This is a genomic window from Streptomyces sp. NPDC127108, assembly GCF_042677545.1.
Taxonomy (GTDB): Bacteria; Actinomycetota; Actinomycetes; order Streptomycetales; family Streptomycetaceae; genus Streptomyces.
Window position 1 is genome coordinate 57,194 of sequence record NZ_JBHXTE010000009.1, and the last position, 57,291, is coordinate 114,484.

43 protein-coding genes and 1 riboswitch (1 of these 44 running past the window's edge) are annotated in these 57,291 nt (G+C 72.5%); of the genes, 14 read left to right on the plus strand and 29 right to left on the minus strand.

Annotated features, from left to right (window positions below):
• The first annotated feature begins 251 nt into the window (after window positions 1-251).
• Window positions 252-409: riboswitch (cyclic di-AMP (ydaO/yuaA leader) on the plus strand.
• A gap of 7 nt (window positions 410-416) precedes the next feature.
• Window positions 417-1,655 carry an NlpC/P60 family protein gene (locus ACFVHO_RS09635; RefSeq protein WP_385711924.1) on the plus strand — a complete coding sequence of 413 codons (1,239 nt, stop codon included), beginning with the start codon at window positions 417-419 and terminating at the stop codon, window positions 1,653-1,655.
• Window positions 1,656-1,787: 132 nt separating this feature from the next.
• Here the strand turns inward: ACFVHO_RS09635 and ACFVHO_RS09640 are convergent, their stop codons facing one another.
• On the minus strand, window positions 1,788-2,141 hold the full coding sequence (locus tag ACFVHO_RS09640; protein ID WP_385711926.1) for a hypothetical protein: 354 nt from the start codon (window positions 2,139-2,141) through the stop codon (window positions 1,788-1,790).
• A 396-nt stretch (window positions 2,142-2,537) separates the two neighbouring features.
• On the opposite strand from ACFVHO_RS09640, the gene ACFVHO_RS09645 reads away from it, so the two are divergent.
• Window positions 2,538-3,596, plus strand: a complete 1,059-nt coding sequence (locus ACFVHO_RS09645; RefSeq protein ID WP_385711928.1) for an NlpC/P60 family protein — start codon at window positions 2,538-2,540, stop codon at window positions 3,594-3,596.
• Window positions 3,597-3,609: 13 nt separating this feature from the next.
• On the opposite strand, the gene ACFVHO_RS09650 is transcribed toward ACFVHO_RS09645, so the two are convergent.
• Complete coding sequence (locus tag ACFVHO_RS09650) at window positions 3,610-4,350, minus strand: LuxR C-terminal-related transcriptional regulator (protein ID WP_385711930.1); 741 nt, start codon at window positions 4,348-4,350, stop codon at window positions 3,610-3,612.
• A complete protein-coding gene (locus tag ACFVHO_RS09655) occupies window positions 4,347-5,636 on the minus strand; it encodes a PspC domain-containing protein (RefSeq protein ID WP_385711932.1) in 1,290 nt (429 codons plus the stop codon). The genes ACFVHO_RS09650 and ACFVHO_RS09655 overlap by 4 nt, the downstream gene beginning before the upstream one ends.
• Window positions 5,637-5,903: 267 nt before the next feature.
• Between ACFVHO_RS09655 and ACFVHO_RS09660 the strand changes: the two genes are divergently transcribed.
• Window positions 5,904-7,241 carry a PspC domain-containing protein gene (locus tag ACFVHO_RS09660; RefSeq protein ID WP_385711934.1) on the plus strand — a complete coding sequence of 446 codons (1,338 nt, stop codon included), beginning with the start codon at window positions 5,904-5,906 and terminating at the stop codon, window positions 7,239-7,241.
• A complete protein-coding gene (locus ACFVHO_RS09665; RefSeq protein ID WP_385711936.1) occupies window positions 7,228-7,515 on the plus strand; it encodes a hypothetical protein in 288 nt (95 codons plus the stop codon). The genes ACFVHO_RS09660 and ACFVHO_RS09665 overlap by 14 nt, the downstream gene beginning before the upstream one ends.
• On the opposite strand, the gene ACFVHO_RS09670 is transcribed toward ACFVHO_RS09665, so the two are convergent.
• The 3 genes from ACFVHO_RS09670 to ACFVHO_RS09680 all read right to left on the minus strand — a co-directional run bounded on the left by ACFVHO_RS09670 (window position 7,512) and on the right by ACFVHO_RS09680 (window position 10,556).
• Entirely contained in the window at window positions 7,512-8,039 is a 528-nt protein-coding gene (locus ACFVHO_RS09670; protein ID WP_385711938.1) for a DoxX family protein, read from the minus strand. The genes ACFVHO_RS09665 and ACFVHO_RS09670 overlap by 4 nt on opposite strands.
• A 245-nt stretch (window positions 8,040-8,284) precedes the next feature.
• Window positions 8,285-9,550: a hypothetical protein gene (locus ACFVHO_RS09675; RefSeq protein ID WP_385711940.1), complete on the minus strand. Its 1,266-nt coding sequence runs from the start codon at window positions 9,548-9,550 to the stop codon at window positions 8,285-8,287.
• A 220-nt stretch (window positions 9,551-9,770) separates the two neighbouring features.
• The gene (locus ACFVHO_RS09680) at window positions 9,771-10,556 is read right to left on the minus strand and encodes a class II aldolase/adducin family protein (RefSeq protein ID WP_385711941.1); all 786 of its coding nucleotides are present in this window, start codon (window positions 10,554-10,556) and stop codon (window positions 9,771-9,773) included.
• 184 nt (window positions 10,557-10,740) lie between these two features.
• On the opposite strand from ACFVHO_RS09680, the gene ACFVHO_RS09685 reads away from it, so the two are divergent.
• Window positions 10,741-11,220, plus strand: a complete 480-nt coding sequence (locus ACFVHO_RS09685; RefSeq protein WP_385711943.1) for a pyridoxamine 5'-phosphate oxidase family protein — start codon at window positions 10,741-10,743, stop codon at window positions 11,218-11,220.
• A 77-nt stretch (window positions 11,221-11,297) separates the two neighbouring features.
• Here ACFVHO_RS09685 and guaA read toward each other — a convergent pair whose 3' ends face one another.
• Window positions 11,298-12,902 carry a glutamine-hydrolyzing GMP synthase gene (gene guaA, locus ACFVHO_RS09690; protein WP_385711945.1) on the minus strand — a complete coding sequence of 535 codons (1,605 nt, stop codon included), beginning with the start codon at window positions 12,900-12,902 and terminating at the stop codon, window positions 11,298-11,300.
• 505 nt (window positions 12,903-13,407) lie between these two features.
• On the opposite strand from guaA, the gene ACFVHO_RS09695 reads away from it, so the two are divergent.
• Window positions 13,408-13,722, plus strand: coding sequence for a chorismate mutase (locus tag ACFVHO_RS09695; protein WP_385711947.1), 315 nt, complete (start codon window positions 13,408-13,410; stop codon window positions 13,720-13,722).
• Window positions 13,723-14,611: 889 nt separating this feature from the next.
• Here the strand turns inward: ACFVHO_RS09695 and ACFVHO_RS09700 are convergent.
• Window positions 14,612-15,475 (minus strand): hypothetical protein, encoded by an 864-nt coding sequence (locus ACFVHO_RS09700; protein ID WP_385711949.1) that lies wholly within the window; start codon window positions 15,473-15,475, stop codon window positions 14,612-14,614.
• Window positions 15,476-15,702: 227 nt separating this feature from the next.
• Complete coding sequence (locus ACFVHO_RS09705; protein WP_385711951.1) at window positions 15,703-16,116, minus strand: hypothetical protein; 414 nt, start codon at window positions 16,114-16,116, stop codon at window positions 15,703-15,705.
• A gap of 274 nt (window positions 16,117-16,390) precedes the next feature.
• Between ACFVHO_RS09705 and ACFVHO_RS09710 the strand changes: the two genes are divergently transcribed.
• On the plus strand, window positions 16,391-17,539 hold the full coding sequence (locus tag ACFVHO_RS09710) for an LPXTG cell wall anchor domain-containing protein (protein ID WP_385711953.1): 1,149 nt from the start codon (window positions 16,391-16,393) through the stop codon (window positions 17,537-17,539).
• 114 nt (window positions 17,540-17,653) lie between these two features.
• Here the strand turns inward: ACFVHO_RS09710 and ACFVHO_RS09715 are convergent, their stop codons facing one another.
• The 9 genes from ACFVHO_RS09715 to ACFVHO_RS09755 form a co-directional block, all read right to left on the minus strand.
• Window positions 17,654-19,480 carry a GMC family oxidoreductase N-terminal domain-containing protein gene (locus ACFVHO_RS09715; RefSeq protein ID WP_385711955.1) on the minus strand — a complete coding sequence of 609 codons (1,827 nt, stop codon included), beginning with the start codon at window positions 19,478-19,480 and terminating at the stop codon, window positions 17,654-17,656.
• 50 nt (window positions 19,481-19,530) lie between these two features.
• Complete coding sequence (locus ACFVHO_RS09720) at window positions 19,531-21,147, minus strand: succinic semialdehyde dehydrogenase (RefSeq protein WP_385711956.1); 1,617 nt, start codon at window positions 21,145-21,147, stop codon at window positions 19,531-19,533.
• A 170-nt stretch (window positions 21,148-21,317) separates the two neighbouring features.
• A complete protein-coding gene (locus ACFVHO_RS09725; RefSeq protein ID WP_385711958.1) occupies window positions 21,318-23,027 on the minus strand; it encodes a serine/threonine-protein kinase in 1,710 nt (569 codons plus the stop codon).
• Window positions 23,028-23,078: 51 nt separating this feature from the next.
• On the minus strand, window positions 23,079-24,893 hold the full coding sequence (locus ACFVHO_RS09730; protein WP_385711960.1) for a serine/threonine-protein kinase: 1,815 nt from the start codon (window positions 24,891-24,893) through the stop codon (window positions 23,079-23,081).
• Window positions 24,894-25,119: 226 nt separating this feature from the next.
• The gene (locus ACFVHO_RS09735) at window positions 25,120-27,033 is read right to left on the minus strand and encodes a serine/threonine-protein kinase (RefSeq protein ID WP_385711962.1); all 1,914 of its coding nucleotides are present in this window, start codon (window positions 27,031-27,033) and stop codon (window positions 25,120-25,122) included.
• 90 nt (window positions 27,034-27,123) lie between these two features.
• Window positions 27,124-28,896 (minus strand): protein kinase, encoded by a 1,773-nt coding sequence (locus ACFVHO_RS09740; protein ID WP_385712120.1) that lies wholly within the window; start codon window positions 28,894-28,896, stop codon window positions 27,124-27,126.
• Between the two features lie 189 nt (window positions 28,897-29,085).
• Entirely contained in the window at window positions 29,086-32,343 is a 3,258-nt protein-coding gene (locus ACFVHO_RS09745) for a protein kinase (RefSeq protein WP_385711964.1), read from the minus strand.
• Window positions 32,344-32,510: 167 nt separating this feature from the next.
• Window positions 32,511-34,814 carry a serine/threonine-protein kinase gene (locus ACFVHO_RS09750; RefSeq protein WP_385711966.1) on the minus strand — a complete coding sequence of 768 codons (2,304 nt, stop codon included), beginning with the start codon at window positions 34,812-34,814 and terminating at the stop codon, window positions 32,511-32,513.
• A gap of 284 nt (window positions 34,815-35,098) precedes the next feature.
• Entirely contained in the window at window positions 35,099-36,805 is a 1,707-nt protein-coding gene (locus ACFVHO_RS09755) for a glycerol-3-phosphate dehydrogenase/oxidase (RefSeq protein ID WP_385711968.1), read from the minus strand.
• Between the two features lie 327 nt (window positions 36,806-37,132).
• Here ACFVHO_RS09755 and ACFVHO_RS09760 point away from each other — a divergent pair, with 327 nt between their 5' ends.
• Both ACFVHO_RS09760 and ACFVHO_RS09765 read left to right on the plus strand, forming a co-directional pair.
• On the plus strand, window positions 37,133-38,386 hold the full coding sequence (locus ACFVHO_RS09760) for a nucleotide sugar dehydrogenase (RefSeq protein ID WP_385711970.1): 1,254 nt from the start codon (window positions 37,133-37,135) through the stop codon (window positions 38,384-38,386).
• Window positions 38,387-38,487: 101 nt separating this feature from the next.
• Window positions 38,488-39,084, plus strand: coding sequence for a hypothetical protein (locus ACFVHO_RS09765; protein WP_385711972.1), 597 nt, complete (start codon window positions 38,488-38,490; stop codon window positions 39,082-39,084).
• Window positions 39,085-39,175: 91 nt separating this feature from the next.
• Here ACFVHO_RS09765 and ACFVHO_RS09770 read toward each other — a convergent pair whose 3' ends face one another.
• The 4 genes from ACFVHO_RS09770 to ACFVHO_RS09785 all read right to left on the minus strand — a co-directional run bounded on the left by ACFVHO_RS09770 (window position 39,176) and on the right by ACFVHO_RS09785 (window position 43,672).
• Entirely contained in the window at window positions 39,176-40,300 is a 1,125-nt protein-coding gene (locus ACFVHO_RS09770) for a GuaB3 family IMP dehydrogenase-related protein (protein ID WP_385711974.1), read from the minus strand.
• 148 nt (window positions 40,301-40,448) lie between these two features.
• Complete coding sequence (gene guaB, locus ACFVHO_RS09775) at window positions 40,449-41,957, minus strand: IMP dehydrogenase (RefSeq protein ID WP_385711976.1); 1,509 nt, start codon at window positions 41,955-41,957, stop codon at window positions 40,449-40,451.
• Between the two features lie 261 nt (window positions 41,958-42,218).
• Window positions 42,219-42,794: a sigma-70 family RNA polymerase sigma factor gene (locus ACFVHO_RS09780; RefSeq protein ID WP_030361423.1), complete on the minus strand. Its 576-nt coding sequence runs from the start codon at window positions 42,792-42,794 to the stop codon at window positions 42,219-42,221.
• A 266-nt stretch (window positions 42,795-43,060) separates the two neighbouring features.
• Window positions 43,061-43,672 (minus strand): response regulator transcription factor, encoded by a 612-nt coding sequence (locus ACFVHO_RS09785; RefSeq protein ID WP_003948568.1) that lies wholly within the window; start codon window positions 43,670-43,672, stop codon window positions 43,061-43,063.
• 399 nt (window positions 43,673-44,071) lie between these two features.
• Between ACFVHO_RS09785 and ACFVHO_RS09790 the strand changes: the two genes are divergently transcribed.
• Window positions 44,072-44,389, plus strand: coding sequence for a WhiB family transcriptional regulator (locus tag ACFVHO_RS09790; protein WP_030361422.1), 318 nt, complete (start codon window positions 44,072-44,074; stop codon window positions 44,387-44,389).
• Window positions 44,390-44,420: 31 nt separating this feature from the next.
• Here the strand turns inward: ACFVHO_RS09790 and ACFVHO_RS09795 are convergent, their stop codons facing one another.
• Window positions 44,421-45,317 carry a LysR family transcriptional regulator gene (locus ACFVHO_RS09795; protein WP_385711979.1) on the minus strand — a complete coding sequence of 299 codons (897 nt, stop codon included), beginning with the start codon at window positions 45,315-45,317 and terminating at the stop codon, window positions 44,421-44,423.
• Window positions 45,318-45,397: 80 nt separating this feature from the next.
• Here ACFVHO_RS09795 and ACFVHO_RS09800 point away from each other — a divergent pair, with 80 nt between their 5' ends.
• From ACFVHO_RS09800 to ACFVHO_RS09810, 3 genes are all read left to right on the plus strand, one after another.
• Window positions 45,398-46,075 carry an MOSC domain-containing protein gene (locus ACFVHO_RS09800; RefSeq protein ID WP_385711981.1) on the plus strand — a complete coding sequence of 226 codons (678 nt, stop codon included), beginning with the start codon at window positions 45,398-45,400 and terminating at the stop codon, window positions 46,073-46,075.
• Between the two features lie 159 nt (window positions 46,076-46,234).
• Window positions 46,235-47,761: a multicopper oxidase family protein gene (locus ACFVHO_RS09805; protein WP_385711983.1), complete on the plus strand. Its 1,527-nt coding sequence runs from the start codon at window positions 46,235-46,237 to the stop codon at window positions 47,759-47,761.
• A gap of 19 nt (window positions 47,762-47,780) precedes the next feature.
• Window positions 47,781-48,554, plus strand: coding sequence for an SDR family NAD(P)-dependent oxidoreductase (locus tag ACFVHO_RS09810; protein WP_385711984.1), 774 nt, complete (start codon window positions 47,781-47,783; stop codon window positions 48,552-48,554).
• A 219-nt stretch (window positions 48,555-48,773) separates the two neighbouring features.
• Here the strand turns inward: ACFVHO_RS09810 and groL are convergent, their stop codons facing one another.
• From groL to ACFVHO_RS09825, 3 genes are all read right to left on the minus strand, one after another.
• Complete coding sequence (gene groL / locus ACFVHO_RS09815) at window positions 48,774-50,396, minus strand: chaperonin GroEL (RefSeq protein ID WP_385711986.1); 1,623 nt, start codon at window positions 50,394-50,396, stop codon at window positions 48,774-48,776.
• Between the two features lie 138 nt (window positions 50,397-50,534).
• Complete coding sequence (groES, locus tag ACFVHO_RS09820; protein WP_004955293.1) at window positions 50,535-50,843, minus strand: co-chaperone GroES; 309 nt, start codon at window positions 50,841-50,843, stop codon at window positions 50,535-50,537.
• Between the two features lie 480 nt (window positions 50,844-51,323).
• On the minus strand, window positions 51,324-52,310 hold the full coding sequence (locus ACFVHO_RS09825) for a polysaccharide deacetylase family protein (protein ID WP_385711988.1): 987 nt from the start codon (window positions 52,308-52,310) through the stop codon (window positions 51,324-51,326).
• Between the two features lie 82 nt (window positions 52,311-52,392).
• Here ACFVHO_RS09825 and ACFVHO_RS09830 point away from each other — a divergent pair, with 82 nt between their 5' ends.
• Entirely contained in the window at window positions 52,393-53,589 is a 1,197-nt protein-coding gene (locus ACFVHO_RS09830; protein WP_385712122.1) for a methyltransferase domain-containing protein, read from the plus strand.
• A gap of 233 nt (window positions 53,590-53,822) precedes the next feature.
• On the opposite strand, the gene ACFVHO_RS09835 is transcribed toward ACFVHO_RS09830, so the two are convergent.
• The 3 genes from ACFVHO_RS09835 to ACFVHO_RS09845 all read right to left on the minus strand — a co-directional run.
• Window positions 53,823-55,052, minus strand: coding sequence for an RNA polymerase sigma factor (locus ACFVHO_RS09835; RefSeq protein ID WP_385712124.1), 1,230 nt, complete (start codon window positions 55,050-55,052; stop codon window positions 53,823-53,825).
• Between the two features lie 271 nt (window positions 55,053-55,323).
• Complete coding sequence (locus ACFVHO_RS09840; RefSeq protein WP_385711990.1) at window positions 55,324-55,707, minus strand: YciI family protein; 384 nt, start codon at window positions 55,705-55,707, stop codon at window positions 55,324-55,326.
• Between the two features lie 45 nt (window positions 55,708-55,752).
• Window positions 55,753-57,291: the 3' portion of an MFS transporter gene (locus tag ACFVHO_RS09845; RefSeq protein ID WP_385711991.1), read on the minus strand. It continues 138 nt past the right edge of the window; 1,539 of the gene's 1,677 nt are visible here — the last part of the coding sequence; its start codon lies off the right edge, out of view — the gene reads right to left on this strand; the stop codon is at window positions 55,753-55,755.

A 57,291-nucleotide genomic window follows, 5' to 3' on the forward strand; every position in this document is an offset into this window, starting at 1 on the left:
ACTGACAACCCGCCCCGGGTTCCGCGAGGCCGCCCGGAGCCCGCCCGGTTCCGGCCACGCCCGCGCTGCGCGCCCGGGGCGTCACGCTGCGCCACGGCCCCGGCCGTCCGCGTCAAGGCGGCGCCAAGGGCCTCGTGAAGTCACGAAAATGTATCGGGCATATCGAACATCATCCTTCCCTCGCGCCACGGGAGTTGGCTAGCGTGCTGCGCGGGCCGCACGTCCCCCCACCGGCGATCCCCGCCGGTCACGCGCGGCCTCCGCCGAGTCCGACGTGTTCGGAGCCGGGGACCCACCACGTTCTTTGGGGTGAATCCGTTCCGTACGACGTGCGGAACAGTAGGGCAGCCTTCCGAAGCACCCGCCCGAACCCGACAGCTAACCCGGTAGGCGGTCCACGGAAGGAGTCGCCAGCTTTGGCGTCGCACCGCAAGCCGCGCAGCCGCTCAGCCCTCATACGCACGACCCCCGCCCTCGGCATCACGACGGCCGCCCTGACGTCGGTGGCCCTGCTGTCGCAGAGCGCGAACGCCGCCCCGTCCGCCCCCACCGAGCCGGGCAAGCCGAGCCTCGAAGAGGTCCAGAAGAAGGTCGACGACCTCTACCAGCAGGCCGGAGTGGCCACGCAGAAGTACAACTCGGCCAAGGAGCGCACCGACAAACAGCGCAAGAAGGCCGACCGGCTCCTGGACGACGTCGCCAAGCGCACGGACCGGCTGAACGAGGCCCGGCAGGAGCTGGGCTCCTTCGCCGCCGCGCAGTACCGCACCGGTGCCGTCTCCGAGACCGCCGCGATGATGCTCGCCGACGACCCCAAGGGCTTCTTCGACCAGAACCATCTCGCGGACCGGCTCACCAGCCGCCAGAAGAAGGCCGTCGACGACTACCAGACCCAGCAGGTCGCGGCGACCAAGCAGCGCGCCAAGGCCACGAAGAGCCTGAAGTCGCTGCAGGACTCGCGTGACGACCTCCGGACGAGCAAGCAGACCGTCCAGACCAAGCTGACCGAGGCCCGCTCGCTCCTGTCGAAGCTGACCGCCGAGGAGAAGGCACGGCTCGCGGCGATCGAGAAGCGCAAGGAGGAGGCCGCCAAGCGCAAGGCGGCCGAGCTGGCCCGCAAACAGGCCGCGGAGGAGCGCGAGCGGAAGGCCAAGGAGGCCGCCGAGCGGCGCGAGCGGGAGCGTGAGCAGGGGCAGGAGCAGGGCTCAGGGTCCGGTTCGGATTCCGGTTCGGACAGCGGTTCCGGGTCGGGCTCGGGCTCGGACACGGGGTCCGGCTCGGGTTCGGGTGCGGGCAGCGGCTACGCGGCCAAGGCCGAGAAGGTGATCGCCTTCGCCGAGAAGCAGATGGGCAAGCCCTACGTGTGGGGCGCCACGGGGCCCGGCTCCTACGACTGCTCCGGGCTCACGCAGGCGGCCTGGAAGACCGCCGGGATCTCGCTGCCGCGCACCACCTGGGATCAGGTGAAGGTCGGCACGACCGTGCCGACCTCCCAGGCCAAGCCGGGTGACCTGGTCTTCTTCTACGACGACATCAGCCACGTCGGGATCTACATCGGCGACGGCAAGATGATCCACGCCCCGAAGCCGGGCGCGAATGTCCGCGTCGAGTCGATCTACTACATGCCAATCCACAGCGTCGTCCGGCCCGCGTGAACCGTTGACCCTCTGCGCACGCGATCGCTGTCCGCGCGTACGCGATCGCTGTCTACGTAGAGCCACGAAAACGTAGAGCCGAAAATGCCCCGCACGCGCGCGTGCGGGGCATGTCGCGTCAGGGGGCCGCGGTCACGTCCAGAGCACCGCGATGAAGATGTTCGCCGTCGTGAGACCGCCGACCGCGCCGAACATCCCCTTGTCGACCTTCTCCTCGTCCCGCTTCACGTACACGAGCCCGAGAATCACGATCAGCAGCGCGAGCTTGATGCCGATCTTGAGGTTGTTGACCGTGTTGTCGTCAGCCTGGTTCAACCCGACGAGGGCGACTCCGGTGATCAACATGGTCAACGCGCCGTGCAGCATCGCGGGGCTGAACCGGGCCGTGCCCTCGCCCATCGCCTTCATCTGGGTCAGGAAGCCGCCCAGGAGCGAGGCGATGCCGATGATGTGCAGGCCGACGAAGAGATGGATGAGTACGTCCATGGGGCGGAGCCTAATTCCCGGCCCTCGACGCGGTCCGGGCGGGTCCGTACCACCCATCGCCGGAAAGCGGGCCGCAAGCGCCGCATCGGTCACGCGGGCCGCGAAACCCGCCACCGCACCCCGGCAGGTCCGCTCGCATCCGCTCACTCCTCGCCACTCATCCGTCGTTAGCGCACATCGGGTCACGAACCGGTGACGGTCAGGTTTAGCGTCCTCTGCCAGGTGACCGGCTCCCCACCGCCACCCCTTCCAGGGGCGGCAGTCGGCCACCTCCGCCGAGAAAGTCCGACGGCGTCCCGCTCCCCTGTGCGAGCGCCGTCGGACCGGCACCACAGCGGCGTCAGGCCCGGCGGCACCGGTGAGGGCCCCGGCCACAAGGAAGGACGTGGAGCCTCCGTGGCAGCGCACCGCAAGCCCAAGCAGCGCTCGCTCAGCGGCCATACGGCCCGTACGGCCGCCACCCTCGCTCTCGCGTCGGCCGCCACCGCGACCGCCTTCGAGGGCACCGGGCACGCGGAGCCCAAGCTCACTCCCAGCGAGGTGAAGGACAAGGTCGACGAGCTCTACCGCGAGGCCGAGGTCGCCACCGAGAAGTACAACGGCGCCAAGGAGAAGGCCGACAAGGCCGAGCGGTCCCTGACCGACCTGCGCGACGAGGCGGCCCGCAGGACCGAGAAGCTCAACACGGCACGCCAGGGCCTCGGTTCACTGGCCACCGCGCAGTACCGCACCGGAGCCATCGACCCGTCGGTGCAGCTTGCGCTCTCCTCCGACCCCGACGAGTTCCTCGACCGGGCCTCGCGCGCCGACCGCGCGGGCCACCGCCAGGCCGCCACCGTCACCGACGTACGCCACCAGATCCGTGAGCTCGACCAGCTGCACACCGAGGCGGACGGCACGCTCGACGACCTCAAGTCCCGCCAGGCGGACCTGCGGAAGCACAAGAAGACCGTGACCGGCAAGCTCGCCGAGGCCAAGCGGCTGCTCGCGCGGCTGACCGCCGAGGAGCGCGCCCGCCTCGCCGCGGACGGGTCGGGCGGGGACACCGACCGGGCCTCTCGCAAGGCCCCCCGGGGCCCCGCGCCCGGCGCCTCGAAGGCCGTCGGCTCCCGCGCCGCGGCGGCCGTCTCGTACGCCTACAAGGCCCTCGGCAGCCCCTACGTCTGGGGCGCCACCGGCCCGAGCGCCTTCGACTGCTCCGGCCTCACCCAGGCCGCGTACCGCGCCGCGGGCGTCTCGCTGCCGCGCACGACGTACGCCCAGATCGACGCGGGCCGACGCGTCTCACGCGCCGAACTCCAGCCGGGCGACCTGGTGTTCTTCTACTCCGGCATCAGCCACGTCGGCCTCTACGTCGGCGACGGCAAGATGATCCACGCCCCGAACCCGAGTGCGCCGGTCCGCGTCGCGCCCATCGACGAGATGCCGTTCGCCGGGGCCGCCCGAGTGGCGTGAGCCCGCCCCGCCGTCAGACCAGTCGCCGCGCCGTCGCCCACCGCGTCAGCTCGTGCCGGTTGGAGAGCTGGAGCTTGCGCAGCACCGCGGAGACATGGGACTCGACCGTCTTCACGGAGATGTAGAGCTGCTTGGCGATCTCCTTGTACGCGTACCCGCGCGCGATGAGCCGCAGCACCTCGCGCTCGCGCTGCGTGAGGCGGTCCAGGTCCTCGTCGACGGGCGCCGCGTCCGTCGACGCGAACGCGTCCAGGACGAAACCGGCGAGCCGCGGCGAGAACACCGCGTCGCCCTCCTGGACCCGGAAGATCGAGTCGACCAGGTCAGTGCCGGTGATCGTCTTGGTGACGTAGCCACGGGCGCCGCCCCGGATGACCCCGATGACGTCCTCCGCGGCGTCCGACACCGAGAGCGCGAGGAACCGCACCGGGTTCTCCGCGTCCGCCATCAACGGCGCGCACCGGCGCAGGACTTCGACCCCGCCGCCGCCCGGCAGGTGCACGTCGAGGAGCACCACCTCGGGGCGCGTCGCCGTGATGACCGTGACCGCCTGGTCGACGTCGGCGGCCTCGCCGACCACCTCGACGCCCGTGCGCTCCGTCCGGCCGATCTCCGCCTGCACGCCGGTGCGGAACATCCGGTGGTCGTCGACCAGGACGACCCGCACGTGCCGCCCGACCCCGGCTCCCCCCGCCTCGCCGCCCTGCTGGACGTCGGCCTCCGTCGGTCCGCCCTCTTCGGTCGCGTCGCTCATGTCGCCGCCGTCCTCTCCATCTCCAGCTCGACTTCCGTGCCGCCGCCCGGCACCGCGCGCAACCGCGCCGTACCGCCGTTCCGCTGCATACGGCCGATGATCGATTCTCGTACGCCCATGCGGTCGTCCGGCACGGAATCCAGATCGAAGCCCGGACCGCGGTCCCGCACCGACACGAAGACCGTCTCCCCCTCGACTTCGGCGAAGACCTGCACCGCGCCGCCCTCGCCACCGTACTTGGCGGCGTTCACCATCGCTTCCCGCGCGGCCTGCATCTGTGCCGTCAGCCTGTCGTCGAGCGGGCAGTCCCCGACGACGACCACCTCGATCGGGACGCCGTGCTTGTCCTCGACCTCCGCGGCGCTGCGGCGCACGGCCTCGGCGAGGGTGTCGGGCTCCTCCGCCTCGTCCTTGCCGGTGCCCTCCGGCTTGTACAGCCAGGCGCGCAGGTCACGCTCCTGGGCCCGGGCGAGACGGCGGACCTCACCCGCGCTGTCCGCGTTGCGCTGGATCAGCGTCAGGGTGTGCAGCACCGAGTCGTGCACGTGCGCGGCGACCTCCGCGCGCTCCTGGGCGCGGATGCGCATCAGCCGCTCCTCGGAGAGGTCCTGCGACATCCGCACGAGATAGGGGCCCGCGAGCAGGGCGATCCCGACGAGCACGGCGAGCGCCGCCTGAAGCGCGGCCCCGAGGTCGGACGCGGAGCCCCGCAGGACGAAGATGCCGGACACGCCCACCCCGACGAGGACCACTCCGGCGGCGGTCCGGGCGATCGTCAGCGTGCGCCGTCTGCGGCCGACCTCCATCCAGCGGGCCCTGCGGGCGTTGTCCGCCTGGCGCCAGACCAGCGCGACACCGGCGGCGACGAGCAGGGTCGGCCACAGATAGGCCTGCGTCGGGCCTTCCAGGTCGACGCTGCCGACGAAGACCGTGACGATGACGACCATCGCGAGCAGCGCGAAGATCTGCCCCTTGTCGGGCTTGCGGGCGACCAGCTTGCGGCGGCCGTCCGCAGACGTCTCGGTGGACACCACGGCCGGTCGCTCGGCGCCGCCGACACCGCCCACGCCCAGGGGCACGAAGAACCAGAACGCCGCGTACAGCAGCGCGCCCAGGCCGTTGTCGAGGAACAGGCCGATGAAGATGATCCGCACCCAGATCACCGGCAGCCCGAGATGGCCCGCGAGGCCGCGCGCGACCCCGCCGAGCAGGCGGCCCTCACCGCTGCGATAGAGCTTCCGCAGCGGCCGCTCGTCTTCGATGGGTACAGCTGCGGCTTCCGGCATGTGTCCGATGTTCACACGCGGGCGCGGGTGGGGGCATCAGGGTCGAGCCCCGAGACTCCCCTGATCTCCCGGCCGACCCTCCGCTGGTCCCTCGACCGGTCCGCCGCTGGCCCGCGGCCGGTCGGCCGGGCCTCGCGCCCGGGTTTTCCGGGGCCGTCCCGAGATGAGGTCAGGGCTGTGGGGTCCGGGGCGGTCAGGGACGATTTCAGGGTTGGGCCAGGGTTGTCCCGGCTGCCGCGGCGGGCTGCCGGGCGTCACCATGGACTCATGACAGATCAGCAGCCCGCGTCGGGCCCGTCGGCCCCGCCGCACGAGTCCGCCACCGCCACGGCCGCGGAGCCGGGCGGTCCGGAGGCCGTGCGCGAGCCCAAGCTCCGCCGCGACCGCCGGCACCGCAAGCTGGGCGGCGTGTGCGCGGGCCTTGGGCGGCACTGCCAGATGGACCCGGTGATCTTCCGCATCGGCCTCGCGGTGCTCGCGATCACCAGCGGTCTCGGCCTGGTCTTCTACGGCTTCGCGTGGCTGTTCGTCCCGTACGACGACGAGGAGGAGAACGACGCCCGCCGCCTCCTGACCGGCCGCGTGGACGGCCACGCGCTGACGGCCGTGCTGTTCGCCCTGGTGGGCTGCGGCGTGTTCCTGACCCTGCTGAACAACAGCGACGCGCTGACCTTCGCCGCCGTCCTCGCCCTGCTGCTCGCGGGCGCGGGGTATTGGTCGCAGCACCGCGGCGCACCCGACCCCGACCCGGTGGCGGTGCAGGCCGCGGCGGACGCGCCGCCCGAGACCCTGGCCCCGCCGGTGGCGGGCGGCCCGTCCTGGTGGCGCGACCCGCTCACGAAGGGCACGGGACCGGAAGGAATGCCGAAGTACTTCTGGGGCCCGGACCCGGTCGCGGTGGAGTATCAGCCGGACGCCCCGCACTCCCCCGCGGGCTGGCGCACCCCCGCCCCCGAGCCGACGGGTCCGCGCGGGCCGCGCTGGCTCGGCGGCTGGGTGTTCCTCGCCGCCGTGCTCGCGGCCTGTCTCGGCTCGTCCCTGACCTGGGAGGACCAGCCCCTCGGCACGAGCCTGCAGACCGGCCTCGCCTGCGCCCTGGCCGTGCTCGGACTCGGCATCGCGGTCAGCTCCTTCCTCGGACGCACGGGCGCGGGCTCGATCGTCCTCGCGGTGATCACCGCGGGCCTGGTCGCGGGCGCCGCCGCCCTGCCGAAGAACATCACCACGGACTGGATACGCACGGACTGGCGTCCGGCCGCCACGGCGGACGTCAGTCCGCACTACGAGCTGGGCACGGGCGTGGGCACGCTGGACCTGAGCCGGATCGACCTCGGCAAGGGCCAGACGGTGAGCACGAGCGCGGAGGTCGGCGCGGGCCGTCTGAAGGTGATCGTGCCGAGCGACGCCGAGGTCCGGTTGCAGGCAGAGGTGGGCGTCGGCGACATCCAGTTGCCGGGCGACGAGAGCAAGGACGTGGACGTGGCACCGGGCAAGGAGAAGAAGGCGACCCTGGCCCCGCCGGGGGGCGCGAAGAACGGCGGCACGGTCGAGCTGCGGCTCGAAGTCGGCGTCGGACAGGTGGAGGTGGCACGTGCTGCGTCATGAGTTCCAGCCCGGCAGGCTGGTGGCGGGCTTCTTCCTGGCGGTGGCCGGCCTGGTGTACGCGGGCGACGCGGGCGGGCTGTGGGACACCCCGTGGTTCGCGATGATCCCGATCGTGGTGGGAGGTCTGTTCCTCGCGGCGGCGACGGCGGCCGTGGCCCATGGCATACGCAAGGCCCGGCGGCCCCGCGCGCAGGACCCGGGCAGTCCGACGGCCGGGCCGTCTCCGGAAAGGCCGAAGAACAGGACCTCGGACGGGGCCTCGGACAGGCCCTAGCCCAGCCCCAGTCCTCTGGAGCTGCGGCGTTCGGCGAGCCAGGCGTCGACGGAGAGGTAGGACGCTCCGGCGAGGATCAGGGGCAGCCAGGCCATCAGGTACGGAAGGTCGTTGCCGTAGTAGTAGGGCTCTTCGTGCCAGCTCATGGTCAGCCAGAGGCTGAGGGAGATCAGGGCGCCGCCGAGCGCGGCGATCCGGGCGAAGAGGCCGATCAGGATGCCGATGCCGACGGCGAGTTCACCGAAGGCGATGGCGTAGCCGAAGCCGACGGGGCTCTTCAGGGCCAGGTCGACGAGTTCGGGGAAGGCGGCGAGGTCGCGGACGCCGCGCATGGTCTCGCCGATGGACCCGACGCCCTTCGCCTTCATGAAGGCACTGTCGGTGATCTTGTCCAGGCCCGCGTAGACGAAGGTGACGCCGAGGAAGACCCGCAGGGGGAGCAGGGCGTATCGGGTGGCGTTGTCGCGCCAGTCGTTCCGCCTGGCGTAGTTGGTGTGGCTGTCCGTGCGCATGCCGTGAGCCATCGTTGTCCGCCGCCTCTCCCGCGCCTCGGCCATTGCCCCGTCAACTGACCATACGTACGAGAGGGAGCCGCTGCTCAGTGGCGTGCGGCGGATTCCTCGACGGCTTCCGGGCGCCCGCGGAGGGGGCGGGGTTCCGGGGCACTCGGGAGGGGGATGTGCATGCGTCCATTCGGAGCGGTCCGGGCGGCCGGGCGAGGGGTGCGGGGAGCGGTTCGGTGTGCGGCGGGGGTGGTGGTGCGAGCCGGTCAGTCGGTGACGTCGATGGTGCAGCGGTTGGTCTCGACGCCCGCGGCGGTGATCACTTGGACGTCGACACGGCCGGGTTCGACGTCGACGGGCACGGGGACGGTCAGGACGGCGTCGGTGGGGTTGGTGAAGCCGCCGGGGACGGGGACGAGGGGCACATGGACGTGGACGGTGCCGATGCGGACGGCCATCCGGGCAAGCCGGTCGGCGCTGCCCGCGCCGGGCGGGACGAAGCCTGCGCCGCGGATCTCGATGTCGTCGCCAGTGCGGATCGGGGCGTCCAGGTCGCCCGCCTCGCGGGAGCGGACGACGGAGAGGATGACGGGCCGGCCGCCTTCGGCGTACTTGCCGGCCAGGTACGTCGCGGCGGACACGAGGACCAGCAGGGCCAGGCCCCACGGCAGGTCGGGCAGTTGCTCGGGGCGGCGCGCGAGCCGGACGGCGACGAAGACCACGGCGACGGCGCTGACGAGGACGTACTGGACGTCGGCGAAGTGGCCGCGGCCCGCGTCGTCGGTGAGCAGGTCGGCGGCGCGCGGCCGGTCGGCGCGCACCTTCTGGAGCCGCTGGCCGAGGACGCGCAGACCGACGACACGGCGTACGAGCACGGCGACGCCGCAGACGACGGCGAGGACGGTCACCAGGCCCGCGGCGCGGGCGAGCTTGAGGCCGTCGACGAGGTCCTCGCGCGTGTCGTGGCCGGAGGCGGCGGCGAGTTCGCCCGCGAGGACGAGCACGGCGAAGACGACGAACAGCACCCAGCAGGCGGCCACCGCGCGGGAGGTGGAGAGCCGGTTGTCCTCACCGATGACGGGCGCGATGACGCCACCGCGGGCCCGGTGCAGATACGCGGCGCCGCTCAGGGCCACGGCGACGACGAACGCGGCGAGCAGCCCGGCCGTGCGGGCCGTGGTCCAGCCCGTGCCGACGGCGGTGAGGGCCTGGACGAGCAGCAGGATCAGGACGCCGACCCAGACCACGGCGAGCGTGCGTGGCCACAGCCGGGAGAGCCAGGCCTGGCCCTCGGCGCGGCCGCGTTCGGCGACGGTTCGCGCGGACTGGGTCAGTTCGTCCGACACCCATTGGCGGGAGGCGCCCGCGGAGTGGACGACGGCCGCGGGCACGCCGTGCCCGGCCGCCAGCTCGTCACGCTTGGCGAGGAACGCGGCCACGGCGCGCCGGTGCCCCTCGCGCGCCCCGTGCGGGGAGTCGCCGCACGCGCAGCCACCCCCGTGCGCCCCCTGCCTGGCTTCCTGCACCGCCACCGCGTACGCCGCCTTCCCCACCCTTGACCGAAGCCACCGCGGGCCACGCGTCCGGATCTTCGTTCGGTCGCGTGTCCGTGAACTTCCTTGCGGTGTCTGGGAATTGTGCCGCACGGACGCCTGTGCGTGCTCCGCGGGTCAGGTCAGCACGGGTGGTCCGGCGGCGCGCTGGTTGACGCCGCGCGCGGGCGGGCACGCGTGTGCGGGCGGCGGGGCGGGGTCAGGCGAGCAGGTCGGGCTCGGCGCGGGTGACGTCCTGCCACAGGGGCTGGTAGTTGATCCAGGCCACGAGGTCGCCGCCGAGCTGTTCGCGGGTCTCGACGGCCTGCTTGTGCCCGATGAGGACCGGGCGTCCGGCGGCGCGGGCGGCGAGCTGGATCTGGCAGGAGCGCTCCATGGAGATGAACCACCAGGCGGCGGCGTCGACGGAACTTCCGACGGTGAGCAGCCCGTGGTTGCGCAGGACGAGGGCCTTGTGGTCGCCGAGCGCGGCGGCGACGAGGCGCCCCTCGGCGGCGTCGACGGTGACGCCGGTGTAGCCGTCGTAGAGGGCGTGGCTCTCGTAGAAGGCACAGGACTCCTGGGTGAGGGGGTCGAGGAGTTCGCCGAGGGCGGCCAGGGCGCGGCCGTGCGTGGAGTGGCAGTGCGCGACGGCGACGGCGTCGGGGCGGGCGCGGTGGACCTGCGCGTGCACGGTGAAGGCGGCCTGGTTGACGTGGTGGCGGCCCTCGACGACCTGGCCCTCGGCGTTGGCGAGGACGAGGTCGCCGACGGTGATGTGCTTGAAGGGCATGCCGAAGGGATTCACCCAGAAGCAGTCGTCGTACTCGGGGTCGCGTGCGGTGATGTGCCCCGACACCCCGTCCTCGTAGCCGAGGCGGCCGAAGATCCTGAGGGCGGCGGCGAGCCGTTCCTTGCGGTGGCGCCGCTCGTCCTCGGGCGTCTCGTGCGCCGGCGGCATCGCGAACTGCAACCGCTCGACGGGTATGGGTGTGGGCGCCTGCATGTGTCCTCCGTCCCTGGCCGTACGGAGCGGAAGTTACCGCCGGTCAGTGCAGGAAAACAGGGGTCTCCTGTGAAGGGAGTCAGCAGCCGGGCCCGGGGCGCGCCGAGCGGGGCGGGCCGGAGGGTTCGGAAGCTGTGCGCGAAAGGCGACAGGAGGTGTCCCCTTTGGGGGACAGAATCGACGCATGACGATCAACTGGGCGGCTTTCACGGCCGCGGAACCGGAGCTGGCGCGGACCGTCGAGGACCGCTTCGGCCTGTTCACGCACCACGTCCTCGCGACGCTGCGCAAGGACGGGTCGCCGCGCACGACGGGCATCGAAGTGCGTTTCCTGAACGGCGAGTTGTGGCTCGGGATGATGCCGAACTCGCTGAAGGCGCTGGATCTGCGCCGCGACCCGCGGTTCGCGCTGCAGGCGAATCCGGGTGCGGGCACGGGGATGGCGGGCGGCGACGTACGGATCGCGGGGCGGGCGGTCGAGGTGCGGGACCAGGAGACGATCGCGCTGTACGTGGACGAGGTGGAGCCGCCGGACCCGTCGGCGTTCCACCTGTTCCGTACGGAGCTGACGGAGGTCGTACGGACGTCCATCGAGGAGGAGAAGTACATGGCGGTGCAGCTCTGGAAGCCGGGGCAGCCGCTGAAGAAGACCAGGCGGACGTGAGAACGCCGGTGCCGCCGCCCGGATCATGGGCGGCGGCACCGGCGTTCAGGCCGAGGAGGCCGGCAGGGCCGTGGGGACTACTCCCACTCGATGGTGCCCGGCGGCTTGCTCGTCACGTCGAGGACGACGCGGTTGACGTCGGCGACCTCGTTGGTGATGCGGGTCGAGATCTTCGCGAGCACGTCGTACGGCAGCCGGGACCAGTCGGCCGTCATGGCGTCCTCGGAGGAGACCGGGCGCAGCACGATCGGGTGGCCGTAGGTGCGGCCGTCGCCCTGGACGCCGACGGAGCGGACGTCGGCGAGCAGCACGACCGGGCACTGCCAGATCTCCCGGTCGAGGCCGGCCGCGGTCAGCTCCTCGCGGGCGATGGCGTCGGCCTCGCGCAGCAGGTCCAGGCGCTCGCGGGTGACCTCACCGACGATGCGGATGCCGAGGCCGGGGCCCGGGAAGGGCTGGCGCTGGACGATCTCGTCCGGCAGGCCGAGCTCCTGGCCGACCATGCGCACCTCGTCCTTGAAGAGCTTGCGCAGCGGCTCGATGAGCTGGAACTCGAGGTCCTCGGGGAGGCCGCCCACGTTGTGGTGGGACTTGATGTTGGCGGTGCCGGTGCCGCCACCGGACTCGACCACGTCGGGGTAGAGCGTGCCCTGGACGAGGAACTCGACGGGCTGGTCCCCGGGGGCCTCCGCGACGATCTCGGCCTGGGCCTGCTCGAAGACGCGGATGAACTCGCGGCCGATGATCTTCCGCTTCTCCTCGGGGTCGGACACCCCGGCGAGCGCGGAGAGGAACCGCTCCTGCGCGTCGACGACCTTCAGCTGGACGCCGGTCGCCGCCACGAAGTCCTTCTCGACCTGCTCGGTCTCGCCCTGGCGCATCAGGCCGTGGTCGACGTAGACACAGGTCAGCTGGGAGCCGATGGCCTTCTGGACGAGGGCCGCGGCGACCGCGGAGTCGACGCCGCCGGACAGGCCGCAGATGGCGCGCTTGGAGCCGACCTGGGCGCGGATCGCGGCGACCTGCTCGTCGATGACGTTGCCGGTGGTCCAGGACGGGGTCAGGCCCGCGCCCCGGTACAGGAAGTGCTCCAGGACCTGCTGGCCGTGCGTGGAGTGCATGACCTCGGGGTGGTACTGGACGCCGTACAGCTTCTTCTCGTCGTTCTCGAAGGCCGCGACCGGGACGACGTCCGTGGACGCCGTGACGGCGAAGCCCTCGGGGGCGGCGCTGCACGCGTCGCCGTGCGACATCCACACGGACTGCTCGTCCGGGGTGCCCTCGAAGAGGGTCGAGCCGGACTTGGAGACGTGCAGGGGCGTGCGGCCGTACTCCCGGGCGCCGGTGTTGTCGACCGTGCCGCCGAGGGTCGTCGCCATCAGCTGGAAGCCGTAGCACATGCCGAAGACGGGGACGCCGGCCTCGAAGAGGGCGCGGTCCACCGACGGGGCCTGGTCGGCGTACACCGAGGACGGGCCGCCGGAGAGGATGATCGCCGCGGGGTTCTTGGCGAGCATCTCGGCAACCGGCATGGTGCTCGGCACGATCTCGCTGTAGACCCGGGCCTCGCGGACGCGGCGGGCGATGAGCTGGGCGTACTGCGCTCCGAAGTCGACGACCAGGACGGTGTCGGGGGCGGCGGGGGGCGCTACTGGCACGGTTTGCCTTCCGGCGGTGAGCATGAGGGTGTGTTCGTCGATTCTAACGGGGGTCGGGGGGTGGGCGTCTGGTGTGGTTGTTCGCCCCCTCCGCCCCTTCCCGCCCCGTCCCCGGGGCTGCGCCCCGGACCCCCTGTCGCGCTTCGCGCTCGTCCTCAAGCGCCGGACGGGCTGAGTGGGGGTGGGGCCAGGTCCGGGCGGGCTGAGTAGGCGTAGCGCCGGGGCCGGGCGGGCCGAGTGGGGGTGGAGACAGGCCCGGACGGGCCGAGGGGGCGTGGGGACCGGGCCGGGCGGCTGAGTGGGGGTGGTGCCGGTGGCGGGTGGCGTGCGTAGACTGGGGCGCATGTTCTCGCACTCGACCTTCGTCTTTACCTATGGCATCCGGCTCGCCGGCTGCCATGGTCGAGCTGCTTGACGTAACGCCAAGCGACTTCCCAGGCGCCCCGGGCCGACAAGGCCCGGGGCGTTCTGTTGCTCCCGGGCACCGCCGCCCCGGGGCTCCGCCAGCCGATCGAGGAGCCCCAGCAGCATGAACGCCACCCCTTCCACCACCGGCCCCGCCACGACCCCCGCCGAGCAGACCGGCGCCCGTACCCCCGAGGCCGCCGAGCTCATCGGCGGTGCCCGCGAGCGCATCGACGCCCTAGACGACCGGATCATCGGGCTCGTCCAGGAACGGATGGCCGTCTCCGCCGTCATCCAGGAGGCCCGCATCAGCTCCGGCGGCCGACGCGTGAACCTCTCCCGCGAGATGGAGATCCTCAGCCACTACAGGGACGCCCTCGGCAAGCCCGGCACCCAGCTCGCCATGACGCTCCTCGAGCTGTGCCGGGGCCGCGTCTGAGCCCCGGCACGGACCCGTCCCCGCCCCGGCGAAAACCGGAACCACTGCGCCACGCACCTGAGTTCGGATCCCTTCTCACCCGTACGGCGCGTGACCGGTTCCCAACGGGCTTCGTTGGTCCCGATGTCCGTGCCAGCCAGGGGCGGGCCGCAAGAACCACGCGTGGCTCCGCTGGAGCGATGAGGCGTACGCGACTCGTGTACGCCGTGGGACCTCGCTCCAGAGAAGTGACCGGACGGCAGGGGACAGCAGCCCGGTCACCCAGGGAACGGTCGGCTCCGGGGACGCCCGGAGCCGGTCGGCCTCGGCCCCCTTCCGGCACCGCTCCCCCACCGCTCCCGCCTCGTTTCCCACTCCGATCCCGCCTCGGCCCGTCTTGTCCTCACCTGGGCCCCCACCTCGGCTCCGCCTCGTTCCCGACCCGTCCCCGGTCTGCTCGTGTTCCGTTCCCGTTCCGCTTCCCGCTCCGTCTTTCCGAGCCGTTTCGGCGGCCCCGCCCCCTCCGCTTCCCCGCGGCCCGCCCCGCACGCTTTTCGGCCAGCCTCACCGCCCCGGGCCTTTCCGGCCTTGTGCCGCAAGATGTCGTCGAAACAGTTGCGCGGAGAACCGGCCATCCTCCACGATGCGTAGAGGGAGAGGGGCTCAGGACCCCGCTTTCCACAACTCCATTGCCATTGGTCTACACCAGCTGCGCGCCCCTTGTGCGCCGGGTCGGCCACCGGCTCTCTCGACCAGCGGCGCACTCCCCCGGCGCCGCACCGAGGCACCGACGCTGCCCTGACGTCGGTGCTGACAGCCAAGGGCCCCGCGGATCCGTCCCGCGGGGCCCTTCGCTCTGCCACCGAACCGGCAGCGCCTGCCGTCACCGGACAGGCAGCACCGGCGCCTGCTACCCCACCTTGTCCAGCTGCGCGTCCACGACCACCGAAGGCACCTCGGGCTCGTCGTCCGCCTTGTCCGAGGGGGGCAGGCCCGAGCCGCCGCCACCCTGCCGGGACTCCTCCTCGCCCGCCACGGCCTCCGGGTCGTAGTAGTTCCGCGCGACGAAGGAGACCAGCGTCGAACCGTCCCGCACCACGACGACCGCGTGCCGCTTCACGAACTGCTCCTCGCGGCTGCCGATCTTGTACGCGACCGACTCGTCACCCTTGTCCGGCGCGGCCTCGGGCGCGACGCCGCTGTACCGCACGCCGCCCGCGCGGAACGCGCCGCACTCCTTCGACTTCGCCGCCGTCCGCACCTCCCGCAGCGCCTTCCGCGCGCCGTCCGGGCTGTCGTACGCGAACAGCTCGACGTCCGTCGTCGCCAGGTCGTCGCGCACGCGCTTCGGCGCCACCGTGCGGCCCGCGTGGGCCTTGGCCTTCGGCGGGGTGGCGGCGGCCACCATGTCCGAGAGCGGGCGGCAGGCGGCCGGGGTCGCCGCGGCGCCGTCCGATGCGGCCTCCAGCTTCGACCGCTCCCGGGGCGTCACCTCGTACCGCTTGAGCGCCGGACGCTTCAGGTCGCCCGCGGCGATGACCTTCGCCTTCAGCTTCTTCGCCTCGGGGGACCGGTCCGCGGAGTCGTCGGCGCCGGAGCCGCCGTCGGCACCCGACCCGCCACCCGGACCCTTCGGCTTCGCCTGCGACGTCGACGACTTGCCGCCGTCGCGGTCACCGCCCCCGTCCCCGTCGCCGCCACCGCACGCGGCGGTCAGACCCAGAGCGGCCGCGACCGAGACGGCCACCACGACACGCGACACAGCTGACTTCACGTTCCGTTCCCCCAAGATTCCTGGCGCACCCCGGGCGCAGCACGCCGCGCGCACGCCTCGCACGTCCATGCGGAGTCACCCGCACCTCTTCTACGACTGAAGATCGACGTGCGCGGTTCCCTCGAACACCCGGTCAGCCGCGTGACGCGTACACGACTTATGTCACACCGGGTCGGCCCGCCCGCCCCGAAGGGGCGCCCCTCGGCCCGCCGACGCCGGAACCGGCCTCACTGCCAGGGCCAGAACCGGTACGGGCTCAGGACCAGGATCGCCAGGACCATGCAGCCTCCGACGATCACCACGCTCCGCACCTGCCGCCACCGCTCGGACCGCTCCGAGCGGCCCCCGGCCCGCCCGGTGGGCGCGGCACGCCACTCGTCCGGGCGCCACGGCTGCGCGGCCTCCTCCCTGCGCTTGCGCCGCTTGCGGCCGACGACACCCTCGGCCTCCTTCCGCGCCGCCTCCTCGTCCAGGCGACGCAGCCGCTCGGCGACCATGCGCGCCCGCGCGGACGGCTCCTTCGGTGCGGACGCCCGGATCTCCCGCTCGCTGTCCTGCTCGAACCGGCGCCACACCTCGTCGGGTATGGCCGACTCGTCGTCAGGCTCGCGCGGCGACTGCACGGACACTGTGCCCCCCAAGAATCCATTCCGGAGCGTGCTTCGTCAGCGTGCTCCATCTCGCTTGCAAACGGGGGAAGTTCTACGACACCGCACTGCGGCCGCACAAGCCAGTGCCCTTGACGACCTTCGCACTTGTGACTCACGCCACATAAGAATTCTGTGAGTTCCAGGACAACCATTCCCGGCCTGCGCAGGTCATCCATGCGTGACAACGGCCACTTCCGCGCCCCGCCGCGGAGGCCTCCACCTCCGTACCGCGCGGGCGCGGTGCGCCGGACTCTCTGAGGTCTTCATGAAGCTTCGCCGTGCTCTGGCCGCAGCGGCAGCGACGGCCGTGATCGCCCCGGTCGCACTGCTCTCGGCACCCGCCGCGTTCGCAACTGGGGACGCGAACGCCACGCCGTCCGCGAACGCGAGCGAGACGCCGCCGGCCGAGTCCCCCGGCCCGGAGGACCCGGCCGAGCCCGGCGACGACACCAAGCCCGGCGACGGCGACACCAAGCCCGAGGACCCGACGAAGCCCGAGGACCCGGCCAAGCCCGGAGACGACACCAAGCCCGGTGACGACACCAAGCCGGGCGACGGCGACGCGAAGCCCGGTGACGACACGAAGCCCGGCGACGGCGACACCGAGCCCGGTGACGGCACCGACCCCGGCGAGGACACCACCGAGCCCGGCGACGAGGCCACGCCCACCGACGAGCCCACCGAATGCGCGGTCGACGAGGAGACCGGCGAGGACGCCGAGAACAAGCTCGAACTCGACCTCAAGGGCCTCCCCGGCAAGATCGTCGCGGGCAGCGGCTGGCACGAGTTCAAGCTGATCGCGGCCAACCCGAGCGACGAGGACCTGGGCAAGGTCAGGTGGCTGGCCGCCGCGGACAACTTCTCGGAGAGCGAGGACGAGAAGGACTGGCTGAGCAGCTACACGCGGATCCAGTTCTACGACCCCGAGGCCAAGGGCTGGAAGTCGATCGTCGACGAGGTCGAGAGCGGTGTCACCTTCGGCACGACGACGCTCGCCGCCAAGGAGCAGGTCGAGATCAAGCTGCGCCTGAACATCAACAAGAAGGCCCCGGCGGGCGACGGCTACGCGTTCGGCCTCGGCGGCTACGTGGACTCCGAGCTGAACTGCGAGCACAACGCGTTCGCGTTCTTCGACTTCACCGTCCTGAAGCCCGGCAGCGACAACGAGCACCCCGGTGAGGCCATCCCGAGGCCGGACGTCACCGAGCCGCCGGCCGCCAAGAAGCCGCAGGGCGGCCGCGCCGACGAGGTGAAGCAGACGGTCGCGGAGATCCCGCCCACCGGCAGCCTCGCCCAGACCGGCTCCAGCTCCGCCCTTCCGACCATCGGCCTCGTCGGCGGCATCGCCGTCGTCGCGGGCGCCGGCGCGGTGTACGTCGTACGCCGCCGCTCGAACTCGGACGCCGCCGCCTAGGCGACGTACCGCGAGACGCGAAGGACCTGCACTCGGAGGGGGGTGCAGGTCCTTTCGCGCGTCCGGCCGAGTTCTTCGCGTACGGACGCCGAGTTCCTCGCGTACGGACGACGCCTACCTCTTCTTCGGTACCTCGGGAACGCCCAGGAACGGCAGCCGCAGCGCGCCGAAGGCGTGGGCCGGGACCGTCGGGGACTTCGGCTCGACCGGCGCGAGGCGCGCGTAGGCGACGCCCTGGGCCGGACGCGGGTCCGTGTCGCCCTTGTTGGGCCAGAACGACATGGCGCGCTCGGCCTGCGCGGTGATCGTGAGCGAGGGGTTCACGCCGAGGTTCGCGGAGACGGCGGCGCCGTCGACCACGGAGATGCCGGGGTGGCCGTACAGCCGGTGGTAGGGGTCGATGACGCCGGTGTCGGCGCCGTCGCCGATCGGGCAGCCGCCGAGGAAGTGCGCGGTCAGCGGGGTGCCCATCAGCTCGCCGACGTTGGAGCCGGGGAAGCCGTTGATCTCATCGGCGATGAGGGACGCGGCGCGGGTGGCCTCGGGGATCTGCCCCGGATTGGGCGCGCCGTGGCCCTGGCGCGCGGTCAGCAGGCCCTTGCCGATGCCCTTCTCCTTGCGGTACGTGGTCAGCGAGTTGTCGAGGGTCTGCATGACCAGGCCGATGATGGTGCGCTCCGACCAGCGGTAGTTGGACAGGGAGCGCACGGTCAGGAGCGGGTGGCGCGCGGTGTTGGCGAGCCATCCGGCGACGCGCGCCTTGCCGCCCTTCACGGTGTACGGGACCTGGAGCAGCGTCATGCCGCCCATCGCGTTGGACTTCCTGCCGTAGCGGACGGGCTCGATGTGGGTCGTGTCGTTCGGGTGGATGGACGAGGTGATGGCCACGCCCTTGGTGAAGTCGACCTTGCCGCCCGCGCCCGCGAGGCCGCCGTGGCGCTTGCGGTAGCGGCGGTCCGTCGTCTGGGCACCCACCAGGGCCTCGGAGTTGGTGCGGGTCAGATCGCCGAGGCGCCCGGAGACGCGGGGCAGCAGATGGCTGTCCTTCATGCGGTGCAGGAGCGTCTGGGTGCCGTAGGTGCCGGCGGCGAGGACGACGCGGCGGGCGCGGAACGTGCGGCCCCTGCTCTTGCGTTTGTTGTCGGTGGGCAGCGTGCCCACCGCGTAGCCGCCGCGCGAGTCCTCGGTGAGCGCCACCACGGACGTCATCGGGTGGATGACGGCTCCGGCCTTCTCCGCGAGGTAGAGGTAGTTCTCGTTGAGGGTGTTCTTCGCGCCGTGGCGGCAGCCCGTCATGCACTCGCCGCACTCGGTGCAGGCGCGCCGCGCCGGACCGGCGCCGCCGAAGTAGGGATCGGGAACTTCCTTGCCGGGCTCGGCCGTTGACTCACCGGTGGCGTCCCGTCCGTCACCGAAGAAGACGCCGACCGGCGCCATGTGGAAGCTGTCGCCCACTCCCATGGCCTGTGCGGCGGCCTTGAGGTGGACGTCGGAGGGGGTGGTCGTGGGGTTGAGCCGCACGCCGAGCATCCGCTTGGCCTGCTCGTAGTACGGACGCAGCTCGTCCTGCCAGTCCGTGATGTCCTTCCACTGCGGATCGTCGAAGAACGCCGCAGGCGGTACGTAGAGCGTGTTCGCGTAGTTCAGCGATCCGCCGCCCACGCCCGCGCCCGCCAGGACCATCACATTGCCGAGCAGGTGGATGCGCTGGATGCCGTAGAGGCCGAGCGCCGGGGCCCACAGGTAGTTCTTGATGTCCCAGGAGTTCTTGGGCAGTTGCGCGCGAGTGAAGCGGCGGCCCGCCTCCAGGACGCCGACGCGGTAGCCCTTCTCCGTGAGCCGCAGGGCGGACACGGAACCGCCGAAGCCGGAGCCTATGACGATGACGTCGTAGTCGTACCCCTCGTCGTCCGCGCTCCGGACGGAGTTCTCCTGTGGCATTGGGTCTCCTCGGTGCAAGTCGGTCTGCGGGGCGCGGGACACCACGCCGCTCAGCGCAGGCGCAACGCCTTCATGAGCTTCAGGCTCGTCGTCATGAACGCCGCGTGCTTCTCGTCGCTCATGCCGAAGGACGGTGCCAGCGGGACGAGCCGCTGGTGTGCCACGGTCTGGGCCTCCGTGTACTTGAGGATGCCCTCGGAGCCGTGGCGGCGGCCGAGGCCCGAGTCCTTCATGCCGCCCATCGGGGACTGCACGCTGCCGTAGGCGGGCGCGAAGCCCTCGTTGACGTTGACGGTGCCGGTGCGCAGGCGGGCGGCCAGGGCGCGGCCGCGCCTGCCGTCCTTCGTCCAGACCGAGGAGTTCAGACCGTAGGAGGTGGAGTTGGCGAGTTCGACGGCCTCGTTCTCGTCGGTGAAGCGGTAGAGCGAGACGACCGGTCCGAAGGTCTCCTCCGTGCACACCGCCATGGGCGACTCGACGCCGTCCAGGATGGTCGGCTCGTAGAAGTAGGGGCCGATGTCGGGCCGGGCCACGCCACCCGCGACGAGCGTGGCGCCCTTGGCGACGGCCTCGTCCACGTGCCGCCGGGTGGCCTCCAGCTGCCGCTCGCCGACGAGGGAGCCCATCTCGGCGCCGTACGCGAGCGACCGGCCGAGCCGCATCGCCTTGGTCTTCGCCGCGAACCGCTCGACGAAGACGTCGGCGACGGCCTCGTGGACGTACAACCGCTCGATGGAGATGCACAGTTGACCGGCGGACGAGAAGCAGGCGCGGACCGCGCCCGCGGCGGCCTTCTCCACGTCGGCGTCGTGCAGGACCAGCATGGCGTTCTTGCCGCCGAGTTCGAGGGAGACGCCGACGAGGCGGGCGGCGGCGCCGGTGGCGACCTCGCGGCCGGTGCGGGTCGAGCCGGTGAAGGAGACGTAGTCGGCGCGCTCGACGATCTCGGGTCCGACGACGGGGCCCTCGCCCAGCACGACCTGGAACACCTCGGCCGGAAGCCCCGCCTCGATGATCAGATCCCGGGCCCACAGGGCCGTCAGGGCGGTCTCCGTGTCGGGCTTCATCACCAGCGCGTTGCCCGCGACCAGGGCGGGCAGGGCGTCGCCGATGGACAGCTCCAGGGGGTAGTTCCAGGGGGCGATCTGGCCGACGACGCCGCGCGGCTGGCGCAGTTCGGTGACCTTGGTGAGGGTCGGTACGACGCCGGTGTGGCGCTTGGGGTTGAGATACGCCCCGGCGCGGCGGCCGTAGTGCCGGGCCGCGACGGCGACGGCCTGGACCTCCTCGTGCGCGTGCAGCCGCGCCTTGCCCGTCTCCAGCTGGATGAGGTCGAGGATCTCCGCCTGGCGCTGGAGCACCAGGTCGTGGAAGCGCAGCAGGACGGCGGCGCGCCGGCGCACCGGTGTGCGGGCCCAGGCGATCTGCGCGACGCGCGCCCGCTCGAAGGCGGTGGCCACGTCCTCGGGGGTGGACTCGGGCAGGTCGGCCAGCTTCTCGCCGGTGAACGGCGTGTGGTTGGCGGTCCGGGCCGAGCCGACCACATCACGGGTGAGCTGGGCGACCAGCTCCGGCGTGACCACGTCGGCGGCGGTGCGTGCGCCGCTGGGGGCCGGGGCGACCGGGTTCGTACCGAGGGGCGTGGCGGGGGCCTGCGAGTCCGTCATGACGGTGAGCGTATGCCTGAGCGGACGCTTTGGGTACCCATGGGTAACGAGGTTTCACCGAGCACGCACACACGGCCGCGGGCCGCTTCGTTCACTGCCAGTGCTTGCTGGCGACAAAGGCGCTGATCAGGGCGTTCCTCGGGCACCAACCGGCAACTCCGGAACAGACGTCAGCCCTTCACCAAGTCCTTGCCGACCTTGAGCCGCTCCCGCACGCCCTTGAAGAGCTCGGTGCCCTCCCTCTCCTCCCGCGTGCCCTTCGGCATGTCCACGCGCAGCTCGTAGAACTCCTGGTCGGCCGTGATGATCATGAGCTGCAGACAGCGGATCGGGGTGGTCATGGAGTCGTCGTCGTACGTGGTGTCGGCGATCGCCGCGTCGTAGCCGTGGTGGGACGTCTTCGTGTAGTTCGTCCGGGCGCCGTTGTCCGAGTCGTGCCAGGTCTCGGCCGCCTGGTGGGCCCAGGTGAGCGCGGGCGTCGAGCCCCCGTCCTCCTTGGTCAGGCGCACCGTGACGTCGCTGTTCTCGTCCTCGGCGTAGATCACGAGCCGGGATCCCGTGCGCTGCCGGTCGTCGTCGCCGTCCTCGCGCACGACGACCTTGTAGCGCGCGGGCACGGGCATCTCGGCGACGAGGGCCCGCTCCGGGCGGACCTTCCAACGGGGCTTCGGGGTCCCGGTCTTCGGAGTTCCGCGTTCCGGGGTCCCGGTGCCCCCGCCTTCCGAGCCCTTCGTACGCTCCGCACGCGTCTCCCCCGCGCCGCCGCCCATCGACGTACCGAGCCACACCCCGCCACCGACCAGCAGCGCGCCCACGAGCGCGGCGGCGACCAGGGCGGGCGTACGGCGTCCCCCGGCACGCCCCGGACCCGAAACCGGCCCCGCCCCCGGACCCGACCCCGGGCTCACACCCCCACCGGCACCCGCACCCCCGGCGCCGCCCGCATCCCCCGCATCCCCCGCATCCCCGCGAGAAAGCCGCACCGTCCCCACGTCGTCCGACAACTCCCGCATCCCCGAGGGGTCCTGCGCCGCCACCGTCCCGAACGGCTCCGGCAGCGGTCGCCCCTCGGCCACCGCCTCCAGGGCCGCGGCCACCTCCCCCGCCCCGGGCCGCAGCCCGGGATCGCGGGACAGCAACCGCGCTATGAGCGGAGCCAGTTCGCCCGCCCGCGCCGGCTCCGGCACGTCCGCGGAGAGCACCGCCGCCAGCGTGGACTCAAGGGTCGTACGCCGGAACGGGGACCAGCCCTCCACCGCCGCGAACAGCAGCACCCCGAGCGACCACAGGTCGGAGGCGGGCTCCGCCCCGTGCCCCGCCATCCGCTCGGGCGCGATGAACTCGAGCGACCCCACGAACTCGCCGCTGACGGTGAGCGATTCCTCGCCCTGCACGCGCGCGATGCCGAAGTCCGTGAGGACGACCCGGCCGTGCGCGCCGAGCAGCACGTTCGCGGGCTTCACATCGCGGTGCACGATGCCCTGGGCGTGCGCCGCGGCGAGCGCGCCGACCAGCGCGAGCCCGACGCGGGCCGACTCGGCGGGCGGCAGCGCCCCGCGCTTGAGCACCTCGTGCAGCGACTCGCCCCGGACCAGCTCCATGACGATCCAGGGCCGTCCGTCGTCGACGACCACGTCGTGGATCGCCACCGCGGCCGGATGGTCGACCGACGCCGCGGCGCGCGCCTCACGCCGCAACCGGGCGTACGCGCGCCCTGCCGCCGCGCCGTGCGGATCACCGGGAAGCCGCGGCTCCTTGACCGCGACCTCCCGCCCGACCAGCTCGTCGACGGCACGCCACACCGTTCCCATGCCCCCGGATCCGATGCGCTCGGCGAGCCGGTACCGGCCCCCGAGCACGCGTCCCCCGTCAGCACTCATCTCAGGAGTCAGCACTCATCTCAGACGTCAGCACTCATCTCAGGGGTCATCTCAGGGCTTCGCGATCTCCAGGCCCTCGATCGCCTTCTTCGCGACCTCCCGCCCCCGCTCGGTGAAGTCGCTCTTGGCCGGGTAGTCGATCCACAGCTTGTACATGTCGCCCGCCGAGGTCCGGTAGTAGAAGACCTTGGCCTCGCGCGGGTAGACGACCTCGGATTGCTTGTTGGTGTACGGAATGAGGTTCTCGGCCGACTGCTTGCCCTTGTAGTCGCCCTGCGTCGTCTTCTTGCCGGGCCCCACCTTGTCCGGGCTCAGCGAACCGAGCACCGTGCTGCCGCCCTCCAGGTCCTTCATGTCCTCGTACGCCTCGGCCATCGAGGTGCCCGCGATGTAGTTGAGGTCGTCCTCGGACTTCTTGTTGAGCTGCAGCGACACGAAGAGGCTGCCGCTCTTGTCCGTGTACGTGACCCAGTGTTCCTTCGGCGTCTCGCCCTTGTCCGTGGTCTCCCGGTACCCCTCGGGCACGGACAGCGTCGCGCCCAGCGACTTCGCCTCGTGCTGCGTCCACTTCCCCGCGTCCGAGTCGCCGCCGAACGGCTTCACCGCGAGGACCACCGCGGCGGCCACCGCGAGGACGACGACACCGCCGACGGCCACGAGGGCCTTGCGGCCGAGGAACACGCCCTTGCCTCGGTCCGGCGCCGGTGCGCCGCCGTCCGCGTGGCCCGCCGTCACGAAACGCGTCGCGGGCAACTGCGGGGGCTGCGGCGGCCTGACGGCCTCCTCCAGGAGGGCCCTGACCTGGGCGGCGCTCGGGCGGTGGGCGGGTTCCTTGTGCAGCAGGCCGTTGATGGCCTCGGCGAGCGGGCCCTGCGCGGACGCGGGTGCGGCGGGCGTGGCGTTGAGGACGGACTGGAGCGTGGCGGGCGTGTTGTTGCGGCGGAACGGCGAGACGCCCTCGGTCGCCGCGTACAGCACGACACCCAGCGACCACAGGTCGGACGCCGGTCCCGGGCGCTGTCCGAGGACCCGCTCCGGGGCGATGAACTCCGGCGAGCCGACGAAGCCGCCGGTGTCCGTCAGGTTGGTCTCGCCCTCGATCTGGGCGATGCCGAAGTCGGTGAGGACGACGCGGTCGTGCCTGCCGATCATCACGTTGTCCGGCTTCACGTCGCGGTGCAGGACCCCCGCCGCGTGCGCCGCCTCCAGGGCGCCGAGCACTTCGAGGCCGACCCGGGCCGCGTCGCGGGCGCCGAGCGTGCCCTCGTCCCGCAGCGCCGCGCCGAGCGAGCGGCCCTGCACGAACTCCATCACGATCCACGGCTGGCCGTCCTCGACGACGACGTCGTGGACGTTGACCACGGCCGGGTGGTCGAGGCGGGCCGCCGCACGGGCCTCGCGGCGCATCCGCTCGAACGCGTTGGCGCGCTCCCGCTCCGGCAGATGGTCCGGAACCCTCGGCTCCTTGACGGCGACCTCGCGGTCCACCGTCTCGTCCTTGGCCCGCCACACCGTGCCCATGCCGCCGTGGCCGAGCTTGGAGAGCAGCCGGTAGCGCCCGCCGATCAGGCGGCCGGAGCCGGGCTCGGCCCGCGTGGCCTCCGCGGCCCGGGCGTCCGCCGCGGCCTGCGAGGACTGCGCGGCCTGCGAGGACTGCGAGGGCTGCGAGGGCTGCGAGGGCTGGGCGAACTGCACGGACTGCGCAGGCGCGTCGGGGCCCGGCTGCTGGTTCGGTACGACCTGGGTGGGCTGGGCGTACGGATTGGGGTACGGCTCGCCGCCACCCTGCTGCGGGGGCTGCGGTGGCTGCAGGCCGTAGCTGGTGGTCTCGTTCGGGCCGTGGGAGGCTCCCCCGTCGTTACTCATGCCCCCATGAGTACCCTGCGGTGCACCTCGGGTTCCAGCCAGGGTGCCCAGTTGTGACCGGGGTGATGCACGATCCGGGAACTTCGGCTACGTACGGGCGGAAAGGCGCACGTCGTGGCGCGCCCGAGCCGGGCACCCGCCGCGCGCACGCCCCCATCCACCGGCGCCGCACGCCCTCGTCATCACCACCGCGCGTCCTCGTCGTCCCCGCCGCACGCCCTCGTCATCACCGCCGTACGAACGTGTCCACCGCCGTGTCGAAGTGCCGCCGCCCCTCCCGTGCCTGGCCCGCCGGTGCCGACACCCACACGTCGTACCTCCGGCCGCCCTCCTGCCAGCACAGGTCGTAGACGCGCCGGGCCCCCGCCCCGCCGCCGGAGCCGTCCCGGGTGTACTGCCACAGCGCGGCGGGGCGGCCGTTGCGGGTGGTCGCGGTGACGTCGGCGTCGCGGTAGCCGGGGTGGTCGCGGGGCCCGTCGGCGTCGGCCCGGCGCTGCGCGGCGAGTGGGCCGCCCGGGACGGGGTCGGCCGCCTCGATGCCGATGCGGACGGCGCCGCCCGGCGCGGTGTAGAAGGTGCGCGGGCCGTCCGTGCCGCGGACGTAGCCCCGGGGGACGGCGAGGGCGAAGCCGCGCGGGTCCTTGGCGAGGCGGTAGCCCGCGGGGGCGGCGGGAGTCGAGGGCGCGGCGGGCGGCACCGTGTCCGGGGTCTTGGTGACCGTCGAGGTCGCCGTCGGGCGCGGACTGCCGGAGTCCGTCGGGGTGTTGTCGGGCGAGGCGGAACTGGGTGGTGCGGTGCGGCCGCCGTCGCCGTCGCCATCCTGCCCGAGCAGTAGCGTCGCGGCTGACACGGCGCCGCCCGCCACGGCCGCGACCAGGGCAGCGGTGATCAGCATGATGCGGTTCTGGCGGCGGCGCGCGGGGGCGGACAGGGGCGCGGTGAGGTCGTCCAGGTGCCCCGGGCGGGCGGGCGGCGGCTGTGCGCGCGGGGTTCCGGGCGGGTGGCGGCCGGGGAGCAGGGAGAGGAAGGGGCGACGCCCTGTCGAACGCCCCGAGCGCCCTGACCGTTCCGAGCGCCCTGCCCGCTCTGCCCGCTCCGAGCGCCTGGCGCGCCATGACCGGCCCGAACGGTCCGAACGGCCCGAACTCCCTGCCGATCGGCCCTCCGAGCGCCCCTCGGAGCGGCCTGACGACCGGCCGGGCGCACGCCCCGTAGCCCGACCACGCGCACGTCCCGATAAGCGCCCCCGCGCGGGAACGAGCGCGGAACGCCGACCACTCGTCCCCGCCCCGGGCAGCCCCGGCATGACCCCGGTGTCGACGTACGCGCGCAGCAGCCGCTCCGCCCCGGCCGCGTCCAGTCGGGCCTCCGGGTCGCGTTCGAGGAGGCCGAGGACGAGGGGCGCGATGGGCTCCGCGGCGGGCGGTGGGCGTATCTCGTCGAAGACGACGGCGTGCAGCACCCCGCCGATCGAGTCGCGCCGGAACGGCGACTCCCCGCTGACCACGGCCACGAGCAGCGCGCCGAGGGACCACAGGTCGGACGCGGGCCCCGTGCGCTCGCCGGACATGCGCTCCGGCGCGGTGTACTCCGGCGAGCCCACGAACGACCCGCTCTCCGTGAGCGTCGTCGCCCCGCTGACCTGCGCGATGCCGAAGTCCGTGAGCACGACCCGGCCGGTGGCCTCCTCCAGGAGCACGTTGGCGGGCTTCAGGTCGCGGTGCAGGACGCCCGCGGCGTGCGCGACGCCGAGGGCACCGAGCAGGTCGAGGCCGATGCGGGCGGCCGCCTGCGGGCCGAGCGGTCCGGATCTGCCGATGCGCAGGGCCAGCGTGGGGCCCTCGATCAACTCCATGACCATGTACGGGCGTTCGTCGTGGACGACCACGTCGTGCACGACGATGATGTGCGGATGGCGCAACTGCGCGACGGCGCGCGCCTCGCGCAGGGTGCGCTCGCGCTGTCGCGCGGCCTCTTCGTCGGAGAGCGTCTCGTCGAGCGGGATCTCCTTGACGGCGACGCGACGGCCGAGGAGCTGGTCGGTCGCGCGCCACACGACGCCCATGCCGCCCTGGCCCACCCGCACCTCGAGACGGTAACGGCCGGCGATCACACGGGTGCTGTCACCCAGGCTCCCCATGCGGCCATCATGCCCCACAGGTGTGGTCACGGACCCTCTCAGCCCGGACAAGGGCCAGTTCAGGCCGTATCCGTCGCGGGCCGGCCCGGGTCAGTCGCGCCAGCCGCGCAGCACCGCGTCGAACTGTTGCCGGGTCTTGTTCCAGTTTCCCTCCGGCGCCGACATGTAGATCACGTACTCGGTGCCGGCACGGCTGATGTAGCTCTGCGAGATGGCTTGCCGCGGGCCCTTCGTGGTGTCGCTGGCGCCCGCCGTCCACCTGAACTCCCAGAGGGCGCCGGGCCGGTCGCGGAAGGTGTTGGAGTTCAGGTGCAGACGCCGGTAGTCGGGCAGCCTCTTCAGCTGCTTCTCCAGGTCGAGCTGGTGGGCGTACGGGGTGTCGAAGTCGGGGCTGGGGTCGACGCTGATGCGCACGAAGTGGCGGCCGTTGTCCGGGGTGTAGTCGATCTGGCTGCCGTCCACCTGCCGCTGCCAGCCCTTGGGGAGCATGAGGCTGAAGCCCTCCGCGTCGTGCACGCGCACCCAGTTCTCGGGGATCGCGCCGACGACCTCACCGGCCTTGTCGCCCTTGCCCTTCCCGTCCTTGCTCTCTCCGCCGCCGTCGCCGCCCCCGAGGTACAGGTAGCCGAACACCGCGCCCCCGCCGATCGCCGCGGCCGCCACGACCGGCACGAGGGCCCGGAACCAGCGCCGCCGCCCGGGCCCTGTGGGCGTGGGAGCGGTGGTGGCGCCCAAGTCGTGCGAGCCCCGTGTGCCGTACGGGGACGGTGTGGCGTAACCGGACGGATCGGCGGCCTGACCCGGCGTCCGCCCGCCGGGCTCCACGTGGCCGGAATGTGCCGCTCCCGGGACCGAGGTGGCCGAGTGCGGGGTGTGCGGGCCCTGGGCGTGCGGGCTCGGTGTGGCGGAGGGCGGGGTGTGCGCCCCGGAAGCAGGCGCAGCGGGCGCGGGGGTTCCCGGGGGTGCGGTGGACGGGTGGTGCGGGGGCGTGTGGGCCGTCGGCCGCTCGTGCACCGTCGTCGGTACGTACGCCTGCGCACCGCCCGGACGCCGTCCCTCCGCAGCCTCCGCGAGGAGCTGCTCCGCCTCGGCCGCGTCCGGCCGCGCGTCCGGATCCTTGGCCAGGAGCGCCGAGATGACGGGCCCGAGCGGCCCCGCGTACCGCGCGGGCTCGGGCTCCTCGGTCACCACGGCCTGCATCGTGCCGAGCGGAGAGGTGCGCCGGAACGGCGAGTTCCCCTCGACCGCCGTGTACAGGGTCGCGCCGAGCGCCCACAGGTCGGCGGCGGGACCGGGGTTGGCGCCGCTGACCCGCTCGGGCGCCAGGTAGTCGACGGAGCCGACGACCTCGCCGGTCCGTGTGATCGTCGAGTCGCCCTCGATCGAGGCGATCCCGAAGTCGGTGAGCAGCACCCGGCCGTCCTCGGAGAGCAGGACGTTGCCCGGCTTGATGTCGCGGTGCAGGACCCCGGCGCCATGCGCGGCGCGCAGCGCCCGAAGGACCCACAGGCCGATGCGGGCGGCCTCGCGGGGCTCGATGCGGCCCCGGTCCCGGACGGCGTCGGCGAGCGAGTGGCCCTCGACCAGCTCCATCACGATCCAGGGCCGGTCGTCGTACTCGACGACGTCGTGGACCGTGACGACCGCGGAGTGGTTGATCTGGGCCTGGGCGCGCGCCTCCGTCTGCGTCCGGGTGAGCAGCACCTCGCGGTCGGCCTCCTGCACCCACTGGGCCGCCGTCAGTTCCTTGACGGCGACGACGCGGTGCAGCACCTCGTCCCGCGCGCGCCACACGCGGCCCATGCCACCACTGCCGATGGACTCGCCGAGCCGGTAACGGCCGGCGAGGAGCAGGCCCTGCATCTGATTCACGTTCCCCCGCAGTTGGTCTTGACAGGGCCAGGTTCTTGAGGTTTGCCAGAGCCCAGGTTAAGGAGGGGGGCGCGCACAGGGAACGGGAGGGGGTGATCAGAGACCGCACTGTGACGCGGACGGGGTCGGACACGTGCCCGACGAGGGCCAGTTGGTGTGCCCGTACCGGGCGGGCGGGAGTCAGCCGGAGGGCCGGTAGGACGCCGACGCCTGCTCGAACAGACGCGTCACCTCGTCCCGCTCGGCCTCGGGTCCGCGCACCTGGAGCACGTGGTACTTCCCGTCCACGGCCATCGCGAGATTGCGTACGAAGACCTCGGTGCCGTCGGTGTCCTGCCAGGTGAACTGGCCCTCGGCCCGGGCCTTTCCGCCCACGTCGACCAGGCGGAGACCGCTGGACGTGGCCCACGACGAGTCGCGGAACGGCTGGAGTTCGCGCTCGTCCTCCTTCTGGTACTTCATCGGGTCGGTGCCGAAGTCGCCGGTGCTGTCGCGGCCCGGGACCACGACGAGCTCGAAGCGGCCGTGGGTGTAGAGGACCTGGCCGCGGCCGTTCTTGGGCTGCCGGTCCCAGCCGTCGGCGACGGCCACCTTGAAGCCCTCGGCGTCCTTGCGCAGCGTGAAGCCCGACGCGACGTCGGGGTCGGTGGTCTGCGGCTCCTGCGAACCGGGGGTCTTCTCCGGGTCCGACGCCTTCCCGTCCTCGCCGTCGTCGGCGCCCTTGCCGCCGTCGCCGGGCTCCTCGCCCCCGCTCGGGCGTTCGCCGTTGTCGTCCGGCGCCGGACTGACCTCGCCCGCGTTGCCGGTGCGGCCGGTGCCCTCGCCCTCGCCGGACTCGGGCATGAACAGCATCGCGTACGCGACGGCCGCCACCAGACCGGCCAGGATCACGACGAGCAGGACGCGGCCCAGCGAACGCGGCCCCCGGGGGCTCGGTGCCCGCTCGGGGCGCGGCGCCCGCACCGGCCTGGTGTCCCTGCCGCGCTCCTTGACGCGCTCCCGGCCACGCTTGTGGCGGCCGTGGCCCTGGGCGTGTTCGTCCCCGGTCGGGACCGGCGCGGGCGAGCGGCGCTTGCGGACGACCTCGCCGCGGCGGCGTACGACGGGCAGCCTGCCGCCGTCGTACGGCGGCGCGGGCACCACGTGCACGCCCGCGTCCGGCTCCGGCGCCGACCGCACGAGGGAGCGCAGCCAGCCGCTCAGCTCCTCGAAGTCGATCCGCTCGGTCGGGTCCTGACGCAGCAACGACTCGACGACGGGCCGCAGCGGCCCGCACTCCTCCGCGAACGCGGGCGGCTCCGCGCACACCAACTGCACCAGCTCGGCGGTGCTGTCCTCCGGATACGGGGCGTGGCCCTGGACGGCGCGGAACAGCAGCGCGCCGAGCGCCCACAGGTCGGTGGCGGGCCCGATCGGCGCGGCCAACTGCCAGTTGTCGTGCACCGGCCCGGCCTGCTCCGGCGCCCACCGCTCCGTGACGGCGCCGACGACGGTCATCCGGGCGTGCCGGGCCCGCTCGGCGGCGAGCGCGGTGGTGGGGCCGCGGCGCGCGCGCAGCTCGCCCGCGGGGTCGTCCCATTCGCCCTCACGGGGGCGGACGTTGCCCTCGGGGGCACCGGCTGTGCCCCTGCGGTCGGGCGACTTGGCGAGGTCGTGGGCGGGGTGCGCGGGGTGCGCGGCGGGGGCGGGGAGGTTCGGCTTCGGCTGGTACGGGGTCTGGGCGTACGGGGCCGACTCGCGCGGGGTCGCCAGGTGCGGGGCCGACGCGTGCGGGGCGGGGTGCGCGGAGGTCGGCCGGTCCGGGGCGGGCTGCGTCCGGGCGGACGGGAGCTGCTTGGCGAAGGGGTGGGGCGGGGGGCTCTGTGCGCCGCCCTGTGCGCCGGGGGCGCTCTGCGGGGCTGGGGCGCCGGGCGTGCGGTGGGCGCTGGGTGCGCCGTGCGGGTTCGGTGCGCGGTGGGGGTCCGGGGCGTGGTGGGGGTTCGGTGCGTGGTGGGGGTCCGGCGCGCCGTGCGAAGCCGGTACGCCGTGGGAGCCAGGTGCGCCGCCCTGCGCGGGCACGGCCCCGGCGCGCGGCACAGCCCCGTGCCACGGCTTCTTCTGCCGCTCCCGGACCCCGTACGGATCCGAGATGTGCCCGACGGAGCCGACCGCCCCGACGGAACCGCCGTCGCCGTCCGCGCGCTCGGCGCCGTACGTGTCGTACGTGCCGTCAGCGCGCTCGGCGCCGCCGCCCGCCTCGACAGGACCCGCCTCCGCGCCGCGCCCGGCCTCACTCACCCGGGCGGCGGCACGCGCCGCGCCCGCCCGGTACGCGGCGATGGCCCCGGCCCGCGCCGCCCTGAGGTCCCGCTCGGCCGTGCCGTACGGGGGCTCGATCCCGCCCCCGTCCGCGCGCCGAGCCGCCTCGATCGCGGCGTGCCCACGCGATCCGTTGCCGCTGTGCTCGTGGCGGGCGCCGTTCTCTCCGTACGCGGCGGACTCGCCGTACCCGGAGCCCTCGCCGTACGCCGGACCCTCGTCGTACCCGCGACCCTCGCCGTACGCGGGCTCCCCGCCGTCCTCATGGCCCCCGCCGTACCCGTCGCCCCCGTCGTACGCGGGCTCCTCGGCGTACTCGTCGTACTCGGAGTGCCCGTCGTACTCGGAGTACCCCTCGTCCCCGTACCCCTCGTCCCCGTCCGCCCCCGAAGCCTCCACCGCCGCGTACCCCGCGCCGCCCGTCGGCTCGGGCACCGCGCCCGCGGGCTCGGTGAAGCCCGCGAAGTCGTCCTCCTCGGGCCGCGGGTCGTACCCGCACAGGGCCTCCTCCGCGGCGCCCGCGGCGAGCCCGGTCAGCATCACGCGGCCGTCGTCGCAGACCAGCACCGTGCGCGCGGTGATGTTCCGGTGCACCCAGCCGTGCGCGTGCAGGACGCGCAGCGCCGTGACGACGTCCGCCGCGACCTCCGCCGCGCGGAAGGGGTTCAGCGGCCGGTCGGCCAGTAACGCGGCGAGCGGCCGGGCCGCGACCAGTTCGCTCACTATCCACAGCGAGCCGTCTTCCGCGAACACGTCGAAGACCTGGTCGAGCCGCGGGTGGTCGGGGATGCGCGCGGCGGCCTGCGCGGCCTCGATGGCCCGCAGGACCGCGGGGTCGCTGGGCCTGCGCGTGGCGCGCGAGCCCGCGCGCCGGGCGCCGCCCCGGCCCGCGCTCCCGCGCGCGCTCCGGAAGCCCTCGGGCAGTCCGCCGGGCAGGACGTCGCTCAGATCGCCGTCGCCGTACGCCTCGTCGCCGAGCACCTCCGCCTCGACGATCTCGGGCAGCGGCACCTGCCGGACCAGGACTTCCTGACCGCTGTAGGTGTCGAAGGCGCGGGTCTCCGCGAGTTCGTACTCGTCGGCCGGAGGCAGCGGCAGGCGGTAGCGGTCGGCGAGTACCCGTCCCGCATAGTCGTCCACGATGCCTCCCCCAATCCGCCCGGTGGTCAATTCCGTTCGACTTACGGCTCGTTGCGGCTGCTTACCCTCCGCAAGCACTCACGATACGTGCCACAACCGAACCGTATTGAGGGGATGCGAGATCTCACCGGTCATCGCCCGGCCATCTCACCGGTCCCGCCCCACCGTCACTTCTTCGGCTCGAAGGTCCGTGTGAACGTCCGCCAGGCGTCGCGTCGCTGATCGCTGCCCCAGTCGTCCGCTTTCGCGGTGTACATCAGCCCGTAGCCCAGGCCGCCGTTGACGACGAAGCCGCGGTCCACGGAGCGGTACTTCGTACCGCCGTCCACGTAGGTGAATTCCCAGTCCGCCGTGTTCCAGCCGCGGAAGTCGACCTTTTCTATGCGGATCCGGTCGTACTGTGCCCGGCGCATGCCCAGTTCCTGGTTCTTCCAGTCGGCCACCGGGTTGTCCTTGGGCGTCGGGGTCCAGCCGATCAGCAGCTTCTGCCCGTTCGGACCGGTGAAGCGCGCGCCCGCGCGGTCGGTCGTGCGGAACTTCCAGCCCTTCGGCAGGCCTATCGAGAAGCCCTGCGCGTGCTTGTACGTCTCCTCGGCGCCGTCCTTGCCCTTGCCACCGCCGCCGATGGCCGAGCCCTGCCCCGCGTCGTCGTCCTTGCCCGAACCGGAGCCGTCGTCCTGCTCCTTGCCCTGGTCTCCCTGGCCGTCCTTGCCCGTGCCCGAACCGGAGTCGTCGTTCTTCCCCGAGTCCTTCCCGGAGCCCTTCTCCTTGCCCTCGCCCCCCGCGGTCGCCCCGCTGGACGAGGACTTGTCGCCACCGCTCTTGTCGTCCTTGGTGTCGCCGTCGCCGTTGAGCGCGAAGGCGAGCACCGTGCCGAGCACGGCGAGGGCGACGACCACCGCGATGATCACCAGCGTGCGCCGCGGCACCACATCCGTGAGCGGAGCCCGCGCGGGCGGCTTCGGCGGCCCGCTGGGCTGCGAAGGGATCCGCGCCGCGCCATGCGAACCGGCGCCCGCACCGGCGGAGTTCATGCCCACACCCGCGCCGACCCCAGCACTCCCGGAGGCCACACCCGAGCCCGCGCCAGCGCCACCGGCCCGCCCCACGACACCAGCACCAGCACCACGCTCGGCGCCACCGATCCCAGCCGTACCGCCGATACGTTCCCCCGCACCGACAGCACCTGTCGAACCGACCGCACCAGAAGCAGTCGTCCCCGAAGCGGCCGTCCCGCTCGCCGTCCCGGAGGCAGCACCCGCGGCGCCACCACCGCCGTGCCCGGTCACACCGGACCCGGCCGAAGCACCCGACGCCGAACCGGCGTTGCCCGCGCCACCACCGGCGGCCGGACCGCCGACCGACGCGGCACCGGCGGCACCAGCGGTCCCACCAGCCGCGGCACCGCCCGCCGCACCCGCGCCGCGAGCCGACGTGGCCGCGGCCGCCGCCTTCTTGCGCACCGAGCGGAACGCGCCCTTCAGCCGCTCGGCGGCCTCCTCGCCCTTGCGGCCGCCGGTGGCACCGGACGGCGGCGCCTGCGGCGGGACCGGGGGCAGCGGCACGACCTTCGTCGCGTCCACCGGCTCCGCCGGGGCCTTGTCCTCGGGGATGTCCGGGGCGTTGACGACCTCCCGGAGCATCGCCCGCGCGCTCGCGTCGTCGAGCCGCTGCTCGGGGTCCTTGGCGAGCAGGCCGTAGATGACCTTCTCCAGCAACGGACCGGCGTTCTGCGGCGGTTCGACGGCCTCGGTCATCACGGCGGTGAGGGTCGCGATGGCCGAGCCCTTGTCGTACGGGGGGACGCCTTCCACGGCCGCGTAGATGAGCCCGCCGAGCGACCACAGGTCGGCCGCGGGGCCGGGCTTGTGGCCGCGTGCCCGCTCCGGCGAGATGTACGAGGGAGCGCCGACGAGCATGCCCGTCGACGTGATGGACGGGTCGCCCTCGACCTGGGCGATGCCGAAGTCGGTGAGGACGACGCGGCCGTCCTCGGCGATCAGCACGTTGGACGGCTTCACGTCGCGGTGCAGGATGCCCTCGCGGTGCGCCGAGCGCAGCACGTCGAGCACCGCGAGTCCGACCTCCGCGGCGCGCCTCGGCGTGAGCAGCCCGTCCTCGCGCACGGCCTCGGCCAGGGACTTGCCCTCGACCAGCTCCATCACGATCCAGGGCCGGTCGTCCTCGTCGACGACGTCGAAGACCGTCACGGCGCTGGTGTTGCGGATCCGGGCGATCGCCTTGGCCTCGCGCAGCGTGCGGGTGATGAGCCGCCGCTTCTCGTCCTCGTCGATGCTCGACGGGAAGCGCAGTTCCTTGACCGCGACCGTGCGGCCCAGCGTCTCGTCCTTGGCCCGCCAGACGGTGCCCATGCCGCCGCGGCCGAGCACGTCACCGAGCCGGTACCGGCCCGCGAGGAGACGTGCGCTCTGATCCTGACGAGCCTCGCCCGTCCGCTCAGCCTCCGACATGCGTCCCCTCAACTACCCGCACAACCAGCCCCGACAGAGCCTTCATTGTCCCTCACCCGAGGACCGGCCGACGCCGCGGGTCCGTCGTCCCACATCATGGACATTCCCACCGAGTGAACCCCGGCGCACCACCCCAAACCTCGCTGTCCATACCCCCCTTGGCCGCCCTCCTCGGGTCAAACCACCCAGAACCCCTGACCACTCCTTGACTACTTGCTGACAAGCGGAAGGTCAGCCTCCCCCGTCTTCTCCCGGGGGAGGCCGGACTTCGGCGGCACGATCGGCTACAGGGGCACGATGTCCGGCGCCCCGAGGCGTGCCGCGTCGGCCGTCAGGTCGTCCGGCTGGCGCTGCGACTCGCGCTCGGCCTCCACCCGCTTCTCGTAGTGCTGGACCTCGCGCTCGATCTGGTCCTTGTCCCAGCCGAGCACCGGCGCCATCAGCTCGGCACACTCGCGGGCGCTGCGGGTGCCGCGGTCGAAGGTCTCGATGGAGACGCGGGTACGGCGCGTGAGCACGTCGTCCAGGTGGCGGGCGCCCTCGTGCGACGCGGCGTAGACGACTTCGGCGCGCAGGTAGTCCTCGGCCGCCGTCAGCGGTTCGCCGAGGGACGGGTCGGCGGTGACCAGTTCGAGCACCTCCTCCGCCAGTGAGCCGTACCGGTTCAACAGGTGCTCCACGCGCACCACATGGAGGCCGGTGCGCGCCGCGATGCCCGCGCGGGCGTTCCACAGCGCGCGGTAGCCCTCCGCGCCGACCAGCGGGATGTCCTCCGTGACGCAGTCCGCGACCCGCTGGTCCAGACCGTGCACGGCCTCGTCGACGGCGTCCTTGGCCATGACGCGGTACGTCGTGTACTTGCCGCCCGCGACGACGACCAGGCCCGGCGCGGGGTGGGCGACCGTGTGCTCGCGGGACAGCTTGCTGGTGGCGTCCGACTCCCCGGCGAGCAGCGGCCGCAGGCCCGCGTACACCCCCTGCACGTCGTCGCGCGAGAGCGGCACCGCGAGCACCGAGTTCACATGCTCGAGGAGATAGTCGATGTCCGCGCTGGAGGCGGCCGGGTGGGCCTTGTCCAGGTCCCAGTCGGTGTCCGTGGTCCCGATGATCCAGTGCCGGCCCCAGGGGATCACGAAGAGCACACTCTTCTCCGTGCGCAGGATGAGCCCGGTCGAGGAGTTGATCCGGTCCTTCGGCACGACCAGGTGGATGCCCTTGGACGCCCGGACGTGGAACTGGCCGCGCTCGCCGACCATGGCCTGGGTGTCGTCGGTCCACACGCCGGTGGCGTTCACGATCTGCTTGGCCCGGATCTCGTACTCCCCGCCGGCCTCGACGTCCTGGACCCGGGCGCCGACGACGCGCTCGCCCTCGCGCAGGAAGCCCGTGACCCGGGCGCGGTTGGCGGCCTTGGCGCCGTACGCCGCGGCGGTGCGCACCAGGGTGGCCACATAGCGGGCGTCGTCCATCTGCGCGTCGTAGTACTGCAAGGCGCCGACCAGGGCGTCCTTCTTCAGGCAGGGGGCCACGCGGTGGGCGTGACGGCGGGTCAGATGGCGGTGCGTGGGCAGGCCCCGGCCGTGGCCGCGCGCCATCGACATGGCGTCGTACAGCGCGACGCCCGAGCCCGCGTACAGCCGCTCCCAGCCCTGGTGCTGGAGGGGGTACAGGAACGGGACGGGCTTCACCAGGTGCGGCGCGAGCCGTTCGAGGAGCAGGCCGCGCTCCTTCAGCGCCTCGCGCACCAGCGCGAAGTCCAGCATCTCCAGATAGCGCAGGCCACCGTGGATCAGCTTGCTGGACCGGCTCGACGTGCCCGACGCCCAGTCTCTCGCCTCGACCAGGCCCGTGGTCAGGCCGCGGGTGACGGCGTCGAGCGCGGTGCCCGCGCCGACCACGCCGGCGCCCACGACGAGAATGTCCAGCTCGTGCTCGGCCATGCCCGCGAGTGCCTCGGCGCGCTCCGCCGGGCCAAGAGTCGCTGTCCTCACCGCTGCCTCCCGTGCTTTTTCGGGTGTGGTCGCGCTCACATCATGCCCAGATTCTGGTCGCGCCCGCCGGGTTCGGCCACGGCCTGTGGAAAACCTTGAGGCCACTGTGACTCCTGTGGCCGCCGGGAGCAGCGGGGCTATCGAGAACTTCCGCGAGCGCCCGGAACCGGCGCCAACACTCCGATGCCGGGAAGAGCCCAATCCCGCAAATCGGTCATATTTACTCCTAGTCTGACATTGCGCTCGCCCATCTTGTCCACAGGGCTTGCGCGATCGTCCCGCTTTGGCTATATCCGCCCCGGCTATTGGGAAGGACGGCTCACCGCCATGCCAGCTGACCTCGCCGTCATCGGTCTCGGCCACCTCGGCCTGCCCCTCGCCCAGGCCGCCGCCGCCGGCGGCATCGCCACCATCGGCTACGACCCCGGCCGCGCACCCGACCTGGCCGGTGGCCGCCTTCCGGGTGACGGCACCGAAGGGACCCTCACCGCCGCCGACGTCCGCCGGATGCTCTCGGGGGGCTTCCGGCCGACCACCGACCCCGCCGAACTCGGCCGCGTCCGCACGGCCGTCATCTGCGCCCCCACGCCCCCGGCGGCGGACGGCTCGCTCGACCTCGGCCAAGTGGCCGACGCCGCCCGGGCCCTCGCCGCCCGGCTGCGCCCGCACACCACGGTCATCCTGGAGTCACCGGCATACCCGGGCACCACCGAGGAGTTCCTGCGCCCCCTGCTCGAACAGGGCTCGGGCCTGCGCGCGGGACGGGACTTCCACCTCGCCTACTCCCCCGCCCGCATCGACCCCGGCAACCGCACCCACGGCTACGCGGGCACCCCCAAGGTCATCGGCGGCCTCACCCCCGCCTGCACCGAGTCCGCCGCCGCCTTCTACGGCCGCCTCACCGACAAGGTCGTCCGCGCGCGCGGACCCCGGGAGGCCGAAACCGTGCACCTCCTGGAGACCAACTACCGCCACGTGAACATGGCGCTGGTCAACGAGATGGCGGTGCTCTGCCACGACCTCGGCATCGACCTGTGGGACGTCATCCGCTGCGCCGAGACCAAGCCCTTCGGCTTCCAGGCCTTCCGCCCCGGCCCCGGAGTCGGCGGCCACGGCGTCCCCCTGGACGTACCCGGGCCCGCGCGCGGCCTGCGCCCCCTGCGCCTGGTCGAGCTGGCCCAGCAGGTCAACGACCGGATGCCGGGCTATGTGATCCAGCGCGCCGCGACCCTGCTCAACGAGCACGGCAAGTCCGCGCGCGGCGCCCGCGTGCTGCTCCTCGGCGTCACCTACAAACCGGACGTCGCCGACCAGCAGGGCGCCCCCGCCCAGGAGATCGCGGTCCGCCTCATGGAGCTCGGCGCCGCCGTCAGCTACCACGACCCCTACGTGGGGCACTGGAACGTTCTCGGCCATCCCGTGCCCCGCGCGGACACCCTCTACGAAGCGGCCGCCGACGCCGACCTGACGATCCTGCTCCAGCACCACCGCACCTACGACCTCCAGGGCCTCGCCGTGAAGGCCCAGCTCCTGCTTGACACCAGGGGCGCGACCCCGGCGGGCGCCGCCCACCGCCTCTGATCCCACACACAACCCCCTGGGGCCCTTCGCGCGCTGCTGCTACCGTGCGGATCCAGTCACTTACCGCACACCAGTGCGCTCACTTCCCAGGGGGACACCAGATGACGCAGCCCACGCCTCCAGGCCAGGACGGGCAGCCGTACGGCCAGCCGCAGCAGCCCTACGGCGGCGGCCAGCCGGGATACGGCTACCCGCAGCAGCCGCAACAGCCCTACGGCCAGCAGCCGCAGCAGCCGTACAACCCCTTCCCGCAGCAGCCGCAGCCCGGTGGCTTCCCGCCGCCGCCCCCGGCCGCGCGGGGCAACGTCGGCCTCGGCGTGGTGGTCGCCCTCGTCGCCGCGCTGGTCGCCGCGGGCGTCTACGGCGGCATCATCGGCGCCACCGAGCACGAGATCGGCTGGGCGGCGGTCGGCGTGGGCTTCGTCGTGGGCCTGGTCGCGGGCAAGGTGGGCGGCCCCAACCCGGCGGTCGGCGTCCTCGCCGCGGTCTTCTCGCTCGGCGCGGTGTACCTGGGCCAGCTGGTCGGCGCCTCCATCGTCATCGCCGACAAGCTGAACATCGACTTCACCGAGGTGTTCTTCGACCACTTCGACTTCGTTCAGGAGGCGTGGAAGCACGACGCCGACGCGATGACGTACGTGTTCTTCGCGATAGCCGCCGTCGCGGCCTTCGGCAGCGCCAAGCGCGCCGCGCAGTAGCCGCGAGCACGCGCGGACAGCGCACGAGAACGGCCTGGGGCCGGTCACCATCAGGTGACCGGCCCCAGGCCGTTGCAATTCCCTGCGAGAGTCAGCGGCGGTGCTGCGAGTCCGCCACCGTGACCTCGACGCGCTGGAACTCCTTGAGCTCGCTGTAGCCCGTGGTCGCCATCGCGCGGCGCAGCGCTCCGAAGAAGTTCATCGAGCCGTCCGGGATGTGCGACGGGCCGGTGAGGATCTCCTCGGTCGTCCCGACCGTCCCCAGGTCGACCTTCTTGCCGCGCGGCACGTCCTCGTGGACGGCCTCCATGCCCCAGTGGTGGCCCTTGCCGGGCGCGTCCGTGGCGCGCGCCAGCGGGGAGCCCATCATCACGGCGTCCGCGCCGCAGGCCACGGCCTTGGGCAGGTCGCCGGACCAGCCGACGCCGCCGTCGGCGATGACGTGGACGTACCGGCCGCCGGACTCGTCCATGTAGTCACGGCGGGCCGCCGCGACGTCCGCCACGGCGGTGGCCATCGGCACCTGGATACCGAGGACGTTGCGCGTGGTGTGCGCGGCGCCGCCGCCGAAGCCGACCAGGACACCGGCCGCGCCGGTGCGCATCAGGTGCAGGGCGGCGGTGTACGTGGCGCAGCCGCCGACGATCACCGGGACGTCCAGTTCGTAGATGAACTGCTTCAGGTTCAGCGGCTCGGCGGCACCGGAGACGTGCTCGGCCGACACCGTCGTGCCGCGGATCACGAAGATGTCCACGCCCGCGTCCACGACGGCCTTGGAGAACTGCGCGGTGCGCTGCGGCGACAGGGCGGCGGCGGTGACGACTCCGGAGTCGCGCACCTCCTTGATGCGCTGCCCGATCAGCTCCTCCTTGATGGGAGCGGCGTAGATCTCCTGGAGACGGCGGGTGGCCTCCTCCGCGGGCAGCTCCGCGATCTCGTCGAGCAGCGGCTGCGGGTCCTCGTACCGCGTCCACAGGCCTTCGAGGTTCAGCACGCCGAGGCCGCCGAGCTCGCCGATGCGGATGGCGGTCTGCGGCGAGACGACGGAGTCCATGGGGGCCGCGAGGAAGGGCAGCTCGAAGCGGTAGGCGTCGATCTGCCAGGCGATCGAGACCTCCTTGGGGTCCCGGGTGCGCCGACTCGGCACGACGGCGATGTCGTCGAAGGCGTACGCCCGGCGGCCGCGCTTGCCGCGGCCGATCTCGATCTCAGTCACGTGTGTGGCCCTTCAGCTTTCCTATGGCGCTCCGTATGCCGTTCCAGTATCCCCGACACGCGCGTGGGGGCGGCCCAGGGAATCCGGACCGCCCCCACGCGCGCGTGGACACCGATTTCGGCGGCTGCGCGCCGCGCCGGTGGATCGGCTACTTGTTACGGCTGTAGTTCGGCGCCTCGACCGTCATCTGGATGTCGTGCGGGTGGCTCTCCTTGAGGCCCGCGGACGTGATCCGTACGAACCGGCCGTTGGCCTGGAGCTCGGGCACCGTGCGCCCGCCCACGTAGAACATCGACTGGCGCAGACCGCCCACCAGCTGGTGCACGACCGCCGACAGCGGGCCCCGGTAGGGCACCTGGCCCTCGATGCCCTCGGGGACCAGCTTCTCGTCGGAGGCGACGCCCTCCTGGAAGTACCGGTCCTTGGAGAACGACCGCTGCTCGCCGCGGGACTGCATGGCGCCCAGCGAGCCCATGCCCCGGTAGGACTTGAACTGCTTGCCGTTGATGAAGAGCAGCTCGCCCGGGGACTCCTCGCAGCCCGCGAGCAGCGAGCCCAGCATGACCGTGTCCGCACCGGCCACGAGCGCCTTGGCGATGTCTCCGGAGTACTGCAGGCCGCCGTCGCCGATCACCGGGACACCGGCTTCCTTGGCGGCGAGCGACGCTTCGTAGATGGCCGTTACCTGCGGTACGCCGATGCCGGCGACGACGCGGGTCGTGCAGATGGAGCCCGGGCCGACGCCGACCTTGATGCCGTCGACACCGGCGTCGATGAGCGCCTTGGCGCCGTCGCGGGTGGCGATGTTGCCGCCGATGACGTCCACGCCGCCGGCGTTCGACTTGATCTTGGCGACCATGTCGCCGACGAGCCGGGAGTGGCCGTGCGCGGTGTCGACGACGATGAAGTCGACGCCCGCCTCGATCAGCGCCTGGGCGCGGTCGAAGGCGTCCCCGGCGACGCCGACGGCGGCACCGACGAGGAGGCGGCCCTCGGAGTCCTTGGCGGCGTTCGGGTACTTCTCGGCCTTCACGAAGTCCTTGACCGTGATGAGGCCCTTGAGCACACCGGAGTCGTCGACCAGCGGCAGCTTCTCGATCTTGTGGCGGCGCAGCAGCTCCATGGCGTCCACGCCGGAGATGCCGACCTTGCCGGTGACGAGCGGCATCGGGGTCATGACCTCGCGCACCTGGCGCGTGCGGTCGGCCTCGAAGGCCATGTCGCGGTTGGTGACGATGCCGAGCAGCTTGCCGCCGCCGTCGGTCACGGGGACGCCGCTGATGCGGAACTTGGCACAGATCGCGTCGGCCTCGGCGAGGGTCGCGTCCGGGTGCACCGTGATCGGGTCGGTGACCATGCCGGACTCGGACCGCTTGACCAGGTCGACCTGGTTGGCCTGGTCGGCGATGGAGAGGTTGCGGTGCAGCACGCCGACGCCGCCCTGGCGGGCCATGGCGATGGCCATCCGGGACTCGGTGACCTTGTCCATCGCCGCGGACAGCAGCGGGACGTTCACCCGGACGTTCTTCGAGATGGACGAGGCGGTGTCGATGTCCCCGGGTGCCATGTCGGACGCGCCCGGCAGCAGCAGCACGTCGTCGTAGGTCAGCCCGAGTGTCGCGAATTTCTCGGGCACTCCGTCGACGTTTGCAGTCATGACACCTTCCCCAATGGCCTTGATCGGTGCGGATGTCCATGCTAACGGGAAGCATGGCTCTCTCATTCCACAGTGCCAGTGGGGGCCGGGGTTCGTAGGTTTCTACAGCCGCACTGTGGTGGGGTGGCCTCTCGGGCCGGGGACGGCTTGGCACCGCCGGGATGCGCCGTGCGGGCTGAGCGCCGCTGCGGCGGAAAGAGCGACCCGGCTCGACCGGGAGGGCGAAGCCCCGGCCCCACGGCGTGGCGAAAGTCTCCGGACCTACTGCTCGGCCAGCGCCCGCAGGCGGCTCAGCGCGCGGTGCTGGGCCACCCGGACCGCCCCCGGCGACATCCCCAGCATCTGCCCGGTCTCCTCGGCCGTGAGGCCGACGGCGACGCGCAGGAGCAACAGTTCGCGCTGGTTGTCCGGCAGGTTGGCGAGCAGCTTCTTGGCCCACTCGGCGTCGCTGCTGAGCAGCGCCCGCTCCTCGGGCCCGAGGGAGTCGTCGGGCCGCTCGGGCATCTCGTCCGAGGGCACCGCGGTGGAACCGGGATGGCGCATCGCCGCCCGCTGTAGGTCGGCGACCTTGTGCGCGGCGATGGCGAAGACGAAGGCCTCGAAGGGCCGTCCGGTGTCCCGGTAGCGCGGCAGCGCGAGCAGCACCGCGACGCAGACCTCCTGCGCGAGGTCCTCGACGAAGTGCCGCGCGTCGCCGGGAAGTCGGGAGAGCCGGGTGCGGCAGTACCGCAGCGCGAGCGGGTGGACGTGGGCCAACAGGTCGTGCGTGGCCTGCTCGTCCCCCTCGACGGCGCGTAGGACGAGGGCACCGATCACCGTCGTCTTGTCATCGCGCATCGGTCCATGGTGCCTTGGCGCCGACTGATCCGTGGCACCGTGTCCGTAGTTGTGCATCGAAGCGTTATGAGCGGGTGCGCCGGAACTCATCTCCCGCACCCTCCCCTCCCGCTCGGCCGACCTGTCCCCAAGGAACTCCACACCTCAAGGATGCGGCATCGGCGGCGAAGCGCCACAAGCCGCTCCCGAGGCGGGTGCTTGCGGGCCTCCATGGCCCCGCCCGCCGCACGGCGGGCGGGAATCACCATGCCCCCGCCCCAGCACACTCAGCGAACCAGGCCCCAGCGGAAACCGAGCGCCACCGCATGCGCGCGGTCCGAGGCGCCGAGCTTCTTGAACAGCCGCCTGGCGTGCGTCTTCACCGTGTCCTCGGAGAGGAAGAGCTCGCGGCCGATCTCGGCGTTCGACCGGCCGTGGCTCATCCCTTCGAGGACCTGGATCTCACGCGCGGTGAGCGTGGGCGCCGCACCCATCTCGGCCGAGCGCAGACGGCGCGGGGCCAGCCGCCAGGTCGGGTCGGCGAGCGCCTGTGTGACGGTCGCGCGCAGTTCGGCGCGCGAGGCGTCCTTGTGCAGATAGCCGCGGGCCCCGGCGGCGACCGCGAGCGCGACCCCGTCCAGGTCCTCGGCGACCGTGAGCATGATGATGCGCGCCCCCGGGTCGGCCGAGAGCAGTCTCCGCACGGTCTCCACGCCGCCCAGTCCGGGCATGCGTACGTCCATCAGAATCAGGTCCGAGCGGTCGGCGCCCCAGCGGCGGAGGACTTCCTCGCCGTTGGCCGCTGTCGTCACGCGCTCGACGCCGGGCACGGTCGCGACCGCGCGGCGCAGCGCCTCTCGGGCGAGCGGGGAGTCGTCGCAGACGAGGACGGATGTCATGGCCGTCCTCCGCAGCTGATGCGCGTCACCTTGAGCCTCCAGGCTGGTACAAGTCGTCACCTGTGCGGTTGACGCACTCGGACACCTGCCCGAGCACTTGTTCTTTCAACCGCCTCCGCACTCTCAACGACGGTCACTCGAAAGAGTTACGGGTCAGTCAGCCGTCTTCGGCACTCTACGTGAGGGCGCGGACACGGCACAGGCGGCGCGGGCGGATGCGCCCTCCCAACGGGCCCCGACGAGCGCCATCAAGAGCTATGCCCCATTTAGCGGCTTTTCTTCCCTTTTCCTGGTGTCTGTGGCTAGATTCGCAATGAGTCATATTTTCATCTCCTTAGACAGTAGATGTACGGTCATGGGCACCGTATCCGCGTCAGAACGGCTACCAGGAGACACGCAATGGCAGATTTCTCCCGCCTTCCCGGACCGAACGCAGATCTGTGGGACTGGCAGCTCCTCGCGGCCTGCCGCGGGGTGGACAGCTCGCTCTTCTTCCACCCGGAGGGCGAGCGCGGTGCGGCACGGAGCGCACGTGAGAACTCGGCCAAGGAGGTCTGCATGCGCTGCCCGGTGCGCGCGGAGTGCGCGGCGCACGCGCTCGCGGTCCGCGAGCCGTACGGCGTGTGGGGCGGACTGACCGAGGACGAGCGCGAGGAGCTGATGGGCCGCGCCCGCAACCGCCTGGTCACGGCGGCGGGCAGCGGCGCGACCCCCTGAAGGAACGTTTCTTCTCGGCCGGGGCCGCGCCTCAGCGCGCGGCGGCCCGCGCCAGGTGGTCAAGGGTGGCGGCGACGGCCGGCACCTGCGCCAGGTCGGGCAGCGTGAGCGCCACGATCTCCCGGCGCACGGCGGGTTCCACCGTCACCGCGCGGGCGCCCTTGGGGCGTACCGACTCGATCGCGAGCTCGGGCAGCACCGCGACGCCCAGGCCCGCCCCGACCAGGCCGATCACCGCCGGATAGTCGTCCGTGGCGAAGTCGATGCGGGGTGCGAAGCCCGCGCTCTCGCAGACCTCCACCAGCTGGCGGCGGCAGCGCGGGCAGCCCGCGATCCACGACTCGTCGGCCAGCTCGCCGATGGTGACGCTCGCGGCCTTCGCGAGCCGGTGCTCCTCCGGTACGAGGCCGACGAGCCGGTCGTCGAGCAGGGGCCGTACGACGAGGTCGTCCCACTCGTCCGCGGCGGCGGCCCCCGCGTACCGGAACGCGAGCGCCACGTCGCAGTCGCCCTCGCGCAGCATCTCCACCGAGCGCGGGGGCTCGGCCTCCTCCAGGGAGACGCGGGTGCCGGGGTGCGCGGCGCGCAGCGCGGCGAGCGCACCCGGCACGAGGGTGGAGGAACCGCTCGGGAAGGAGACGAGGCGGACGCGGCCCGCGCGAAGGCCCGCGATGGCGGCGACCTCCTCCTCGGCCGCGGTCAGCCCGGCGAGGATGCCCGCGGCGTGCCGGACCAGGGCCTCTCCGGCCTGCGTGAGGCGCATCTCGCGGCCGGTGCGGATCAGCAGCGGCGTGCCCACCGACGCCTCGAGCGCCTTCATCTGCTGGCTGACGGCGGGCTGGGTACAGCCGAGCTCGCGGGCCGCCGCCGAGAAGGAGCCGGTGGCGGCCACGGCGCGCAGGACACGGAGATGACGGGCCTCGATCATGATCCGAGCATAAGCGACTCTTGGGTCAGCCTCCCAATAATGCGTGGCCGCTTTGAGGAGCGCTCGCTTAGCCTGGCCGTATGAAGCTTCTCTCCGTGAATGTGGGCCGGCCCAAGTCCGTCGACTACACCGAAGCGCCCGGCGGCCGCACCGGCATCGACAAGCAGCCCGTCGACGGGGCCGTCCGGGTGACCGCGCCCGGCCCCAAGGGCACCGGCGGCAGCGGCCTCACCGGAGACACCATCTGCGACCTGCGCCACCACGGCGGCAACGACCAGGCGGTGTACGCCTTCGCCCGCGAGGACCTCGACGCGTGGGAGCGGCTGCTCGGCCGGACGCTGCCCAACGGCGGCTTCGGCGAGAACCTCACGACGTCCGGTGTGGACGTGAACGGCGCGCTGATCGGCGAGCGCTGGCGCGTCGGCCCGGACCTGCTCCTGGAGGTGACGGCCTCGCGCATCCCGTGCCGCACGTTCCAGGGCCACGTGGGCGAGAAGGGCTGGGTACGGCGGTTCACGCAGGCCCTCCTTCCGGGCGCCTACCTGCGGGTCATCGAGCCGGGCGACATCCAGGCGGGCGACGCGGTCGAGGTAGTGCACCGCCCGGACCACGAGGTCACCGTCGCCCTGCAGTTCCGGGCCGTCACCACGGAGCGCGCGCTGCTGCCGTCGCTGCTCGCGGCCGGTGAGGCGCTGCACCCCGAGACGGTGAAGAAGGCACGCACATACGTGGAGAAGCAGGGCGCGCGGGAAACCTGAGCGGCACGAGCGGCGGCAGTCGCGGCCCCAGCGGCGGCCCGGCGGCATGGGGGAAGTCCCTGACAGGGGAAGTACCTAGGGGCGTAAGGGAGTTGAATCGGGGTCGGGTGGGGGCCGTCCCCGATACTCCGGGGCGGGCCGAGCCGCGAGTCTCGAATCATGTCCCGACTCACGAGCAGGCCACGTCTCAAGCGTGTCCTCATCATCCTCGGCAGCTTCGTCACCGTCGTCGCGCTGGCGCTCGGCGGCGGCATGCTGTGGCTGTGGCAGGACGCCGAGATCAGCACCGTCGGCAAGGAATCCTTCGACAACGCCCTGGCGATACCGCCGCTGGCGAAGTCCCGCCTGGACAAGGACGGCACCCGCGTCTTCGACCTGCGCATGCAGCGGGGCGAGAAGGAGTTCAAGGCCGGGCGCACCACGCCGACCTGGGGTTTCAACGGCGACCATCTGGGCCCGACCCTGCGTGCGAAGCGCGGCGAGAAGGTCCGCGTGCGGATACGCAACGGCCTTGACGAGGCGTCCACCGTCCACTGGCACGGCATGCACCTGCCCGCGCGGATGGACGGCGGCCCGCACCAGATGATCCGGCCCGGCGGCAGCTGGAGCCCGCACTGGAAGGTCGACCAGCCCGCGGCCACGCTCTGGTACCACCCGCATCCGCACGGGGCGACGGAGAAGCACGTGCAGCGCGGCCTCGCGGGCATGTTCCTCCTCGACGAAAAGCGCAGCGAACGCCTCGCCCTGCCGAAGAAGTACGGCGTCGACGACGTGCCCGTGATCGTGCAGGACGTGAGGTTCGACGGCGCGAAGTTCGACCACGGCCACAAGATGATGCGCAACGTCGGCTTCCTCGGCGACCGGACCATGGTCAACGGCACCCTCCAGCCGTACCAGGAGGTGGGCGACGAGCTCATACGCCTGCGGCTCCTGAACGCCTCGACGGCGCGTACGTACGACTTCGGCTTCTCGGACGACCGGGCCTTCTCCCTGGTCGGCACGGACGGCGGCGCCCTGGAGCGGCCGGCGCGGATGGAGCGGATACAGCTGTCGCCGGGTGAGCGCGCCGAGATCGTGGTGCGGATGCGGCCCGGCGAGAAGACCGTGCTGCGCAGCTTCGCGCAGGACAACTACGGGGGTGCCTGGCAGCAGCGGTTCAGCGGGGGCGACGACTCCTTCGACGTGCTCCAGCTGCGGGCGGCGAAGCGGCTGCGTCCTTCGCCCGCGCTGCCCTCGGAGCTGGGCGAGTTGGAGGTGCCGGACGGCGCGGGGGCGAGCCGGGCGCGGTTCTTCGACCTGAAGCAGTCCGGGATCAACGACCGGGCCATGCGGATGGACCGGATCGACGAGGTGGTGACGCGCGGCGCCACCGAGACCTGGACCGTGCGCAACAACAACGGCATGCCGCACAACTTCCATGTGCACGACGTGCAGTTCCGGGTCCTCGAGGTGAACGGCGACGCGCCCCCGCCCGAGCTGCGCGGCCCCAAGGACACGGTGTTCCTGCCGAACGGCACGACCATGAAGCTGGCCCTGCGCTTCACGGGCCCCGCCGACCCGAAGACGCCGTACATGTACCACTGCCATCTCCTGAGCCACGAGGACGGAGGAATGATGGGGCAGTTCGTGGTCGTCGAGAAGGGCCAGAAGGCGGGCAGGCCGTCCGGAGGGCACAGCGGGCACTGAGGCTCACTAGCCTTGGTCCATGACTACGGCTCTGATTACAGGATCGACCGCCGGCATCGGCGCCGCCTTCGCGCGGCGGCTCGCCGGTGACGGGCACAACCTGGTCCTGGTGGCGCGCGACACGAAGCGGCTGCGCGAGCAGGCGACCGAGCTGCACGACCGGCACGGCATCGAGGCGGAGGTCCTGACCGCCGACCTCGCCACGGAGGACGGCATCACGGCCGTCGAGGAGCGGCTCGCCCGTCGCCGTGACGGGGTCGACCTGCTGGTCAACAACGCCGGATTCGGCAACAAGGGCCGCTACTTGGAGGTGCCGCTCGCCGACGAGCTGACGATGCTGAAGGTGCACTGCGAGGCCGTGCTCCGGCTGACGTCGGCGGCGACGGGCGCGATGCGGGAGCGGGGCCGGGGCGGCGTCGTGAACGTCGCGTCGGTGGCGGCGTTCGTGCCGCGCGGGACGTACGGCGCGTCCAAGGCGTGGGTCGTGCAGTTCACGCAGGGCGCGGCCAAGGACCTGGCGGGCTCCGGGGTGCGGCTGATGGCGCTGTGCCCCGGCTTCGTCCGCACGGAGTTCCACGAGCGGGCGGGCATGGGCACGGACAACATCCCCAAGTGGATGTGGCTGGACGCGGACAAGCTGGTGGCCGCGGCCCTGACCGACCTGGCCCGCGGCAAGTCCCTCTCCATCCCGGACCCGCGCTACAAGACCCTGATGGGCGTGGTGAAGGTGACCCCGAGGGCACTGCTGGGCGGAGTGACATCGAGGACGGGCAGAAAGTACGGCCCGAAGTAGGCGCGCTCCGCAGGGGCCACGCCCCGTAGGAGAACGCCCCGTAGGAGGAGCGCCCCGTAGGGGCGCGGGGAACTGCGCGAGGACGGACCACGGCCCGCACCCGGCACCCCTGCGAAACCCGGCAGACGCGAACCCGGGACAGGCCGAGGCCCGGCATCCCGCGACGGGATGCCGGGCCTCGGACGGCGCCTGGATCGGCTACCGCGCAGAGCGCATCGCTCAGTGAGAGTGACCGTGGCCGTGACCGGCGTCAGCCTCTTCCTCGGCCGGCTTCTCGACGACCAGGGTCTCGGTCGTGAGCAGCAGGGAGGCGATGGAGGCGGCGTTCTCCAGGGCGGAGCGCGTCACCTTGACCGGGTCGATGACGCCGGCCTTGACCAGGTCGACGTACTCGCCGGTCGCGGCGTTGAAGCCGAAGCCCTTGTCCAGCTCCGCCACCTTGGTGGTGATGACGTAGCCCTCGAGGCCGGCGTTCTCGGCGATCCAGCGCAGCGGCTCGACGACGGCGCTGCGGACGACCGCGACACCGGTGGCCTCGTCGCCGGTCTTGTCGAGGTTGCCCTCGAGGACCTTGGCGGCGTGGACGAGCGCGGAGCCACCACCGGAGACGATGCCCTCCTCGACCGCGGCGCGGGTCGCGGAGATGGCGTCCTCCAGACGGTGCTTCTTCTCCTTCAGCTCCACCTCGGTGGCGGCGCCGACCTTGATGACGCACACGCCGCCGGCCAGCTTCGCGAGGCGCTCCTGGAGCTTCTCGCGGTCCCAGTCGGAGTCCGTGGCCTCGATCTCGGCCTTGATCTGGGCGACGCGGCCCTCGACGTCAGCGGAGTTGCCGCCGCCGTCGACGATGGTCGTGTCGTCCTTGGTGATGGTGACGCGGCGGGCGGAGCCGAGCACGTCCAGGCCGACCTGGTCGAGCTTGAGGCCGACCTCCTCGGCGATGACGGTGCCGCCCGTGAGGGTGGCCATGTCGCCGAGCATCGCCTTGCGGCGGTCGCCGAAGCCGGGGGCCTTCACCGCGACGGCGTTGAAGGTGCCGCGGATCTTGTTCACGACGAGGGTCGAAAGGGCCTCGCCCTCGACGTCCTCGGCGATGATCAGGAGCGGCTTGGAGGAGCCGGCCTGGATGACCTTCTCCAGGAGCGGCAGCAGGTCCTGGATGGAGGAGATCTTGCCCTGGTGGATCAGGATGTACGGGTCGTCGAGGACGGCCTCCATACGCTCCTGGTCGGACACCATGTACGGCGACAGGTAGCCCTTGTCGAAGGCCATGCCCTCGGTGAAGTCCAGCTCCAGACCGAAGGTGTTGGACTCCTCGACGGTGATGACACCGTCCTTGCCGACCTTGTCCATCGCCTCGGCGATGAGCTCGCCGACCTGCTGGTCCTGGGCGGAGAGCCCGGCCACGGCGGCGATGTCGGACTTGTCGTCGATCGGACGGGCGGTGGCGAGGAGGTCCTCGGAGACCGCCTTGACCGCGGCGTCGATGCCCTTCTTCAGGGCGGCCGGGGAGGCACCGGCGGCGACGTTGCGCAGGCCCTCCTTGACCAGGGCCTGGGCCAGCACCGTGGCGGTGGTGGTGCCGTCACCAGCGATGTCGTTGGTCTTGGTCGCCACCTCCTTCACGAGCTGGGCGCCGAGGTTCTCGTACGGGTCCTCGACCTCGACCTCACGGGCGATGGTGACGCCGTCGTTGGTGATGGTGGGGGCGCCGAACTTCTTGTCGATGACGACGTTGCGGCCCTTGGGGCCGATCGTCACCTTGACCGTGTCGGCAAGCTTGTTGACGCCGCGCTCGAGGGCGCGACGGGCGTCCTCGTCGAACTTCAGGATCTTCGCCATGGGAGCGTTTCAGCCCTCTCGAAAACTCGGGTGAACGAGCCGCGCCCCTCGCCGCCCGGCAATCAGCGGGGTGACCAGGGGCGCAGCGCAAGCAAATCTGCAGGTGAAGCAGGTGCAGCAGAGACGAAAGACGCTCGACTACTTCTCGATGATCGCGAGCACGTCGCGGGCCGAGAGGACGAGGTACTCGTCGCCGTTGTACTTCACCTCGGTGCCGCCGTACTTGCTGTAGAGCACGACGTCGCCGACCTTCACGTCGAGCGGCAGGCGCTCGCCGTTCTCGAAGCGGCCCGGGCCCACGGCGAGGACAGCCCCCTCCTGGGGCTTCTCCTTCGCGGTGTCCGGGATGACCAGGCCAGAGGCCGTGGTCTGCTCGGCGTCGAGCGGCTGGACCACGATGCGGTCCTCAAGCGGCTTGATGGCAACCTTGGAGCTGGCGGTCGTCACGATCCGACCTCCCCCTTCGGAGATCTCGCGGGGTTAACTGATCTGAGGTGGCGACCAGGTGGATCCGTCGTCGCGGGTGCCGGACCTGCCCGTCGCTGTTGGCACTCTCCAGTGGGGAGTGCCAGGCCCGAGACTAGGACGACGATTAGCACTCGGTCAAGCGGAGTGCCAATGCAGGCGGCGTTACGGGGGGTCGGGGCGGGGCGCCCGGGCCGGAACCCGGGCTCACGCCTTCGGACAACGTCCCGCCCGGGCGCAGGGTTCCGAGCGGTCCGGGCGGGCACCACTGCTCCGCCTGCGGCAGCTTTCGCGGGAGCTTCCGCGGAATCTTCTCGGCCGCCTTCCTGCCGAGGCGCTCGATCGGGTCGACCGACGGCGCGCAGCCAGTCAGCAGCAGGACGGGGGCGAGCACCCCCGCCGCGACCGCCGCCGCGACCGCCGTCCCCCGGGCCCGCGCGGGTCGGCCCCGCGCGGGCCGGTTCACAGGTAGTCCTCGAGGCGCGCCACGGCGTACCCCTTGGCCGTGACCGTCTTCAGGACCGTGCGGACCATGTCGGGCATGGTGCCCTTCCAGTCCTCGCGGCCGCGGAAGTGCGTGAGGATGATGTCGCCGGGGTGCAGGTCCTTGTCCCACTCGCGCCACTCCATGTGCCGGGCGAAGCCCTCGGAGGCCCACAGCGGCACCGCCTTCACGCCGCAGGACTTGGCGGCGCGCAGGGTGTCGCGGTTGTAGTTCCCGTACGGCGGCCGGAACAGCTCGGGCCGCTTGCCGTACCGCTTCTGGATGGTGTCCTGCATGCCGCAGATCTCCCGCCGCTGCCCCTCGTAGGAGAGCCCCGGCAGATAGCGGTGGTTGAGCGTGTGGTTGTTCAGTACGACGCCGCTCTTCTGCATCCGCTTGAAGTAGCCGTAGTCCTCCTTGACCAGGTAGTCGCTGAGGAATGCGGTGTACGGGATCTTCAGGTCGCGCATCATCCGCAGGAACGCCGGGTCCTTCTCGGCGCCGTCGTCGATCGTCAGGAAGACGACCTTGTCCTTGGTCGGGACGGTGGTGAACACCGGCGGCAACTGCGCCTGTCCCTCGACCTCGAAGCCCTTGCGGGTGGTGATGCGGGGCTTGACGGCGGGCGCGGGGGGCGCGGCCAGCGGGGTCCGCGCGAGCCCCCAGCGCTTGGCCGCCGCGGCCCGCGCGGCCTGCTTCGCGCGCAGCGCGTCGGCGTAGTCCCGCAGCGCCTGGGCGGGCGGGCCGAGGCGCGGCTGCTGGCCGTGCGCGCCGGAGCCGCCCCGCTCGTCCCCGTCGGCGGCGCAGCCTGAGGCGATCGCGGTGGCCACGACGGCGGTGCCGACGGCCAGGGCGGCCAGGCGCCCGTGCCCGCGCCCGCGCCGCCCCCGCACGCCGCCCTGCCCGCCCCGCCCGTCCCGCCCACCCTCTGAGGCAAATTGTTCGTTTTGTCGTACTAGTCGCATGGCGCCGCATCCTCGCAGCTCAGGCGCCCTGTACGGGGCCGACACCGCCGCCGTACGCGCACCTTCCACCGACTGGCCCACAATGGGCGACGTGAACGATCCGCTTGCCTCCTTCGCCGCGCTCCGCACCGCCGAGGGCCACGGCCTCCTCGACGCCGTACGCGACGTCGAACCGAGCCAGGAGCTGGCGGTGGCCACCCGGCTGCGCCGCGAGCACCCCGCCGAGCTGGTCTCCGCCGCGCTCGCGCAGGCGCGGCTGCGGCAGCGGGCGGTCGCCAAGTTCGGCGCGGCCGACGCCGCCCGCATGTACTTCACGCCGAACGGCGTCGAGCAGTCCACGCGCACGTCCGTGGCGACGCACCGCGCCCGCCGCCTCCAGGACCTCGGCGTCCGCTCCCTCGCCGACCTCTGCTGCGGCATCGGCGGCGACGCGATCGCCCTCGCGCGCGCCGGAATCGCCGTCCTCGCCGTCGACCGCGACCCGCTGACCTGCGCGGTCGCCCGCGCCAACGCCGAAGCGCTCGGTCTCGCCGACCTCATCGAGGTCCGCGAGGCGGACGTCACGGAGGTCGACACCTCCCCCTACGACGCCGTCTTCGTCGACCCCGCCCGACGCGGGGGGCGCGGCCGCATCTTCGACCCCGAGGCGTACTCGCCGCCCCTCTCCTGGGCCGTCGAGACCGCTCGCAAGGCGCCCCTCGCCGCCCTCAAGATCGCCCCCGGCGTTCCGCACGACGCCGTGCCCGGCGAGGCCGAGGCCGAGTGGATCTCGGACGGGGGTGACGTGAAGGAGGCCGTGCTGTGGTTCGGCACCGACGCGCCCGGCTCCCACCGGGCCACGCTGCTGCCCGCCGGGGACACCCTCGCCTCTCCGCTCGCCACGATGCTCCCCGACCCGGACGTCCGGCCCGTCGGGCGCTTCCTGTACGAGCCCGACGGGGCCGTCATCCGCGCCCACCTCGTCGCCGAGGTCGCCGCGCGGGTCCGCGGCGGGCTCATCGACGAGACCATCGCCTACGTCACCTCCGACGACGTCGTCGCCACGCCCTACGCCGTCGCCTACGAGATCACCGACCAACTTCCCTTCAACGTCAAGAAGTTGAAGGCGTTGCTGCGGGAGCGGGGGGTCGGGGTGCTCACCGTCAAGAAGCGGGGGTCGGCCGTGGAGCCCGAGGAACTCCGCCGCAAGGTGAAGCCCCAGGGGCCTGGGTCCGCCACGGTTTTCCTCACCCGGGTCGGGGGCGCGCCCACGATGCTGGTGGGGCGTCCGGTGGGGTAGCCCTGCCGGGGGCTCCCCAATCCCGCCCCTTCCCGAAACCGGGGGCTGCCGCCCCCGGACCCCCGCTGATCGGCGCTCCGCGCCTCGTCCTCAAACGCCGGACGGGCTGGAAAGTTGCCGGGGCGGGCTGGGAATGTGCCGGTAATTTTCAGCCCCTCCGGCGTTTGAGGAGCGGGGTCTGGGGCGGAGCCCCAGTTTCGGGAAAGGGGCGGGACTGGGGCGCACCGCGAGGCCTACAGCAGCTCCCGCAACCGCCCCGCCCTCCCCCACAACAACTCCCTCTCCCGCGCGTTCCGCGCAAGCCCCGCCGCCCGCTCGAACTCCGCACGCGCCTCAGCGAACCGCCCGAGCCGCTCGAGAAGGTCACCCCGGACGCTGGGAAGCAAGTGGTAGGAGCGAAGGGCCGGTTCGGTGGCGAGGGCGTCGACGAGGGCGAGCGCGGGCTCGGGGCCGTCCGCCATGGACACGGCGACGGCCCGGTTCAGTTCGACGACGGGAGACGGCGCCCGCTCGGCCAAGAGGCCGTACAGGACGACGATCCGAGCCCAGTCCGTCTCCTCGTAGGAGCGCGCGTGGGCGTGACAGGCGGCGATGGCGGCCTGCAGGACGTACGACCCGTGCGCCCCACGGGCCACCTCCTCGGCCCGCCCGAGCGCGGCGAACCCACGCCGGATCAGCAGCCCGTTCCACCGCGCCCGGCTCTGGTCCTTGAGCAGCACGGGCTCCCCCCGGGGCCCGGTCCGCGCTGCGGTGCGCGACGCCTGCAGCTCCAACAGCGCCACGAGCCCGTGCACTTCGGGCTCCTTGGGCATGAGGGAGGCGAGCTGCCGGGCGAGCCGGAGCGCGTCCTCGCACAGGGCGGGCCGCACGTGGTCGTCCCCGGCCGTGGCCGCGTACCCCTCGTTGAAGATGAGGTAGATGACGTCGAGGACGGAGCCGAGCCGGGCCTCGCGGTCGGGCCCGTAGGGGACTTCGAAGGGGACGTTCCTGGTGGCGAGGGTGCGCTTCGCGCGGACGACGCGCTGAGCGACGGTCGCCTCGGGGGCGAGCACCGCGCGGGCGATCTCGGCGGTGGTGAGGCCGCCGAGCAGACGGAGCGTCAGGGCGACGCGGGCCTCGGCGGAGAGCACCGGGTGGCAGGCGGTGAAGACGAGGCGGAGCAGGTCGTCGTCGATGGCGTCCGGGTCCTCGACGAGCTCCGGGATCTCGTCGAGGTGCGGCGGCGCGGTCTGAAGGTCCCGGCCGACCTCGGCGAGCTTTCGCGCGTAGCGCTCCCGGCGGCGTACCAGGTCGACGGCGCGGTGCTTGGCGGTGGCCATGAGCCAGGCGCCCGGGTTGTCGGGCACACCGGAATCGGGCCACTGCTCCAGGGCGGCGACCAGGGCGTCCTGCGCCAGCTCCTCGGCGATGCCGACGTCCCGGACGATCCGCGTGACACCGGCGATGACGCGCGGGGCCTCCATGCGGAAGACGGTCTCGATGGCGCGGTCGGGGCTGTCGGCACGGCCGGGGCTGTCGGCGACAGGACGGTCTGGGCGGTCGGCACTGGTGGCGCTGTCGGGGCGTTGGGGGTGCTCAGGCGCATGGTCCACGGCCACACATCAGAGCACCCCCGCGACGTCCTCGCAAAGGACCTCGGGGCCCGGCGGCACCGCGGCCGGAACAGGTCAGGGCCCGAGACACGTCAGGGTCCGAGAGACGTCAGGGCCCGAGACGCATCAGGGCCGAGACACGTCAGGCCCCCGCACCCGCCTCCGAGAAGTCCGGCTCCGAGATCTCCCTGACCTCGACGGTGATCGTCCAGTAGTCCTCGTGGACCTTCAGGAACCGCTTCGTCCACTCGATCGCCTCGGCCCGGTCCTTGGCCTGGAGGATGGTGTAGCCGCCGATGACCTCCTTGGCCTCGGTGAACGGCCCGTCCGTGACGGAGAGGCTGCCGTTCTCCCAGCGCACCCGGGCCCCCTCCGAGGTCGGCGCGAGGCCCGCGGTCTCGACCAGCGCGCCCGCCTTGGTGATCTCTTCGAACAGCTTGCCCATGCGCTCCTGCAGTTCGGGGCTCGGGCCGTCCTGGGGCGCGTCGGTCTCGTTGATGCGGATCATGGTCAGGTAGCGCGGCATGGCCGTCTCTCCGTTCAGGCTGCGGGCGGGGGCTCTCCTCGCCTCTCACCCTTGCGTCGAACGGGAGACACCCGGATCGACACCCTCGCCGAGATTCCTCGAAGTTTTTTCGGACGGCTGCACGGACGGCTGGACGGACGGCTGCACGGACGGCTGCGCAGATGGCTGCACGGGCGGCTCTACGGACGGCTCTACGGACGACCGCCCCGGGGCCCCCGCAGGCGTACGCCCCCCAACCGCACGCCCCCCGTGCAGCACCCCCGTCCCCACCGCCGCCGCCACAAGCAGCGCCGCCGCCACCCCGAACGCCGCCGCGTACCCGTCCGCGAGCGCCCCCGCTCCCGGCCCCGACCCCACTCCCGGACCCGCCCCCGCCCCGGCCCCCGTCGCACTCGACGCCACCGTCACCAGAACCGCGAGCCCGATCGAACCGCCCAGCTGGCGCGAGGTGTTGAGCAGCCCGGACGCCATGCCGGTCTCCCCCGCCGCGACGCCCGACGTCGCCGCCGTGCCGAGCGGTACGAAGCACATGCCGATGCCGACGCTGGCCACGAGCGAGGGGCCGAGGATCGAGCCCACGAACGTGCCGCCCGCCTCCACCGCGAGCGCGAACCACGCGAACCCGGCCGCGCCGAGCAGCCCGCCCGCCACGAGGAGCGCCCGCTCTCCGACCCGGCCCACCGTCCGGGTCGCGATCACCGTGCCCGCGACGACGCCCGCGCAGAACGGCAGGAAGGCGGTTCCGGCGCGCGTGGGGCCGTACGCCATGACCTCCTGGAGGTAGAGCGAGGTGAAGTAGAACGCGGCGAACTGGCCCGAGGACATCAGGAGCGCGAAGACGTTCGCGGACAGGACGGGGCGGTGCGTGAGCAGGCCGAGGCGGAGCAGCGGGCCGCGGCCGCGCCGTTCGCCGCGGTGCTCGACCACGCAGAACGCCACCAGGAGGGCGGCCGCCGCGGCGAGCGTGCCCACGGTCGTCGCCGAGTCCCAGCCGTACGTCTCGGTGCGGACCAGGCCCAGGACGAGCACGCTCGTACCGGCGGTGACCAGGAGCGCGCCCGCCACGTCCAGGCGCGGCGGGGCCCCCGTGCGCCGGTCGGCGGGGATGCCGGAGCGGCTCGCCGCGAGCGCCACGAGCACCACCGGCACATTGACCAGCATCACCGAGCGCCAGCCCACCCAGTCCGTGAGCAGCCCGCCCGCCATGATCCCGACGGCACCGCCGAGCGCGCCCGAAGCACCCCACAGGCCGAGGGCCCGTGCCCGCTCCCGGCCCTGCGCGAAGTGGACGGTGATCAGCGCGAGCGCCACCGGCGCGAGGGCCGCGGCGCCCGCCCCCTGCACCGCCCGCGCCGCGATCAGCTGCCCGGGGCTCTGCGCGAGCCCGCCGACGAGGCTCGCGGCCCCGAACACCAGGAACCCGGCGACCAGCGTGCGCCTGCGCCCCACGACGTCGGCCAGCTTGCCGCCGAGCATGAGCAGCCCGCCGAACGCGAGCGCGTACGCGTTGACGACCCAGGTCAGCGACTCGGGCGCGAAGCCGAGGTCGTCGCCCATGTCGGGCAGGGCGATGTTGACGACGGA

What these genes read in the sequence shown, in the direction of transcription:
- ACFVHO_RS09735 (WP_385711962.1), bottom strand. Translation starts at nt 27,033, where the DNA reads ATGGGGAGCCTGGGTGACAGCACCCGTGTGATCGCCGGCCGTTACCGT.
- ACFVHO_RS09710 (WP_385711953.1), top strand. Translation starts at nt 16,391, where the DNA reads ATGAAGCTTCGCCGTGCTCTGGCCGCAGCGGCAGCGACGGCCGTGATC.
- ACFVHO_RS09825 (WP_385711988.1), bottom strand. Translation starts at nt 52,310, where the DNA reads ATGCGACTAGTACGACAAAACGAACAATTTGCCTCAGAGGGTGGGCGG.
- ACFVHO_RS09835 (WP_385712124.1), bottom strand. Translation starts at nt 55,052, where the DNA reads ATGGAGGCCCCGCGCGTCATCGCCGGTGTCACGCGGATCGTCCGGGAC.
- ACFVHO_RS09715 (WP_385711955.1), bottom strand. Translation starts at nt 19,480, where the DNA reads ATGCCACAGGAGAACTCCGTCCGGAGCGCGGACGACGAGGGGTACGAC.
- ACFVHO_RS09760 (WP_385711970.1), top strand. Translation starts at nt 37,133, where the DNA reads ATGCCAGCTGACCTCGCCGTCATCGGTCTCGGCCACCTCGGCCTGCCC.
- groL (WP_385711986.1), bottom strand. Translation starts at nt 50,396, where the DNA reads ATGGCGAAGATCCTGAAGTTCGACGAGGACGCCCGTCGCGCCCTCGAG.
- ACFVHO_RS09680 (WP_385711941.1), bottom strand. Translation starts at nt 10,556, where the DNA reads ATGCAGGCGCCCACACCCATACCCGTCGAGCGGTTGCAGTTCGCGATG.
- ACFVHO_RS09780 (WP_030361423.1), bottom strand. Translation starts at nt 42,794, where the DNA reads ATGCGCGATGACAAGACGACGGTGATCGGTGCCCTCGTCCTACGCGCC.
- ACFVHO_RS09660 (WP_385711934.1), top strand. Translation starts at nt 5,904, where the DNA reads ATGACAGATCAGCAGCCCGCGTCGGGCCCGTCGGCCCCGCCGCACGAG.
- guaB (WP_385711976.1), bottom strand. Translation starts at nt 41,957, where the DNA reads ATGACTGCAAACGTCGACGGAGTGCCCGAGAAATTCGCGACACTCGGG.
- ACFVHO_RS09720 (WP_385711956.1), bottom strand. Translation starts at nt 21,147, where the DNA reads ATGACGGACTCGCAGGCCCCCGCCACGCCCCTCGGTACGAACCCGGTC.
- ACFVHO_RS09730 (WP_385711960.1), bottom strand. Translation starts at nt 24,893, where the DNA reads ATGAGTAACGACGGGGGAGCCTCCCACGGCCCGAACGAGACCACCAGC.
- ACFVHO_RS09830 (WP_385712122.1), top strand. Translation starts at nt 52,393, where the DNA reads ATGGGCGACGTGAACGATCCGCTTGCCTCCTTCGCCGCGCTCCGCACC.
- ACFVHO_RS09790 (WP_030361422.1), top strand. Translation starts at nt 44,072, where the DNA reads ATGGCAGATTTCTCCCGCCTTCCCGGACCGAACGCAGATCTGTGGGAC.
- ACFVHO_RS09810 (WP_385711984.1), top strand. Translation starts at nt 47,781, where the DNA reads ATGACTACGGCTCTGATTACAGGATCGACCGCCGGCATCGGCGCCGCC.
- ACFVHO_RS09750 (WP_385711966.1), bottom strand. Translation starts at nt 34,814, where the DNA reads ATGTCGGAGGCTGAGCGGACGGGCGAGGCTCGTCAGGATCAGAGCGCA.
- ACFVHO_RS09670 (WP_385711938.1), bottom strand. Translation starts at nt 8,039, where the DNA reads ATGGCTCACGGCATGCGCACGGACAGCCACACCAACTACGCCAGGCGG.
- ACFVHO_RS09800 (WP_385711981.1), top strand. Translation starts at nt 45,398, where the DNA reads ATGAAGCTTCTCTCCGTGAATGTGGGCCGGCCCAAGTCCGTCGACTAC.
- guaA (WP_385711945.1), bottom strand. Translation starts at nt 12,902, where the DNA reads ATGCTCACCGCCGGAAGGCAAACCGTGCCAGTAGCGCCCCCCGCCGCC.
- ACFVHO_RS09740 (WP_385712120.1), bottom strand. Translation starts at nt 28,896, where the DNA reads ATGCAGGGCCTGCTCCTCGCCGGCCGTTACCGGCTCGGCGAGTCCATC.
- ACFVHO_RS09655 (WP_385711932.1), bottom strand. Translation starts at nt 5,636, where the DNA reads ATGCCGGAAGCCGCAGCTGTACCCATCGAAGACGAGCGGCCGCTGCGG.
- ACFVHO_RS09785 (WP_003948568.1), bottom strand. Translation starts at nt 43,672, where the DNA reads ATGACATCCGTCCTCGTCTGCGACGACTCCCCGCTCGCCCGAGAGGCG.
- ACFVHO_RS09685 (WP_385711943.1), top strand. Translation starts at nt 10,741, where the DNA reads ATGACGATCAACTGGGCGGCTTTCACGGCCGCGGAACCGGAGCTGGCG.
- ACFVHO_RS09640 (WP_385711926.1), bottom strand. Translation starts at nt 2,141, where the DNA reads ATGGACGTACTCATCCATCTCTTCGTCGGCCTGCACATCATCGGCATC.
- ACFVHO_RS09725 (WP_385711958.1), bottom strand. Translation starts at nt 23,027, where the DNA reads ATGAGTGCTGACGGGGGACGCGTGCTCGGGGGCCGGTACCGGCTCGCC.
- ACFVHO_RS09805 (WP_385711983.1), top strand. Translation starts at nt 46,235, where the DNA reads ATGTCCCGACTCACGAGCAGGCCACGTCTCAAGCGTGTCCTCATCATC.
- ACFVHO_RS09650 (WP_385711930.1), bottom strand. Translation starts at nt 4,350, where the DNA reads ATGAGCGACGCGACCGAAGAGGGCGGACCGACGGAGGCCGACGTCCAG.
- ACFVHO_RS09765 (WP_385711972.1), top strand. Translation starts at nt 38,488, where the DNA reads ATGACGCAGCCCACGCCTCCAGGCCAGGACGGGCAGCCGTACGGCCAG.
- ACFVHO_RS09795 (WP_385711979.1), bottom strand. Translation starts at nt 45,317, where the DNA reads ATGATCGAGGCCCGTCATCTCCGTGTCCTGCGCGCCGTGGCCGCCACC.
- ACFVHO_RS09840 (WP_385711990.1), bottom strand. Translation starts at nt 55,707, where the DNA reads ATGCCGCGCTACCTGACCATGATCCGCATCAACGAGACCGACGCGCCC.
- ACFVHO_RS09695 (WP_385711947.1), top strand. Translation starts at nt 13,408, where the DNA reads ATGAACGCCACCCCTTCCACCACCGGCCCCGCCACGACCCCCGCCGAG.